This is a genomic window from Paenibacillus sp. S150, assembly GCF_019352175.1.
Lineage (GTDB): Bacteria > Bacillota > Bacilli > Paenibacillales > Paenibacillaceae > Paenibacillus_AQ.
In genome coordinates this window covers 1-57671 of record NZ_JACBYI010000031.1, presented here as the reverse complement: position 1 = coordinate 57671, position 57671 = coordinate 1, and the positions used below count along the sequence as shown (strand labels likewise).

The following is a 57671-nucleotide window of genomic DNA, read 5'->3' as shown; positions in this document are numbered from 1 at the left end:
TTTTAGACGAATTGTGGATACTTACTTTCGAAATTCAGGATAAATTCTTATCTTTCAAGCAGAAACGGCTGCACCGTCCTTATGAGGGACGGAGTGTTTCAGCGAGAAATAGAAGGATCATTTAGAGACTATCCCAAAATAAATAAGTAAGAACTATGGGTAAGAAAAAAGTAAGAGTAGCCAGTTTCGCTCCAATAACGGCATTTCTGCCGTTATTTCGGGGCATACGGGCCATCCCCGACCCAACAACGGCATTTCTGCCGTTATTTCGGGGCATACGGGCCAGCTTCGCCTCAACAACGGCATTTCTGCCGTTATTTCGGGACACACGGGCCATCCCCGACCCAACAACGGCATTTCTGCCGTTATTTCGGGACACACGGGCCATCCCCGACCCAACAACGGCATTTCTGCCGTTATTCGGGGCATACGGGCCATCCCCGCCTTAACAGCGGCATTTCTGCCGTTATTTTGGGGCGCGCTGCAGTAATCTTGCGAATAATCTCACACAGCGAGCGAGAAAGAGTATACGAAGGAGTGTGGAAGTCAGCGTTGGGAAGGGAGCTGCCGGACGCTCAGCTTGCCCACTCCGCACCTGCACAAGGGGATAAGCCCAAAAAGCCCGCTACACGGGTGCCTATAAACTGGACACTCAGAAAAAAGGGATGCGGGCTGTTGTTCGCTTGAAAGAAGGCACGGAACTATGAAGCCTTGCTTCATTCCGCGTGCGCTCAGACCGTTTGGAGAAGCGTATGATCCGTTCATTTCCGGTAACTTATTTTGGGATAGGTTCTTAGTGTGCCAAGCCTATAAATTCTGCCCTATAATAACGCGGCCGCAGCGATATTTCATTCCTCAGTGGTATCGCGCAGCGGCAAGGGGGTCTTCTATTTTGATATGAAAATGCCACGGTTGGCAGCTCTGCCAACATTTTTATCCGAATTTGTTACCAGCGGGTCGTGGATGTTTAAAAAGAGGGATGTCCGCCTATTTTCAGTGCTAAATGTATTTCGTGCAAGTCCTGTCCCTTGAATGAACCGGCCGCTGCCGTACTGATTCTCAAGAGTGTAAAAAGACTATCCCCGGCTGACTTAGCCGCCCCGGAATAGTCTTTTTTTGCATATACAGCATGTAACATGAATTGCCGTTTAGAGAGAGTCCATTGGAGCTGCAGCGGCAGCTGCCGGTTCGAAGCCCCCGGCTTGCAAATGCTTGTTAGCCTGCACAGCCCCTCCGCCGTCAGACGTGGTCAATCGACTGCAGCATCAGCACCGCTTTGGCGACCAGCGTATCCAGGTGGCTGATTTCTATTTCCAGCTTGCAGGTCCGGCGGCTGATCTCCAGCAGCCTCGGCATCACAATAATCGAGTGCTCGATCTGAACCGGACGAATGAAATAGGTAGACATATTATCCAGCACATAATCATTGCCGGTGATATCCTTGGCTGCCTTGAAGGCGGACAGCGTCATCAGCGTAGACAATACGCCTTCGGATATGGTCCCCAGGTCCGTCGCCATCTGCGGTGTAATGAAGCCATGAAAAAACAGCTTGCCCTCCTCATCCCGCTCGTCGGCAAAGCCGTTCCAGATCAGATGGTCGAAGGTCTCGCCAAGCTGCGGCTGGTTGCTGACATCCCGCAGGCTCTGCAGCACCTCTTTGCGGGTCAGTGAGCCAACCAGCTTGCGGTTGCGGTCAACGATCGGCAGGAAGTCGATGCCCTCCCACATCATAATCTGCGCCGCCGATGCCAGCGAGGTCTGCAGTGCGGCAGTGATCGGGCTGCGGACCATGGCCTTCTCGATGCTCTGCCCCTCGGCAAGATCCTCCACATCCCGGCGGCCCACGATGCCGATAACCCGGTTCCATTCATCCGTCACCGGAAAGCGCTGCTCTCCGCTGGCCAGCGACAGCTGCCGCAGCTCGCCGACCGTGCTCGATATTTTGAGTGTGTTCAGGCGCGGCTTGCTGTCCACAATATCTTCGACCAGCATAATTTTTTTCTTGATCAGCCGGTCAAAAATTGCCCGGTTAATCATCGAAGCCACGGTAAACGTGTCATGCCGGGAGGAAATGACAGGCAGATCCAGCTCATCCGCCAGCGTTTTGACCTCACGGCTTGTCCCGAAGCCCCCGGTCACAAGCACCCCCGCTCCCTGCTCCAGCGCAAGTGAATGCACATCCTCGCGGTTGCCCACGATCAGCAGGCTGTCGGCATCAATATAACGGATCATGGCGTCCACCTTCATGGCGCCGATGACATATTTATGAAGATGCTTGTTCAGCCCGTTCGCTCCGCCCAGCACATGTCCCTCTACGATATCGACCACATCCCCGAAGGTCAGCTGTTCGGAAATGTTGCGCGGCTTCTTTTCCACCCGCACCGTGCCGATCCGCTCCTTGGTAATGACGATGCCGAGATTCTCGGCCTCCTTCACTGCACGGTATGCCGTGCCTTCGCTGACGCCCATTTCCCTGGCCAGCTTGCGGACGGAAATTTTCGTCCCTACCTTCAGGCTTTCGATGTGCTGCAGCAGTTGTTCATGTTTGGTAATGTTATCGGCTTGACCTTCCAACTGTTACACCCCCATGCTCCGATCTGTACTATTCTGTACCCATTATACACGGTTGGAACGCAGGAGCACAACAGACCGCCGGGGCATTTTGATGAAGATGGACAGTGCTGCAATTATCCTGATTTCTCTCCTGGGAAGACTAGCACTTGGATTAAGAGAGGCATGAAAAATCCCCCGCCCCCGCTGCTTTTGGCGGATTCAGAGGATCTGGCGTATTGGATGGAAGATTGTACAATTCTAAGATCTTTGCGATGCTCTGGCCGGTTCCTCACTCCACTTGCCCTGCCACTGCTCCAGCTTGTGTCTGCGGACGGCTTCCAGCTGCTTGTGCTTCTCTTCATCCACGCCGATGATGAAATGCAGATGCGAAGCAATGACCAGAAAGGCAAAAATGCACCAGGCCACACCGAAGCCGAGCACCCAGCCGGGTCCGTTCTGAAAAGACAGCTGCGGCAGCGCATAGAGCAGCATGGCCAGTGCCGCCAGCATGTACAAGACATGCTTGAATTTGTTTCTTTTTTTCATTGAAGACAGCTCCTTCTCTCACAAGGTTGTTCAAATGAATCTATATCTCTACTCTATGAACAGGCTGCCTGAATTATGAGACAAGTCGGGAAAAAACATGCAGGGCGGAGAGTTTATTATGGCAAAGGGCGGCAGCGATATGAGATGATGTAAGCATTCAGGGAGGGATTTCCATTGAACAACGCATTTAACCATTCAGAGTTCATTATCCGCAAAAAGGTTTTCTCCATCATGGGAGCCAAGCTGCATATCTACAACGGTTCGGAGGAGCTTGTGCTGTATTCGCAGATGAAAGCGTTCAAGCTGAAGGAAGACATCGCTTTGTTCACAGATGAGAGCAGGGAAAAAGAGCTGTTGCGCATCAAGGCGCGCCATGTGGTCGATTTCAGCGCCACCTATGATGTCCATGATTCGGAGACCGGCGAGCACCTCGGCGCACTGCGCCGCAAGGGACTTAAATCGATTGTGAAGGACGAATGGATTCTGCTGGACAGCCAGGATACAGAGATCGGCTTAATCAAGGAAGACAGTACCTTTATGGCGCTGCTGCGGCGGTTCATTACACTGATTCCCCAGAAATATAACATTGAGCTTGGGGAGACCACCATCCCCGCCTTCCGGCAGAACTTCAATCCATTTGTCACCAAAATCATCGCCGACTTCTCCGAGGACCGCAAAGGCCTGCTCGACCGCCGCCTTGCCCTGGCCGCAGGAATTCTGCTCTGCGCTGTGCAGGGCAAGCAGGAATAGGTGCTGGTTGTTGCGGGGCGGATTGCTCTTTATTTCAGCATAATAACGGGCCGCCGAGTCCGCAACAGGCGTGCAAATCTCCTTATGGGACCGAAGTAGCGGACTGTAGTCCGCAACGGGGATTTCAAAGCCCGGGATCATCGCTGCGGATACCTCATGCGGGCGGCATCGGGTGCATCTGCCTGCCGGTGACGGCCAGTTGCGGCTGATCTTAGTCGGCTCGGGCAACTGCAAAAAAAACAGGAGGACGCTTCTCAGCCAATGGGGCTGTGGATAACGTCGTCCTGTTTTTCGTATGTTATGAACTGCCTGTACAAGCCGGACAGCCGCGAATTTATTGCGCCCCGCCGTACATTTGCGTCAGGCTGTCCGTAATGATTTTGTTCACATCTTCAATGACTACGCTGAGGCGGCGTTCCGCATCGAACAAACGGCGGATGCCCAGATTCAGGTTCAGCACCTCAAACAGCTTCTCCATCTTTTCCATTTCCTCCTGAGGAGGCATTTCACCGCTCATCATCCGCTGCTGCAGCTCGATCTGGTTCTGCCGGAAATTATCGAGCATCCGCTTGCTCTCCTGGTCCGCTTCAATCACCTTCATCGCGCTCGTGATGTCCGCTACCTCGCTGCTGTCCTTAATGGCCCGCGCCAGTTCATGCGCCTTATCGATTACGTTCATTATGATTCCCCCTAAAAGTTTTGTGAGCTGCGCTTCTGTGAAGCCGCTTCGTGCAAAACTGGCTTCGAAAGCATTGGCTTAAGTTTTGTGAGCTGCGCTTCTGTGAATCCGCTTCGTGCAAACTGGCTCCGGAAGCATTGGCTTAAGTTTTGTGAGCTGCGCTTCTGTGAATCCGCTTCGTGCAAACTGGCTCCGGAAGCATTGGCTTAAGTTTTGTGAGCCTCCGCTTCCTGAAATTCACTTCGCGGAAAACTTACTTTGGAAGCCTCGCGGACAATTTGCGCCCATGCCCTGCTGATTTTCTTCGTGCTGCCGGCGGATGAAATGCGCCCGGCACGGCTTTTTACAGAATAGGTCAATCACCAAGGGTCAGATGTCTCCATATGATGAATGATATGTAACCCTTAAGATTCAAATAGCCGGCATCATGCTGCCTACCGGAAGGAGATCCACGATGTCTAAGTTCAAGATCCCGGTTCAAACGGTCCACTCGGGCATCCTGCAGGAAAACGCTGTAATGCTTGGCGACAAATTCATGAAGAGGCTCAAAATACCGGTGCACGGAACCGTCCAGCTCACCTTCGGATCTTACCGGCAGGAGATTACTGTCATTCCGGCTCCCAAATCCGACAGTCTGCGCATCAGCGAGGGACTCGCGCGGCGGCTTGGTTTGAGACAACGGCTGGCGCTTAATGTCTCCTACAGCCCAGGAAGCCGCACCTTGCGCCTTGGACCGCTGATCGGAGTGCTGGTGAGCCGCGACCATCCGGATCATCCCGACAGGCTGTTTGGCCCAATCACGATGTTCTGCCGGGAGCTGACCAATGCCTGCCATGCACAAGGCGCCTATGTATATTTCTTCACCCCGGAAGCGCTGGAATCGCCAGGCTCTTCCATTCAGGGCTGGGTATACGATGAGGGCTGGCGGAAGCTGAGTCTTCCAATTGCCGATGTGATCAACAATCGGCTTACCACGCGAAAGGTTGAGAACAAACCTAGCGTACAGCATTTTCTGGCGGATGTAAAATCACGCTATGGCACACATTTTTTCAATGAAAAATTTCTAGACAAAACAGAGGTATTTGAAGCGCTGGCCCATGATGCCACCCTGCAGCGGTATTTGCCGGAATCCCATGCCCTGAACGGCTTTGCGGTACTGAAGAGAATGTGCGCGACCTATAACAGTGTATTCCTCAAGCCTGTTCGCGGCAGTCTGGGCAAGGGAATTCTGCGCATTTCCAAAGAAGAAGGCGGCGGCTACCGGCTGTTGTCCACCACACCTCTCGGCACGCGCAAACAAAGCTATCCCAGTCTGGCTAAGCTGTTCCAATCCGTCGCCCCCAAGATGAAAACCACACGCTACCAGATTCAGCAGGGCCTGCCCCTGATGGAGCTGGGACGGCGGCCGGTCGATTTCCGGGCCCTTGTGCAAAAGAACGGCACCGGCAAATGGTGCGTCACCTCTATTGTCGCCCGCACTGCCGGAAGCAATCATTTCGTCTCGAATCTGGCCCGCGGCGGAACGCTTAGCACAGTGCGCGAGGCCATCGCCAAGAGCAGTCTGCCCTCCGGTGTCAAAGAAAGCTCGCAGGTCCAGCTTCCCCGGGCGGCTCTGGCCATCGCCAGAGGTGTGGAAACGTATATCCCCGCACATTTCGGGGAACTGGGCATCGATCTTGCCCTGGATCAGTCAGGCAGAATCTGGCTTCTTGAAGTAAATTCCAAGCCTTCCAAGAATGACAACACTCCGCTGAATGACCAGAAGATCAGGCCATCCGTGAAGCAAATGATTCTATATTGCCGCTATCTTGCCGGTTTATAAGGAGGACAACATGACGGAGACAACATTAGGGGTTCTGGGCATTATGACAGGCCGGAGCCATAGGAATCCCCCTATCGCAGAACCGGAGTTCTGCAGTCATCTGTGCCGGGCAGCCCCGCTGTACGATCTCCAGGTCATCGTGTTCCCCCCGTATGGCGTAGCCGGCAACGGCCAAACCGTCAGCGGGTATGCCTGGGAGAAGGGGCAATGGCAGTCTGCGCGGACTTCTGCTCCGGATGTCCTGTACAACCGCTGTCTTATCGGCAGCCCGCAGGAAAAAAGGGCAGCTTCCTCCGCCCTGGCCGCTCTTTCGCACTCCCTTCCCTGGTCGCGCGGCTTGCCTGATAAATGGGGTGTCTATGAAATTCTGCAGCGGAGCCGCAGGGCGGCGGGAATTTTGCCGGAAACCCGTCTCTATAAGGATACCGGGGAGCTTGGAACAATGCTTGCGGAAAGAGAACATGGCGTGTTCCTGAAGCCCAGAGCCGGCTCGCACGGCAAACGCACCCTTCACGCTGTGCGGCTGCCCCGAAGCCAAGGCGGCGGAATAAGCGTGCGCGGGCGGGATGGGGCAAACCTCCCCTTTCAGCATGAATTCGGCAGGCTGGATGAAGGTCTGGGCTGGATCCACGATTTCATCGGCTCACGCCGCTACATTATACAGCCCTATCTGCATCTTGCAGACAGCAGCGGCCAGCCGTTCGATGTGCGCGTGCTTATGCAAAAGAACGGCCGCGGCGTCTGGACGCTGACCGGCATGGCCGTGCGTCTGGGCAGCCGCGGCTCGCTCACTTCCAATCTGCATGGCGGAGGAACGGCAGTTCCTCCACTGCCGTTTCTGCTTGCAGAATACGGGGAATTTGGAGAAGAACTGCTGCAGGAGTTAGCCGCAGCAGCAGTTCTTCTGCCTCCCTTGCTGGAGGAAGCCTGCGGCAGACTTGGGGAGCTGGGTCTTGACTTCGGCCTTGATGCCGCCGGCAGAATATCTCTGCTTGAAGCTAACTCCAAGCCAGGGCGCACGGTGTTCCGGCTGACAGGCGACCGCCGGGCTGCTAGGCTCGCCGCCGAGAACCCGCTACGCTATGCCAGGCATTTGCTGCTTACGTCGGCGGCGGGCCAGAAGGTTCGCCGCTGGACCGCTCCGTTATTAACAGGAGAATGATATCAATGGTTTCTAAGGAGGATTCATAAATGGGTCTCACTTTTTGCAATGTGCATTTCACCAAGCAGCCCCAAAGAGTAGTCTATGTCTCAGGCGAGCTGATGAAAAGCCTGAAACTGTCCGGCAAGAAAAACATCCGCCTGCGGCTGGGCAAGGATGCGATTCCGGCGATGGTTAAGCCGATCAAACGCGCCGGAAAACATCTGTTCCTCGCCTCGGGTGTAAAAAGCGCAATCAAAGTTCCAAAATCCGGCGGAATCTATCTCCGGAATCTCCAGAACGATGAAGTCCAGCTTGGACCGCTCGTTGGAGTATTGTCCGACGGTCCCGCTTCCTCGTCGCAGCCCTTTGGCTCCCGTACCGGCTTCATCAAGCAGCTGCTGCGTGAAGGCAGCAACAAATGCTATATCTTCGCGTTCATGCCGCGTGACATTGACTGGCAGCAGGAGCAGGTAAACGGCTATTTCCTGAATGCAAGCGGGAAATTCGAGCGCAAGCTGGTTCCGCTGCCGGATGTCGTCTATAACCGGCTCCCCAGCCGCAGGGCAGAGACTTCGCCATACATCAATCAGCTGCGCGAACGGTTCGGACGCAAGAGGATTCCTTATTTTAACTGGAGCTTTTTTAATAAATCGGATATCTACCGGCTGCTGGAAAATGACGGGGCCGCAAACCGCTTCGTACCTGAAACGCACAGCAATCCGAGCACGGAACAAATGCGCGACATGCTTGACCGCCATCATTTCGTATACTACAAGCCTTCGGCCGGCAGTCTCGGACACGGGATATACCGGCTGACCTACCTGCCGAAGAAGGGCTACTTCGCCCGTTACCGCAGAAACGGCAAAAATGTGCTGCTGCGCTTTGCCAGCTTCGACAGCCTGATGCGGATGCTCCGGGGCCGGCACGGCCAAAGCCTGCATAACTATGTGGTGCAGCAGGGCATCCGTCTGATTGAAATCGACAATTGCCCCATCGACTTCCGGTTTCACATGCACAAGAACGGCAACAACCAATGGGTTGTCGTAGGCATCGGTGCCAAAAAGGCCGGACGGGGCAGCGTCACCACCCATCTCAAGAACGGCGGCGCGCTGCTCACCCCGCAGCAGGCACTGGGCCGCGTCTTCGGGGCCAGAGCCGACGAAGTGCTGCAGCGGGCCAAATTAACAGCCGTGAAGCTGGCTGAATCTCTGGAAATTCAGCACCGGCATCTGCTCGGAGAAATCGGCTTTGACCTTGGGATTGACCAGGATGAGGACATTTGGATGTTCGAGGCTAACGCCAAGCCGGGGCGCTCCATCTTCCGCCATCCTTCCCTGCGGGCTGAGGGCAAAGCTTCTATCGAGCATATCCTGGAGCATTGCCTGTACCTCAGCAAATTCCGCAGGAGGGATGAACTGTGAACAGCCGAATCCCGGACCCCGGCAAACCTGTGATAGCCATTCTGACAACCAGCGACAGACTCCGGCAATTCCGCGGCAACCGCAACAACTTCCGCGATATTATCCGCACCGGCAAGGAAATGGGCTATCTTGTGTACGTCGTTACTGTGCGTGATCTGAAGCTGGATGAGCCGCTGATCAATGGATATGTTCCGTCCGTCAGCGGCAAGATTTGGTACAGCACTCCTGTGCCGTTGCCACAAGTCATCTACAATCGGATTCCGAACCGCGAATTGGAAGAAAAGGCGCCGGTCGTCCGTAAAATCGCGGAATGCATGCAGCATCCCACTATCCACCTTTACAACCCGCGCTTTTTTAATAAATGGAATTTATTTGAGTGGCTGAAGGAATCCCGGTCCACCTCGAAGCATGTGCCCAAAACGAGGCGTCTGCGCAGTGCAAATACACTGGTTGCCATGCTGAAAAATCATGACAGCCTCTACCTTAAGCCGGAGGACGGAAAAGCCGGCAAAGGCATTATGCGGCTGAAGTACCGCCTGGATGCCAGTCTGCCTTACCGTCTGCAGATACAAAGCGGCAAAAAAAACACGACCTACAAAGCGGCCTCCATGGAACGCCTGTGGGCCCGGATCGGCAGGGAAAAGGGGGGCTCACGCTACATCGTGCAGCAGGCCATCGGGCTTGCTGCACACCGCGGCCGGCCTTTTGATCTGCGTGTGCTGCTCCAGAAGAACGGCAAAGGAGCCTGGGCGGTAACAGGCATCGGGGCACGGCTCGCCGGGGCACGGAGCATTACGACCCATGTGCCGCGCGGAGGCAGCATCGAAGAGCCTTCCAGCATGCTGGAAGGCACCTTCGGAGCCGAACGGGCGGCGGCCATTCTGAAGAATGTTCCCACCACCGCCCTGCTGATCGCCCGGCAGATTGAACGGGCTTCCGACACGATGCTTGGCGAGATGTCGATGGATCTGGGCGTGGATGAAGACGGCGGACTGTGGTTTTTCGAGGCCAATTCCCGTCCAATGAAATTCGATGAGCCGGCGATCCGCAAGCTGTCGCTGGAACGGATCTTTCATTACGGCCAGCACCTGTCCCGCCTGAGCAAATAGCCAGACCAGTAAAGGAAGTGACACACCATGCAGATATCCTCCATCTATGACACCGACCCCGGGCGCTTTAAAATCAGGCTGGCTGGCCTGCTGGAATTCCTGAGGAAATATGGAGAGCAGCGGATTACGCTTCGCGGATGCAGAGTGCTGTCCCGGCTGACACCGGAGCAGCTGTCACAGCCCGGTGCGTCTCTTCTGGTCGCCACTGTGCGCGGCCAGAACGGGCGCCAGCTCGCCGGAGTAAGCTTCGTCTCCGGCTTCGGCAAGGAAGCCTGCCTTGTCGCCGTCCATCCCCTGTACCGCAACCGGCATACCGGGACGGCGCTGCTGACCGCACAGCTGGAGCGTCTCGGCAGTCTGGAATGCGCCGTCGCCAGCGACAATGCAGCAAGCCTGAAGATGTGCTTCAATACAGGGCTGGTGGCGGTGGCATTGACCAGCGGCCCTACCGGCAAGCCGACACTGCTGCTCCGTTCACAGCTGCTTCCGAGCCGCCCGCCCATAATTCTTCCACAAGAAGGTGAACTCCTGTGCCAGAACCCGTCTTAGGCATCCTTACACTCTATCTGAATGAAGCCAAGCAGCTTGAAGAGAAGAGTGTCTACCGGAGGATGATTATAGAAGGCAGCCGGATAGGCCTGGATGTCTTTGTCTTTACCCCCGCCGATGTGCATGTGAGCAAGGATCAGATTCACGCGCTTGTCTATGATGTTAAAAGCAAAACGTGGTCGCGCAAATGGCGCTCCTTTCCGAATATGATCTACGACCGCTGCCGGATTCAGCGCAGCCAGCGGTTCCAGCAGCTGCTGCGCTTCCGTGCGCGCTACAGCCACCTGACCTTTCTGAACCGGCCGCTGCGCAACAAATGGACGGTTCACCAGACCTTCTCGCAGAGAAGCCGGTTCCGGCAGCATATGCCGGAAACTCTGCTGTACCAGTCCTCAGCCGATCTGCACCGGATGCTGAAGTTCAGTCCCGTGGTCTATGTCAAGCCGGTCAACGGTACCGGCGGACGCGGCATCCTGCGGATTGAACGGCAGCGGGAAGGCAAGCCCCTCTACGATATCCAGGGACGCCGCCAGAGCCGGCAGATCATTGCGCCCCGCAAGGTGTCGCTCACCCGCCTGGAGTCCATTGTGCGCCAGTGGTGCCTCGGCGGGCGCTTCCTCGTGCAGCAGGGCATCCCGCTGCGGCTGCCCAGCGGCCGTTACCACGACTACCGCATGCTCGTGCAAAAGAACGGCCAGGGCGCCTGGGAGCTGACCGGCATGGCCGGCCGCGTGGGCGCCGCCCGCAGCGTCACCTCCAACCTGCACGGCGGCGGGCACGCCATCCGTGCGGAGAAGCTGCTGAAGGAATGGCTCGGCAGCGAAGAGAAGGCCGACAAAGCCATGCGGACGGCCGAGAAGCTGGGCCTTGATGCCGCAGCCTACCTGGAGGAGAGCTTCGGCGCTCTGTGCGAGCTCGCGCTGGATCTCGCGATCGACCGCGAAGGCCGGATCTACGTGCTGGAGGTCAACCCCAAGCCCGCCCGCGAGGTCTTCGCCCGCTCCGGCGACAGCAACACCTACCGCAAAGCCCTGCTGCGCCCGCTGGAGTATGCGATGTGGGTGTATAAGAACAAGAACACGCCGAGCTCGGCGAAGACGGTTGAGGAATAGGGCGGGGGACAATGACAAACAGCCGCCCCCTTGCAGGTATGCAAAGGGAGCAGCTGTTTGGTAATTCCACAAGACCAAGAATGCTTTGGGTTGTTAATCAAGATCTAAAATAGTGCTCGGTTGTCATGCGGGAGGACCTGTCTGCAGTTAAAAATCATCTTTTATTTGTACATGAGAATGTTTATCATTAAAATATAGATAAATAAAACTTAAATGATCAAGCGGTTTGGGGGTTGCAATGAATATCAATGAACATATATGGCTGTGGAATCAAGCCGCCATACGCGTATTAGATGTCCGCCATATCCTTATGGATACGGGTGAAACGCTGGAATCCTACCGTTTGCCGGCCAACGGCTTTATCCACATTACCCGGGGCCGTGCACAAATGCAGGTGAACGGGACAAGCTATGAAGCTGAGCAGTTCCATGTCATTCACAGCGGCAAAGGGATGTGGCTTCAGATTGCTTCCCTTGAGGAGCAGCTGGAGTATTACCTTATTTTATACAGACATGCCTATCCCCTGCCTTCTTCCAGGGAGCTTCAAAAAGTGCTGGACCGCCACAATACAAGCCATGTGCAATATCTGCTAAACCCCGTGCATCCCGTTCTGATCAAGGATCTCGTGCTCAAGATGCACGGGGAATGGAATGCCGGCAGCAATTTGCAGAAGTTTCAGGTCAAATCCCTGTTTCTTCAATTCGTATATGAGCTGCTCCGGCAAATGAAGGCCCAGGGTGTGGAGGTGACCTCAACGGATCTCGTCTCACAGGCCATCCGCTACATTCACGAATATTATTCATCTCCGATTACGGTGGACTCCCTTGCGGAGATTCTGGAATGCTCCCCCCGCCATCTGTCACGGCTGTTTCAGAAAAGCACCCTCCAAAGGACCCCGTCCGATTACCTGATCGGCATACGCATGAACAAAGCCAGTGAGCTGCTGCGGCAGACCAAGCTGACTTTACAGGAAATAGCAACTAATGTCGGCTACCAGGACGGATACTATTTCAGCCGCATGTTCAAGAAATATACCGGATATTCTCCGCTGGAATACCGTAACCGGTCAAATACAGGACAGTCTGGTCCTGATATCACATCCCCGGTGTCCGATTATTCCATTGCTGCCCACAGACCCCGCCGTTATATTGATAATAATAATCATAATCAATTAGAAGGCGGAGGTAAGACCGTGAGCTACAGCAATTTAAGAAGATCCGCAGCTATGATGCTGTTCATTAGCCTTACTCTTTTATTGGGGGCTTGTTCAAGTCCGGCCAATCCGGCACCGGTACAAAACAACGCCAATTCATCTTCCGGCGAAGCGGCTGAACCCTCGCAAGCCGGGACCGCTGCGCAGGCGGGTACCCGCTCCATCGCCCATGATCTCGGCAATACGGATGTGCCCGAATCCCCGCAGCGTATAATTGTGCTGGAACAAGGGTTCACACAGGTCGTGGCCGCTCTGCAAATTAAGCCTGTTGGTGTCGCGGATGACGGCAGACCTGAACGTTTTCCCAAGGAAACCCTTGCTTACATTGAAGGCTATACATCCGTTGGCGGGCGCTCTGAACCGAACATGGAAGTCATGCGCACTCTGAAACCGGACCTTATTATTGCCGACACCAGCCGCCATACCAATGTCTATGAACAATTATCCGCGATCGCCCCCACCATTGTGCTGAAGAATGATACCGCCAATTATGAACAGACCTTGGCCGCTACCCGGACCATCGGCGAAGCACTGGGGAAAGCGGAAGAAGCTGAAGCCTTATTGACAGAGCACCAAGAGAAGGTGGAGCAGCTGAAAAAGGACATTGATGCCAATCAGTCCGTCCTTATTATTTCCCCGGATGAAGACGCCGGCAATACCTTTCAGGTTCGTACTGGCTCAGCGTTTCATCCCTCCTTCCTGGCGTCGCTTGGCCTGAATTATAAACTGAGCGATGACAGCGAAGTCAGCCAGCTGATGACCATAGAACAAATTCTCGCTATTGATCCGGATATTCTGCTTATCCTGATCAATGAGGATACGGACTCGGTCATTGCAGCACAGGAAGGCAACCCGCTCTGGGCTCAATTGAAGGCTGTTCAAACCGGGCATGTGCATGAAGTGGAGCTGGCCACCTGGTCCAGACAACGGAGCATCATGACGCTTAATCAAATCATGGATGAAGCCGCCGGGTATTTTTGAGCATGAAGCCCGGTCTGTTAGCTTCATCTGGGCAACGCTGGCAGCCGATCGCTTATTTTGCGGTCGGCTTTGCGTTATTGGTTCTGCTGTTCCACGTTTCGCTGATGGTTGGCCCCGCTTTTTTCTCCGTTTCCATGGTCTGGAATTATCTGTTCCATTATAGCGGGACTGCCAAGGAGGAGCTGATTCTCCACATTCTCCGTATGCCGCGCGCATTGGCAACCCTGATGATCGGAGCGAATCTTGCCGTGGCCGGATGCATTATGCAGGCATTGACCCGCAATCCGCTGGCTTCTCCGAGTGTGTTCGGAATCAATTCGGGAGCTTCCTTTATGGTCGTGCTGGGTGCTGTGCTGTTCCCCGGTATCGGCGGTCTGCTGCTGGCGGGGGCCAGCTTTGCCGGAGGCGTGCTGACAGTACTGCTGGTGCTGATTATTAGCGCCTCTGTCCGTGGCGGACGCATTGAAGTACGGATGGCCTTAATCGGCGTCGTCATTCAAGCCGTACTCTCTTCATTCACTCAGGGGTTGCTGATTTTCAACGAAGAATCTGCAGGCCGCATTCTGTTCTGGCTGGCCGGATCGGTTGCGGGAATCAAATGGGCAGAAATCGGGCTGCTGGCCCTTTTCAGCCTTACGGGCATGATTGCTTCCATATGGATCAGCCATTCGCTGTCCTTAATCAGCCTGGGAGATGAGGTCGCCTGCAGCCTGGGCCAGCGTATCTGGCTGCTGCGGCTTGGCGGCAGCGGAATTGTTATTATTTTGGCCGGAATATCCGTATCTGTGTGCGGACCCATCGGCTTCGTGGGACTAATTGTTCCTCATATTTCCCGCTATTTAATCGGAAGGGATTACCGGCTGCTGATTCCTTTCTCGGCTGTCCTGGGAGGAATATTGCTAACGGCGGCTGATATCGTTTCAAGGTTCATCAGCTTCCCGTCCGAGACACCGGTGGGCATTGTGACCGCGCTGATCGGGGCCCCATATTTCGTATTCCTGGCACGCCGCCGGAGCAGGGGTGTATCATGAGCCGAATTCATGCTGAACAATCACACCGCATCAGGCACCGTAACCCGCTTATCTTCTGTGCGCTGGTTTCTGCAACTCTGCTGCTGGCCGTCCTGAATATATGGATTGGCGCCGTCTCCATGTCCTGGCAGGATATTGTCTATGCTTTTACAGGGAACGGTGATCCGGACTTATCCTATATCATTATCAATTACCGCTTGCCCCGTGTTGCCTTAGCGATTCTGGTAGGTACAGGACTGGCTGTTTCCGGCCTAATCTCACAGGCGGTCCTGCTTAATCCGCTGGCCGCTCCCGATACTCTGGGCATATCCGCCGGCGCGGCACTGGGTGCAGTCAGCACCGTATTGCTCCTGCCGCCGGAAGCGCAGAGCAACTGGGCAACCTCTATGGCCGCATTTACCGGCGGCGGGACAGGCGCAATGCTGGTCTATATGCTCTCTTACCGAAACGGGCTAAGCCCTGTCCGGCTGGCACTCGTCGGGATAGCCGTCAGTGCATGTGCAGGAACCGGAGTTCAGCTCCTGATGATACAGTCATCCCTGAACACAAGCACAGTGCTGTTATGGTTGAATGGCTCCTTGTGGGGAAGAACCTGGGAGCAGGTATTCCAGGTAATCCCTGTTATTCTGGTCTTTGTTCCGGCCGTATGGCTGCTGGCCCGAACTATGGATATTCTAAGCCTGGGCAGTGATTCATCAACGGGATTGGGGGTGAGGATAGAACTGCTGCGCTTTATCCTGTTAGTGTTGACGGTAATTCTTGCAAGCGGCTCTGTGGCCGTTGCAGGGATGATCGGATTCGCGGGCTTGGTCAGCCCGCACATTGCCCGCAAGCTTGTTACAGGCGGACACCGTGCCTATGTCCCTGCCGCGGCCTTGGTTGGCTCCATCATGCTGTTATTGGCAGACACCCTTGGAAGGGCTATCGCGCCTCCCATTGAATTTCCTGCGGGACTGGTTACCTCAATAATTGGGGGTCCTTATTTCCTGTTTCTGCTCTGGCGTGAATTTCGCGGGCAAAAGCATTGATAACACAAGATTGCTTTCTGTGAGGCACTATCGTTCGTTCCGCTTGTTTTCTTTTGTCGCAGCGCTCTGTAATCGGGTGGAGGCAGCACTGCAAGCGGAAACGGCTTCGCCGTCCTCAAGGGAAGGTTGCCCGTGGCCCTCCAGACCTTCCCGCTGAGACCCGGCGGGAAGCCAAGTGGAAAAAGTGAACTAGCCATATTGACCTCTCATGCTGGATTCAAGAGCACTTAATTCTTCACCCTTCCCTTTTACACTGTCGAATTCAAGCTGCCGGAGCCTGTCCCCAGCCGCAGGCATATTGCTCCAGGCAACCGTACTTTCATTCCAGCTGCTGTCCGCCACGCTGTATACGCTGACACTGGCGGCCGTTCCCCGCGAGTCGTTCGTTTTTACCGTACACATGCAGCTGCACCGATTCAATCTCATCCGTGATTCCGGCAAGATCATAATTCAAGAGCGTCCGGCGCAAATAGTCATCCGGCCCGTTCTTGATATTCAGATAACCGGCCGATCCATAATTCAGTTGATCGCCGCCGAGCAATTTAGCGAGCCACTTCATGCGCAGCGCCCCGTATCCCTGGCGGACCTCATCCGGCTCCACGATCACCTGTGAACTCGCGCTGACCAAGCCATCGGTTGTCGAGACCTTGATCACAGCTGTCCCATAGTTGTTCGCCGTTACGATCCCGCCGGCAACCGAGGCCACTCCTTCATCGGAAGAACTCCCCTTCCCAGGGCGAACTTCCCGGCACCGCGGCTTCGAAATCACCGTTGGCAACGAGATTGCCTCCGGCAGGCTCCGCGCCCGCCGCTCTTCCATCCGCCAATAGCGGAGACCACGGGTTGATGCCCAAACAGAAAATCAAAACCCGTCCGATTCTTTTCCGAGGCCACTTCATTTCCTGTTTCCTCGTCCCGTTTAGTTAGCTAAGCGTCCATTTCTCATTTTGGAAGAGTGTCCGGCCCTCATTCATCCTCCTGTGCAAAATTCAGCACGGACTCCTCCACAGCGACCGTATTCCCAAGGTCGGGAACGCCGGTTAACTCAACCTTCGGTTCACCTGCGCAGCCCTGCAGTTCGAAGAGGATAATTTCATTAAGTCCCGCCCGCAGCAGCGGTCCGGGTACATAGAGCGTGCGCTGAGGCCCTGCTTCCCAATAGCGGCCCAGATTGAAGCCATTGATCCAGGCAACGCCTTTCCGCCAGCCGTCAAGGCGCAAAAAGGTATCGGCGGGCTCGTCCACCTCAAAGCTTCCCCTGTAGAACGCCGGAGACGCCGCGTCAAGCTGTTCTTCTCCGCCGGCACCGATTCTATCGAACGTTAATCCCTCAAGCGCCTCCGGTTCCAGCGGCAGGGAATAGACAGTCCAGTTCAATTGGTACTGGTTGTCGATCAGCACACCTTCCGTAATTCCCTTGGAATCACGCAGCCACGGTCCATAATTGACCCGTCCCATGTTCTCAACCAGAATTTCCAGTCTGGCGCCTTCCGGCGGAACCGTGATGTCCAGCGGCTGCGGATTCCAGCGTTCGACGGTTCCAAGGAGGCGGCCGTCCAGGAAGACCTGGGCCCGGTCACGCACCTCGCGGAGCTGCAGCTTCTGCCCCTCCCGCGGCCCCCTGACTTCAGTAGAATACAGAATAAATCCGTATGATTGATCAAAATGCTCCATAGGCCGGACGGTAACCGACTTCACGCCGTTCGCCAGCATGCCGGGCTGTCCCAGCAGCTCCGCCCGCTCCTCCAGAGACACGCTGCCATAGGCCCGTCTGGGTATCGGTTCCGGAAGCGGTCCGCCCTCCGGCACCCCGTGCTTCTCCAAAACCCGGCGGATCGCCGTGTACTTGTCCGTGATATCCCCCCACTCTGTAAGCGGGGCGTCGTAATCATAGCTCGTCACCGTAGGCTCATAGACATCACTGTGGTTCGCTCCGCTGTAGAAACCGAAATTCGTACCGCCGTGGAACATATACAGATTGACCGAAGCGCCCGCCTCCAGCATTTCATCCAGCACCTGCGCGATATCCCCCGCTTCCCGGACATGATGCGGCTTCATCCAATGGTCAAACCAGCCGAGCCAGTATTCCATCACCATCAGCGGCTCGTTCCGCCGGTACTGCCGGTATTTGCCGAACGAATCGGCAACGCGGGAGCCGAAGTTGACGGTAGCATGCAGTCCGGGCACCGTGCCGCCGGTCAGCATTTCATCGGTCGGGCCATCCGAGGTAAACAGCAGACAATCGACCCCGCGCCGGACCAGCCCGTCCCGCACATATTCCAGATAAGCCGTATCATTGCCATAACTGCCGTATTCATTTTCCACCTGCACCGCTATGACCGGCCCGCCGCTCGTGGACAGCAACGGCAGCAGCAGCGGAATCAGGACATCGTAGTACCGGTCAACCTTCTCCAGATAACCGCGGTCCATACAGCGCAGCTCCATGCCCTGCTTCAGCAGCCATGCCGGCAGGCCTCCGAATTCCCATTCCGCGCAGATGTAGGGGCTTGGCCGCAGAATGACCCGCAGTCCGAGTTCTCCGGCCATGGAGACAAACCGGACGACATCCGCCATGCCGTCAAACCGGAACTCCCCCTCCTTCGGCTCGTGAAAGTTCCACGGAATATAGGTTTCCACCGTATTGAAGCCGCAGGACTTCAGCTTCAGGAGCCGGTCCTCCCAGTACTCCGGAACCACTCTGAAATAATGAATAGCTCCGGACAAAATCCGGTATTTCCGGCCATCCAGCAGGTAACTGCCGTCTCTCCATTCCAACATGCCCATGACTATACTTCCTCCTTCTTTCACAGAAAAGCTCCAGAGCGGCCATATCCGGTTCCGAAGCTTCTGTTTACTTGTCTATTCCGTCTGCCGCCTGCTACTTGCTTTCCTTCTGCCCGATAATCTTGGTTGCTTCGTCAACCATCCATTTCTGGACATCGTCGATCGACCATCGCTGAGCATGAACTTGCTGAAGCCGTCGTCGATAACCTTGGTCAGTTCGGCGCTTGAGATCGTAATCACGTCCGAAGCGTCCAGATACTGGATGTCATCGGCGAACAACGAATTTCTCAAGGACTCCACATCGTATAAATCCTTGTTGCCGCCGTTCAGGCGGTCAAGCACCTCCTCGTTGTCGGCTTTCTTCCAGCCGGAAAATTCCGTTCTTGATTCCGAATCCGCCGTCGTCGTAAAACGCATCAGCTTAAAGGCTGCCTCCTTGTTCTTGGAGGTGGCGCCCATGACAACCTGATTGCCGCTGGTGAAATACTTGCCGTCCTCATAGTCTCTCGGCTCAGCGATCTCCGGAGGCAGCGGAACGGGAGCAAACGCAGTCTTGAACGTATGCGGATATTGCTCCTGGTTGCCGGGGCCGGGAATGGTAAAGCTGCCGGTCAATACCATCGCCGCTTCTTCATTGAAGAACTCCGTGCGGTAGTTCAGTTTGGCCGCCAGCACACTGCATAAGGCTTGGCAGACTTGTCGATCGTCTCCATATCCTTGCGGAGCTGGAAGAAATATTTGTAGGCCGGGTCAGACAGGATGGTTGTACCTTCATCATAGCGGAACGGGTCCTTCATTACGGTCTGCGCCGGAGCGTTCATATACAGCTCCCAGGTGTGGAAATACGTACCGTAGCGCTTGTCCACGCCTTCGCCCTTTGTCAGCTTCTTGGCGTAGTCGCGGTAATCGTCCCAGGTCCAGCCGTAGGCCGGAACCGGAAGGCCCGCTTCGTCCAGCGCATCCTTGTTCAGCAGCACATATATTGAAGGAGGAGGTCAGCTGCATCCCGTAGTATTGGCCGTTTATCCTGTAATTGTACATTCCCGGGCGAAGCAATGCTACAGCACCTGCAGCAATTGACGCGGAATGATTTTCTCCGGCAGCCGCTTCTTTTTCCTTACGGCCGGCTGCCGCGCGGGATATTGCCGTCCGATAGTATGCCGGATTTTGTCTGCCGCATTATCAATTGCTATTGCGTTGCTCCACATCTGGCCCGTTCCCGCCGCTTTTCTCCGTTTGTTCTTATCATAAGGGAGAGCGGCATAGAGAAACTTTTGGTCCTGAATGTGTAGAATTTTGACTTGTTTTTAGCGTCAAGCAAGGGCAGGATGAATTTTTCCTTATTACTTAAAATATCGGAATCAGCAATTTGTTTATGTACGTGCACTTCAACAGAACGGTCCCAGGACAAAAAAGCTCCCGCCTGTAAACAGGCGGGAGCGGACAGCGCATCCGTCACCGGACATAGCCGAATCCCAGAATGGTAAAGCGCTTGCTCTCGTGGCCGGCAGCCATCTTAATCTCGACCAGATGCTCGCCGGCGTCCTTCTCTTGATACAGAAGGACAGGATTGCAATGCGTCCAGTTGTTCCCATGCGGGTCTGCGAGCTTCACCATTTGCCCGTCGACCCGGATTTCAGCGGAACCAAACTCGGGATTTCCCGAATCTTTATAAACAAGGATGAGGCTTTTGCTGTAGATGGCCATCTTGAAGCTGCCGCTTCCCGACGATGCTGTATGCATCCAGTTGTCGGGAAATTCCGGTGATCCATAGGGATGGTCGTCCATTTCCACCATCTGCAGCTCGGAGTCGATGCCGATGAAGCCTCCTGCGTCTATCCTGGCTGCGCCTTCGCGGCTGCTTCTGTCCAGCAAGCGTACCGCCTTGAAGTCATTGCCGATTACCGGCTGACCGACAATGGCGATGTCCTCCGGGTCCAGGGCAGACAGGGCGGTTTCAGCGAACAGGTGAGCGAGGCAATCCGCCATGACCGAATGGCCGTCATTCGCCGGATGATAGATATCGTAGAAGAATTGGCGTTTGGAGATTATGTTTCCTTCGGCCTTGGTCAGGTGAAATTGTCCGACTGCCGCATCCTTCACGCTTACCATTGGAAGATCGTAATGCCAGCCTACGGGAGCAAGCCGGTCCTGCAGGTTCCAATCATTCAGGAACACACCGAACAGCAGAATCACAGCCGGCTTGTTGGCGGAGGTGAGAATTTTCAGGCACAAGCTCTCATAGCAGTTGCCCATCGTCTCATCGCCTGCATCGTTGACGGCAAACTCCACCACTACAATATCCGGGGTGACGTCTCCCCCCCTCAGAATATCGCGCTCATAACGGATAATCCCCAGCTCGGAAGGCGTTCCGCCCACTCCGGCTTTTATAAAGTGAATGTGACTGCCCTCTTCCTTCCCGAACATCTGCTTAAATAACAAATACGACTTATACGCATAGCAATTCGTATGGAGGGGTTTGGCTCCCGCTCCCTGCGTAATGGAACCGCCGATATAAGCGATCGTGACTTCCTCGCCGCGTTTCGCCTTTTCAATTGCCGTCTTCAGCCGCTTGTTATTCCCTTTGCTGAGCAAAGACCCGGCAATCATCTCCCGGTAGCCTGCCGATTCAAAATCAACCGGAGGCTCCAGCGAAATTTCAGGGACCCGGAATCCCTCCTGAAGATACAGGATGATGCTTGCGGTCGCCAGTTCCCCGGCCTGTTCAAATTCAATGGCCAGCTTGCCGGGAACATCATCATCGGAGGACCGGGGATATTCACCCGGCGTAATTAAGGTTTCGCTTCCGTCGGCCGGACAAGGAACACGCAGCAGGGTGCCTGTTTCATATTTGTCCGTCCTCCCCCAATGCTGCAGCACAAAATGGACCGCCTTGGTATCCTCACTGTGCGCCTTTACGGTCACCCCGATGCTGTGAACCAGCTCCCGGAAGCCTGTGCTGCTCTTCAGCAGCTCCAGACAGCGCTCATCCGTAACTCCCCCAATCCATCTGGCCTTGTCGCTGAACTGATTGCCGTCCAGATAAATCTCCTGCGAGGGCTTGCCGCCGCTGCGGGCCGTGGCTTCAATAACCGATTCGAACATGATAAAAAAGCTGCTGCGTCTTGCAACAGGGTCCTTCGGCGCCTCCGGGCCTCCGACTTCCTGAATGCCCTGATCTCCCGTCTGGTTTGCCGCCATTTCCCATCAACCTCTCATTGTTGGTCTGCCGTTTCTTTTCGGTAATCTAAATCACATTATAGTAATTGAACGCTTGCATTATCCATAGAACAATTAGAGATCATTTGTAATTACTCAACAATATAGAGGAGACGGATTGATCCGGCAAAGGGCGGTTTGCTCCTATTAAGCGGAAACGGCTGCGCCGTCCTTGACCGGGCAGAGCAGCTGTTTGCATTTCAGGTGTAAGGCTGGCTGCTGAAGCCAGGCGGGGAGCCAAGCGGAAAAGGTCACTTCATATTCCCCCAGCCGCTTTTTCGCAAGGGTTAGCGGGAAAAAGGAACCCTAATCGTTCCGTTTCTCTCCCCTGCAGAGGAATACGCCTAAATTACGATGTACTTGAACCTTTCTCATCCAAAGGGGCAGCCATTTTAGTGGTAAAAAGGATAACTAATCCACCGCATTCGGATACCGGATCATCCCTAGTGGGAAAAAGTATAACTAATCCGGCTGAAATTAGCCGTATGGGGGAGCGGGCCTCCATTTAAGTGTACAAAATCCCACTAAAGCCCGTTGAATCCAAAATTCCAGCCCATTAGTGTTACTTTTTACACTTCGCTTTAGTTCCTTATGAATCTCCTCCTTGCGTTCCATCAGCTTGTTCAGGTTCTCCGGTTCATTTCATATAAGACGGTTCCATTCATATACATTAAGTTTCTTTATTGTGTTTTTTAAAGACTACAGAACCGCCTCCCGCTTAAACAGCGGAGCGGACGGACCCGCGGAACAGCGGCTGCGGCCGCCTGGGTCTCCGGATTTTCACCGCCAAGAGACTGCGACGGAATAAAGTACCGCTGCATTGTTGACAAAACTCCCAAAACCGTGGAGATTTTGTCAACAAAAGCGGGTACTCATTTCCTCGCAGCTCCTAAGGGGAATGAAATAAATCTGGAGAGCACAGCGACCCGGACAACGCTCCGTTCGCGGAGCGTCCCTCCAAAACTACGTATCTCCTGCGCAAGCGGAAACGGCTTCGCCGTCCTTATAAGGACGGTATCCGTTTCAGCGGGAAAGATAAAGCTAATTTATAGCGTGAAGCCTATAAATCTTTTTAAAAAAGCAGAGGAAGGGTCCCGGGTCCCCGCCTCTGCTTTTTAAACAATCCGCTCTGAAGCTGCAGTCAGGCATTCATTAGCAGCTGAATGCGCTCGACATCCTCGCTGAATTTTTTAGCCAGCCTGGCTTTGCCCAGATTGGACTTTACAATTTTCAGTATCCGTTTATCGGCGGCAACGGCGAATTTGGCCAGCATCCTGAAGCCTTCTTCAGGGGCCCGCTCCACAAACAGGCTGACCGCATATTCCAATCCCTTGGACAGGACGCGGTAGTCTTCCGCTGTATACTTGGCTTGGCCGGCCGCGATCTCATCCAGTATTTGCTCTGACAAGTGCAAGGCATACAATACATGGGCGGGATTCTTCAGCAGCGGCGGGTGGGCCAGGGCAGCAGCCATCGCACGCTTCTCCAGCGCATTGGCCTGCTTGCCGAGCGAATCAAACAAGGACTTAATGACAGCGAATTCTTTTTCCCCGATCCGCTGCAGTGCCATCGCTGCCGCTTCGCGCATCCGCCATCTGGAGTCGTTCATGCCCGCCTGGCAGCACTCCAGTATGACCTGCTTTTGGGCAGGCCCGGCATAAGGATAATAAGCCCCCATCGCCTGCAGCGCACAAAAGGGCAGAAACTCACGGGGATTACCGGTAGGCGCTTCGTCCTCTTCCTTGCGGGTCCACGCCACAATCAGCTCCCAAGACTCACGGGTCACCCTGCCAGACTCAAAAGCATCGGCGAAGGCCGACGCTGCCCCCAGATTCGCGCGCGGCCCAGGCAGGTTCGATTCACCCAGCAGCTTCCGCTCCAGTTCAGCAAATCTGCCGGAATCCTGAAGCTCTTCATAGAATCCGCTCTTTGTCATTTTGCTGTTCATAATACGCCTCCATCATTTTGGAAAAGCAATTTTAATATGTTCCCCGCAAAACGGAATATGTACATACACAAGTTTAGAGCTTGCCGCAGATTGTTTCAAGTTCATAATTGACGGCAGCCGCCTGCTGTCCTCCAATGAAACCGGAGAGTTCCTTATGGGGTAGCGGCCTATTCCAATCTCCCGGAACGGAACGGCACGCCTGCTTGTTCATCATTTCAAATACCGGCTGCATGAGCGAAACAGCCGCCCTCTACCCGCATCAATGCGTGCCGAAGGCGGCTGTTGGACTGTAACGGGCAAACACCTTATTTCATGAGCGGATTAACCTCAAGCTCCATTTCACCGAGAAGCTCATCTACGGAAGAGCTTTGCGTGTAGAGCCTGTCCAGCAGCATTTGGATCTTCGTATCGATTTGCTGCCAATTCTTATGGCCCGGCGCGATCCGGGCATCGGCCATTTGATCGAGAACGGCCAGCTGGATGCTCTCGGGCGAAGGCTGGGAGGCCGCTCTCAGGAATACATCGGATTCCAGGACCGATTTCCGGGAAGGGACAAAATATTGTGCGGTGACGCTCATCGATTCCGCGCTGGTGATGAATTTCAGGAACTCGGCGGCTTCTGCCGGATGCCTGGTCTCGAATACGGAAACTCCCGCATAGCCCAGAGAGGTCCCCGTGCCCTTAATGCCTGCCGGCATCGGCGCGATATCCCATTCAAAATCGGTGACCGCACGGGCCTTCGAGGTATAGCTGTAACGGTCGGTGTACATCCCGATCTGGCCGCTGTCGAAGGTACGCTCGTCCCCCGGGAGCGGATGCACCTTGTCCTTGAACATCAGCTCGCTGTACAGCTGCAGCGACTCCCTCCCTTCCGGTGAATTCAGCGCAAAAGCCGTTCCCCCGCTGTCGAACAGCTCTGCGCCATGCGACCAGAGCAGCGGCAGCAGCGCATCCGACCAGTTGTTCCAGTCGCGGACCAGCTTCATGCCGTAGATGCCGCGCTGCGGATCGGTGATGCTGCGGGCGGCCTTGAGAAACTCGTCGTAATTCCACTTCCCTTCCTTATACAGCTCCGTCGGCGTCTTCAGGCCTTTTTCGCGGAACAGATCCTTGTTGTAGTAGATGAGGACCGGCGGCGTGGAGAACGATATCCCGTACAATCTGTCCTCCCGCCTGAATATGTCGAGTGTGGACGGATAAATATCCGGGTAATTGTATCCGGGGTCCTCCTTGACCTCTGCGGCAATGTCCGCCAGCTGGCCCGATTCCAGCAGCTGGGGAATCATCCGCTCCGCCAGCCAGCCGACATCGGGTGCGGTACGGGAGGCCAGCATGATTGACAGCTTCTGCTGATAATCGGCAAAAGGGATCGTCATGATCTCCACCTCCAGCCCGGAATGAAGCTGTTCAAATTTGCCGATCAGCTCTTCATACATCGCTTTCTGTGCATCATTGCCCCAAATGCTGAATTTGAGCTTCACGGGTTCTTGCGCAGCAGCGGCTCCATCTGCAGTTCCCCCGGCTCCGGCTTGCGCATCAAGCGCTCCGTTTCCCGTACCCGCAGAGCAGCCTGCAGCCAGCAGCGCCGCAGCAATAAGGCTGAGCAGCCTTGTCCGCATCATTGTGCCTCCTTCTGCCTCTCCCCGGCGGGTTCGGCATTGTTCCAAGCTTCCCAGTTCATCGGCAGCCGCAGTGAAACCGTCACGCCGCGCTCCGCAGAATTGTTGATGCGCAAGCCATAGGGCTCGCCGTAGAGCAGGCGCAGCCGCTGGTGGACATTGTGCAGCGCAAAGCCCTTTTGAATCCGGCCGAAGCCGCCTTGATCCGTTTCGGCAACGGATCGGGATTTACTTTTGTACAGCTGGCCTTCCAGCTCCTTCATCCTTCCATCGCTTATGCCAAGGCCGTCATCCCGGACGGACAGCACCAGATCATCCCCGTCCACAGAGGCGGTCAAGGCAAGGTGAAGCACATCCGGTCCCATGGCATGCTCGATGACATTTTCGATCAGCGGCTGCAGAATCAGCTTCGGCACCAGACAGTAATCGAAGGATGAATCGATATGAATAACGGCCTGCAGCTTGTCTCCAAGACGCATGCCCTGTATTTTTAGATACGCTTCCACAAATTTCACCTCATCCAGCACATACACCATCGGGTCCTGGCGGCCTACCGTATAGCGCAGCAGCTTTCCGAGACTGGTCACCACTCCCGAGAGCTCCCGGATACTGCCTTGGAGTGCCAGCATGTTGACCATCTCCAGCGTATTGTAGAGAAAATGCGGATGAATCTGGCTCTGCAGCGAAAGCAGCTCGGCCTCCCGTTCCTTCAGCCTGGTCTCATAGACCTCCTTGACCAAGCGGTCGATCTCGCCGATCATCGTATTGAAGCCTTCTGTCAGCTGCCCGATTTCATCGCTCGTGGTGACAGTCGCACGCTCCAGGAACAGCCCCCGCTTCACCTGCCTCATCTTCGACTGCAGATGGGCAATCGGCTTAATCAGACGGTTCGACAGCAGGATCGCAGCCGCATAGGCCGCCATCAGGGCAACGATGGATACGATCAGCGTGGAGTTCGTTAATTCGCGGGCATCCTCCCGAAGCTGCGTGCGCGGAATCAGCGAGGTTACCTTGAGTCCTGTATACGAGGATTGGGCAGACGCCGTAATATAAGATTCACGTGAATCGGGAAGCCCTTCTGTTCCCGCGTACAGCACGACGCCATCCTTGCCTGTAATCTGAAGCAGGCCGCTTCCGCTTAAGCGCACCGTGGATACAATGGACCCGAAGCCCCGCGGTGTCAGATCGACCTTGACGATTCCCAGCATTGCATTGGTGTAAGGCTCGCGGATCACCCTGGCCACAGAGACAATCCCCTGCTTCGCCTCTGCATAATATGCCGCTTTGTGCGGCGGAAGGATCGCAAGGCCGCCATCCTCCTGCTCTATGGCCCCCATCCACTCCGCCATGCTGCGGTCCCACCGCTTCCTTACGCTCTGGTCCAGGTTGCTGAAGATGCCGCCGTCATTGGTAAACACCAGAATGCTCTCGATTTCACCCCGGTCAAAGGCCAGTGAGGAAATGAACAGATTCATCTTCAGCGTTTCATCCGTGGTCAGGTAGGCGCCCGCCGAACCGGAGCCGCTGTGGCTCTGAAGAATATGCATCACATCCTCATCATACAGCGGCATAAGCGTAAGCCGGTCCAGCTCCTTAATATAGTGCTCCAAATTGATATTGATCTGATTGACGACCTGATAGGAGAGCTCCACGGTGCTGCGCTCCACTCCAGCGGTATATTTCTTATAGCTGATGGTGCCGATAACCAGAAACGGAATGGTGATCAGCAGGCAGAACAGGATGATAAACTTGGTGCGCAGCGGCACATAGACGGATTTGTTGGACATTTTTCTGAATGTCATGCGAACTGCCTCCCCAAACTCTGGATACCTACTCCAACATAGCATAATTTGAGTTCGAAGTCAGAGACGTTCGCCCTTGCCGGGGGCTTGGTTAAGGAATCAGCACGAATTTCACGGCATCGGCCACAACATAGCCGGTTGTCCCCTCATTGCGGATTGTGACGCTGCCCGAAGCACCCGCATTGAAAGTGTACGTGCCCAGCAGATTCCATATCCCCCCGTTCGACGTCTGGTTGATGGCAGCTGCCGCTGTTCCTCCGGCATGCGTGATTTCGACTGGAATGGAAGAAGCCCGGTTTTCGTGCTGCGGCCACATCATATACACCGCATAGGTCGCTGTGGCAGGCAGATCCGGCGTGAAGGTCACGCTTTTGCTGCCCTTGCCGGCGTTGTCGTCATGCAGATAGCTGCTGCCGTAACGGTCGGTCTGAGTCGATGCGGTCTTCCAGCCGCCTGTCTTCGTTACGCCGGATGCATCGCTGTTATCAACGATGATCTCCTGTACGGGCTGAGGAGTACCCCCGCCTTCGCCAAGCCCGAATGCGGCCTTGAAGGTTTTGCCCTTGGCGGCATTCACATTGACCGTGAATTTGACCGTCGGGCTAAGCTGGGTCACGGTAATGCCGGTGTCGGCAGTGTATTCGTCCGCCGAGCGGTCCAGCTCCACCTCAATAACGCCGGTATTGGCCTGAGTAGGATCACTGACCGACACCTCCAGGCTTTCGCTGCCTGTTTCCTTCACCATCACCGCCGCTTTCTTGCTTACCGTAATCAAATCTGCAGAGCTGCCGCCGTCCGTCCAGAAATTGGCGGCAACAATTCCGAGCCGGTTCTCCCTCACAGCCTGTACCGCCTCATTGTTCGCCAGAATCTGGATATCCGGCTGAGCCGCATACCCGGCTACCTGGGCAGCCGTCTTGTTCGGCAGCAGCACATATTCATAGCCTGCAGCCTGCGGATTCTGCCCATGGTCGAACCACAGCGTCAGATAATTGCGGGTGATCGGGGTGGAAGGCGTCTCCGAGCGTCCATTGACCTGCTTCCAGTTGCCGGTGCGCGCTTCACGTTTGGCCTGAAGCGAGGCGGCCTGCGGAAAATAATAGCCGATATCCGCACCTGCGGCATTGCCGGACAGATGCGCCCAATTCACGCCGGTAAGCGCGGCGTTCCAGCCCAGTGCAGCCGGCTGCGCAGTGCCATTCACGGTAAAGGCGTTGCTTCCGGCCGCATTCAGCCTGCGGTTCTCGGCAATGGTCTCCACCGCAAGGCCATCGGTGCTGGCAATGCCCGCCCCCAGGGCAACGGCCTCATCATCGAACATGAACCAGGATTTTCTTGCCTTCAGTGTATGATCGGTGTACTGCAGGTCCATCCCCGAAACGCCGTAGAGATTCAGCATATCGGTTCCGCCGGTCCACGTATTCGGGCTTTTCTGGCTGACGGAAGAGGTCTGGGAGAGCACCGTTGTCCCCGGCAGACGGTAAGAATCAACGGTGGGCCAGTAGCCGTCGCTGAATTGACCCAGATCCGCATTGTACAGGCTGGTTATTCCGGCTGAGGTATACCAGCCTTTGTTGTTCTCGCTGTTGATTGCCTCAAAGCTGCTGATCCGATTGGAGAACATGCCAAGCCCCAGGCTGTACCCGGGACGATGCTGGACTGCCCTGTCCATGGCGGAATACTGCTTGTAGAGAAGAAGCTCCGCCGCCGGAGCAACTCCGGAATCGGCAGCTATGGCCTTGGCCTGCACTATCGATGGAATCGGTGCATCCGCATAAAAGGACAGGAAGGTGTCCGACTGCAGCCAGCCCTTGATCATGCTTTTGAAGTCCGAGGACTGGGCTGGAGGCGCGATATCGGCCAGCATGAGGATGCCCTGCATGGCTGCATGGCCCGCTGTATGATCCTGGCTGTAATAGCGCGAGATCTCTCTGCCCCGGACAATATCCATCATGGCGCCCTTGTACATCAGCGGCTGATAGGCATTGTATACCCAATCCCACACATTGGACTGGCCCGGGTCGCTGACCTGCCAGGAGGAGCCATTCAGCACCTTCATTAAATTGCCCACGGAGAGCAAGAGATCCAGTCCGTAGCCTCCCGTATAGGGAATAGAGCTATGCTGAATAAAAGAACCGTCGCGGTAGAAGCCGTCTCCGCTCTGCGTGTAAGCGAAGATCGCCGACAAGCCGTCGCGTGCAGCGGCGATCTTCGCGCCGTCTTTGACAAGAATGCCCCGGATGGCCACGACGAACGCTTTCCAGGACCGGTTGGCTCCCGACAAATTGACGGCGGGAGAGAAATGCTCTACTCCCTTCATATAATTCGTGACCTGGGCGGAGCTTAAGTCGCTGTACATCAGCACCACCGTATCATTCAGCTGCATCGGGATGCCGATCTGCCAATCCCACCAGTTGCTGGTGCCGCTCGGAGTTGTCGTCACCGCCTCGTTATACCGGGTGGAATACATATAATCAAGCGCGCTTACGATGTCGGTCTTCAGCTGTGCATTGCCGAACAGCGCAGAGCCGGAAGTGCTGTAAGCGAGCGCCATTGCCCGCAAGCGTTCATAAGTGACCCGAATGTGGATGGAATTGCCCATCCCGGAGTTGTCGCTCCACAGATACGTCCGGCTGGCGGAGGTATTCATCGTCTGCCAGTAGCCGTTCGCAGCGGCCGTAGCCGCCGCTATGGCCGCAGCGATATCCGGGTCCGCCGTATCCAGCGTCCCTCCTCCGGTCAGCATGGCCTTTCTGGCCTCCCGCATCGCATCATATTCGTCCGCCGCATAGGCTCTGCCGCCGGGCAGGCCCCCAAACCATCCAAAAGCCAGCAAAATAACCAGGCCAATCATTCCCCACCTTGCAGTCCGACTTCTCATAGTCATCCCCCTCTCATTATGTAAAGCGCTTTCAAAACTAAGTATAATGAGCATCCGCCCTGTTTGAAAAGCATGCGCATTCGAGAAATGGTACGTGATTTCGAGAGATTCTTATGAGGCTGCCGGGAAGCCTCCCAAGGAGGCCGATGCAACGTCCCCCCTTCACCCCGCCACCGAAAACACGCCGCAAACAGGCGGAAATACATCACAAACAGGTAAGAATACATCATGGATTTGTGCGGAATCTTCCACTATGCTCGCTATGTAAGCGATTTCAGGAAACCGAATAACAAATGAACAGGAGGCTAAAGAAATGTCAACACACCGAATTACCCCAGCCAGGCTAAAGCACAGGCTGCTGCGCCTTGCCCTTGCGCTGGTTCTGGCCGCAACCGGTACTGCAGGCTGGCCCTCCGTCTCCTCCGCAGCTGTACCGCCGCTGCCCGGACCTGGCAGTCCGCTGGTCTACGACGATTTTGCCGGGGGAGGAGTGTACAAGCAGAATTGGACCAATTGGTACAACCAGAACGGCGGCAGCGGCAGCTTCTCCAGGACTGCGGACGGTGACCGCTCAGCGGGGAGGTTCACGCAAACGCCCGCCACAAGCAGCTCGTGGGCCAAATTCCAGCCTATGAATGAAGCCTTCAGCATAAGCGGCTACCGCTACTTGAAGCTGTCTGCCCGCAATCCGGGATATCCCGATTCCCGCATACGCATCAACCTGAACGACGGTTCGAAGAACTATGATCTTACCGGCGGCTGGACTGCGGTGCAGAGCACATGGACGGATCTGCAGTTCGACCTGGAGGCGCTCGCGCCTGCAATCCAGAAGGAGAACGTCAAGCTGGAAATCTGGCTGCGGCAAAACGGCGGCGCCTATGGCGAAGTGCTGATCGATGACATTATGGCAACGGCTCCGCGCAGCGGCAGTCAGCCTTCACTGGACATGCCTGCGGTAACGGCGAACAGTGAGGGTGTCTACAATCAGAATACATCGTTTACCTTCAGCACCACCTATACGGATGCGGACAACGAGCCGCCGTATGCCATTCAGGTTGTTGTCGATGATACCGCCTATGCGCTCACGGAAACGGACAGCGCGGACACGGTATATACAGACGGCAAAGGCTACGCCTATACCGCCAAACTGCCCGTGGGCAGCCACGCTTATTACTTCAGAGCCACCGACGCCACCTCCGACGAAGTCCGCAGCCCGCTTCAGTCCGGACTTGACGTTGTTTATTCGGAGCAGACCCTGGATGTCGTCGTCAGCCAGGCCGGCTACAGCAGCGGGGATGTCAAAACCGCCAGGGTTGTATCAAGCACCTATCTCGAAGATTTATCCTATCAAATTCTGGACGGCTCCGGCGTGGTGGCCTCCGGCCAGATGGTGGACGAGGGTATAGTCTGGAAGAAGCATGTGTATTCCATAGACTTCTCCTCTCTCCATGCCGAGGGCAGCCATTACAGAGTACGGAGCAACAATGTCACTTCCTACCCGTTTTCCGTCAAAGCAAACGTCTGGAAGGATTACAGGGATGAAATGACGGCATTTTACCGGATTATGCGCTCCGGCGTGGCAACCGCAGATGCTTATCCGGCCGGATACAGCAGTGTGGAGCCTTCCGCCAAAGTCTTCCACGGTGCCGGCCATCTGGATGACGCGTTGTCCGCCGACGGCCTGACGCATTACGATCTGTCCGGCGGCTGGTACGATGCCGGAGATTACGGGAAATACGGCGGCAACCAGTGGGTCGGCGCCGAAATCGCCCTGGCCTATCTACGTTACGCCAATGCGGAGAGCGTGAAATATGACAATGACGCGAACGGCATTCCCGATCTCGTGGATGAAGCCATCTTCGGCAGCGAATATCTGATCAAATTTGCCGACCAGCTGGGCGGTGAGATGTACAACCTGAAGAACAATGCTTCCTTTGTGCATCCCGAGAAGTCAACCGACAACCTTCCGGGTACGGCGGATGACCGCCGCCTCTCCGACCTTGGCGTCGGCGGCTCCGCCAAGTCCGCCGGAACGCTTGCCGCCACGGCGCGGGCCGTGCGGACGGCAATAGCCCAGGATGATGTCGCCCCCCCGCTTGCCGCAGGGCTTAACGCCTTCGCGGACCAGTGCGAAGCGGCAGCGGAAGTCTTCTATGCGTATGTCATCGCGCATCCGGACGGCCCCGTCGGCTCCTATTCCACAAGGGGCGGGATTCCGAACTCGAAGCTGCTGGCCGATGTGGAGCTGTACCTGCTCACCGGCGATCCGGCCTATGCCCAGGCTGCGGCAGCGTATATCAACACGCTGAGCTTCGAAGATCTCGCTTCAACCAACTACTGGGATATGCAGCCGATGTCGATGGCCGAATTCTATCCGGCGGCGGACACGGCCACGAAGGCCCATATCCATAGCCTGCTGAAGCAGCAGCTGGATTTCTTCCTCTCCTCTATGGACGATACGCCATATAGCGTGCTGAATCAATTCAAGAACTTTGGCGTCAATGAGCCGCAGGCTTCTTACTTGGGCGACATGCTGCGGTATTATGAATTATTCGGCGACCCTGCCGCTCTGGATGCCGCCGTCAAAGGCATGTACTGGATATTTGGCGAAAATCCCTGGAACATCAGCTGGGTATCGGGCATCGGTTCAGATTACACCGATTTCCTGCATACCCGTTTCGATGAGGCTGCGGGCACGGCAGCAGGCACCGGGATCATCATACCAGGCGCAATGGTCAGCGGACCCAATATCAAGGATACCAAAGACCCCGGAAGTGCAAGCCCATGGTACGAGGACCGCTCGCTGTATGCGGATGATGTCAGCCAGTGGCGCTACAACGAATTCAGCATCAGCATCCAGGCCGGGCTGCTGTATACCATTATGGGATTAAGCGCTGCGGACAGCAATGCGGCACCCGCTATCACGGCTCCGCTGCCGCTGCCTGTGCTCTCCCCGGTTATCGGCGATAAAGTGCGGGGGAATGTCACTATCTTCGCGGAGAACACGCCGGGCGTTGCAGAGCTAGTATATGCACCTGCCGGCGGTGTCTATCAGCCTATGGGCGTTTCCGGCGAAGTATATTCCGCTGTAATCAACGAATCCTCCGCCGCGCCTTTTACGGACCGCAGAATTGATGTACGCGGAGTCGACGCCGCAGGCCGCCGTACCTACAGCTCGACCCACTATACAGTAGCTCCGCCGCTGCCGGACCCTTCCACACCGCTGCTCTACGACGATTTTGGCGGCAGCGGCACCTGGGGAGGCTCCTCCGCGAACGCCACCTGGGTGAACTGGTATAACCAGAATGGCGGAACGGGAGCCTTCTCCAAGGTTTCAGTAGACGGGCGAACAGCCGGGAAGTTCACACAGACGCCGGCCAGCGCAAGCTCCTACGCCAAGTTCCAGCCCTGGCATGATGCCGTAGACCTCTCCGGCTACCGCTATTTGAATGTTACACTGAAGAATCCCGGCTATCCGCAGACGCGGGTACGGATTGAGCTTGCAGTTGGCGGCAAGACCTACAATTTGACCAAGGGCTGGGCAGAGGTGCCTGCGGACTGGACTTCCATGCAGTTTGACCTGAATGCCTTTGTGCCCGATGTGCTGAAGCCGGCGGCGACGCTCGCCATATGGCTGAAGCAGGAATCCGCGGACTACGGCGAATTGCTGGTCGATGAGATCACCGCAACCAACAAGCAAGGCGGCAGCGCGCCCGTGATCTCAGGCGTGAGTGTTGACAAGTCTTCCGGAGATCCGCAAACGGAATTCACCTTCAGCGCAACCTATACGGATGCGGACAACGATGCTCCGTTTGCCCTGGAGCTTGTCCTGGACGGTGTAATTCACCAGATGCTGCCCGTGGATTCAAGCGATACCAATTATACCGACGGCAGAACTTACCGCTGCACCACCAGACTTGCGCGAGGTCAGCATTCCTACTACATTCATGCCACTGACAACCGAACGGATGCGGTAAGCAGCGAAGTCCAGTCCGGCCCCATCGTGAGCCGCTCGGTCTTTGCCGACGATTTCAATGACGGCCAGGCGGACGGCTGGACCGCAGACGGCGGAATCTGGACGGCAGCGGGCTACGGTTACAGCGGTCAGGCGGGAACCGGACAGAACCTGTCCATCGCCGGAGATGCTGCCTGGACGGACTACACCTTCGAGGCCAGAGTGAACGTCACGAACAATACGTACGGCAACAAGGATGCCGGATTGGTATTCAGGTATACGGACGGCACCAGCTATTATCTGCTTGCCTTGAAGAACAACGACCGGACGGGCCGCAGGATGGAGCTGGTCAAGGTGGTGAACGGCGTCAAAACCACACTGGACTATGCCAATCCCGACATTGCCGCCGATACCTTTTACCGCTATGCCATCCGCCTGAAGGGTCCTGTCATCGAAGTCTACAAGGACGGCGTTCTTATTCTGAATGCGGTTGACAGCGCCCACGGGAGCGGTAAAATCGGCCTGCGCGTCTACGCCCACACCAGAGCGGTGTTTGACGATATCAGCGTGACCAGCTAGACTCCGGCAAAGGGACCGGCCCTGGGATTATGCCAAATGTGTATTTTACACAGCTACCCGAAAGACAGATCACTCCTGCTTGGAGTGATTTGTCTTTTTGTTCTAATACAAATAAGGAAATGTTTAATTAGTATAGGAAAAGATATGCAATTTCTATGGTTGTCTTGTGCATTTGTGAAAAACTATACTTTATGTAAGCGTTACCTTTAATTCTTTTCTATCTTATCCAATTAATTCAAAGGCGGGTGAAGCCAAAGCTCTGCGATTCCAACTCTTCACCGTTCCCGGTGGAGACAACCCATTTGAGGAGGATGTTTCATGAAGAAGAGCAAATTCATTACCGTTGTAACACTGGCATTGGTGGCGGTTCTGTCATCCGTCTCCGTAGCATTTGCGGCCACCTGGTCCTCAACGGCACAGTATGGAAATTGGTCGAATGGCGGATATACCGTCTATAACAATGTTTGGGGAAGCGGTGCGGGAGCCCAGTCCATCTGGGCCAATTCCTACAGCAACTGGGGGGTCTGGGCACAGCATCCCAATACCGGAGGAATCAAGTCCTATCCGAACAGCACCCGGGAAATCGGCCTTAAGCTGAGCGCTTTGAAAAGCGTAAGCAGCAGCTTTAATGTAACCGTTCCCAGCAGTGGAGCGGCATTTGAATCCGCTTACGATATTTGGGCAGGCAACAACAACGCCTATGAAATCATGCTCTGGATGAACTATGCCGGGGATGTCAAGCCCATCGCCGACAATTGGAGCTCCGCCGGAAATCCTATAGCTTCTTTTACCAATGTTTCGATAGGCGGCCATACCTGGAATGTTTATAAGGGCAATAACGGGTCCAATGCCGTATTTTCTTTTGTCAGAACTGGCAATACCAACTCGGGTACAGTTGACATTCTCGCCATTATGAACTGGATCAAAGGGAAAAGCTGGTTTGGGGATGAAACGCTGAACCGGGTGCAGTTCGGCTTCGAAATCACCTCTTCTCCGGCGGGCCTGGATTTCATCACCAACAGTTATTCCGTAAGCTACAGCCAATAAGCAGGCTGGTGTTAAGCCGAACCGGCTATGCCGTCCTTTAAAAGGGGCCTATGCTCCCCAGGCAGCGCTACAGAGTATCGCTTTCGGTAACGTTTCAGCGAGAAAGATAAGGCTAATTTTTAGCGTGAAACATATAAATTCTTATCTTTCGAACAAAACGGCTATGCTGTCCTTCACGGGACAGCGTAGCTGTTCTGGATTTCAGGTGTAGGGTGGCCTGCCGAAACCCGGCGGTAAGCCCAAGCGGAAAAAGGTAACCTAAATCCGCCCCATCGCGGTTTGCGCCAGCGTTAGTGGGAAAAAGGATACCTATTCCAGTTTCAGCACAATTATCATGCCTTGCAGCTGATTCCCAGCTTTATACACTCCACTCCTTATACACAACAAAAGGAATACATAATTCCTAAACAATTAAAAATAACGGTTGGCTGCAGGAGCTCCTGCACCAACCGTTATTGTCCGCTTACCCTTATACGTAACCGCTAACCCTTGTATGACCTCTTGTCCGCCCAGCCCGGGCCATGGCTTCTCCCTCGCCCATTCCGGCATTTGCTTATGATCGGTCAGATTACCGTCAGCAAATTCTACCGCTTTGGATAGTTAGGTAGGCCCCCGTTAAGAGACGGCCTGCTCTTGGGGCGGCATGAGGCAGAAAAGGCCGGTCAGCCGTTCTCAAGCTCTTCGGACCAGATCTCCGCCTGCCGCCAGAATTCCGCGGCAGTCAGAGTGCCGCTGTGAATCATATAGGCATAATCCAGCAGGTTCGGCAGGCAGGGCAGACCCAGCAGATGGCGGCTGAACGCATGCGCGGCGATCTCCGAGGTCTTGGTTACGCTGGCCCGGATGCGCAGCGGCCCCAGTGAGAGGCTGCTGATGTCGTCAAGCCGCTTATTGGTGTACCCCAGCTCCATGAACTCCAGATCGTGGAACAGCTCATGGGCGAGATGAATATCCGTGACCTCCTTAAGGCTGATGGAGCTGCCGGGAAGAAGCAGGCCTGCGCATTGCCGCAGTTCCTCCATGGACGATTTATACAGCGTAATGACACGCTCCCTGGCCGACAGCTCGATCTGGGCGCGAAAGCGGATCTGCCCTATGGTGCCCTGCCGTTCATTGAGATGTACCCTGATGCCTCTGTCCTTGCAGATCGCCCCGACATCCGTGCCGTAGCGGGCTTTGTACTCCAAGGCCTTCTCCCTGCCGATTGCAAGCGGACGCTCCACATAATAACGCCGTTTGCTGTGCGGTATTCTGTGAAACAGCAGATCGTTTTTGAGTTCGGCATAGCCCAGCATATTCTCGCTTGGCAGTGTCCGCACAGCTGTCTTCATCTCCCGTGCACCTCCTATTGATAGACGACGGCGAGCATTTCGCTGTTGTCCTCCAGCAGCTGCGTTTCCACCTCGAGAATGGAGAACAGCTGCTCCTTGGTCTGCATCCCGGTCAGATCCAGCATCTTTTCCTTATAAAAAACAAACGTCTTGGGGATGGTGGCATTGGCGTCCGAATAGACGGTATTCTCCTCCAGAAAAGAGGCAAACCGGTCGGCCATATTCTTCTTCAGAAAAGCCAGATGATACGCATTCGTCTTCTTGAAACGCACCACACCCTCACGGTCCAGCACGCCGACATGGCTGAGCTTCTTCTTCACCAGCCCAAACATAGATTTCTTGACCTCGCTGGATTCGAACAGGTACCACCTGCCGGAGGACGCCTTCAGCTCCGTCCTGTCTGCCGGCTGGCCCAGCGCATCCGCCGCCGTCAGCATCAGCTCGCTCACAGGCACCTCGCGGCTGGCCAGATCCTTCGACCGCAGCTCGGTGGAGCCGGTGGCGATGGCACGCAGAATATTGCGCTGCGAGTCGATCTCGATTGTCACGTCGACGGTGGATTCGTTCGCCCCGGACTGGACGATCTTCTCCATAATCTCGGCCCGGATCAGCTTGATGTCCCGCTCCGTTGCGCCGACGACGGTCTTCTCGATCTGCTCGCGGACCATCGCCATGCCTACTCCGATTGTTGAAATGTAAGGCGCATTGTTTGCAATCTGGTGCTTGAAGCCTTCTTTGGCCGCCATGGCCGGAACCAGAACGGCTCCGCTGCCTCCGCCGCCCACAAGCGTGATAAACCCGTTGTCCAGCTCATAATCGCTGATCATCTGATTCACGACGGCCATCACCTTGCGGATAGCGATATCCATCACCGCCCTGGCCGCATCCTCGGCAGACATGCCGAGATGGGAACCGAGCGCCTCCCAGGCGATCCGCGTGCTCTCCATATTCCCGCGGGCATAATCCGCCTCGGGCACATGGTTCAGCAGGTTGGCGGCTCCCGCCAGGGTCAGCGCATATTCATGTCCTCCGGCACCGCGGACAGTGACGTAATCGGGGTCGCCCTCGCGGGGACTGACCTGGCCGGTGGAAGGCTGCTCCAGATTCTCCTTGCCGGTGAAGCATTCGTACTCCAGACCGGCGATATGGGCGCTCCGGGGGCCGACATCCGTGATCTTCCCTCCGCCGATCTGGATCATGCTGCCCCCGGCAACGGCCAGCGTCCGCACATCCAGGGAGCGCAGATACGTCTTGTGTCCGCCGACCTGGGCGTTCTCGATCATGACCTTCCCGTTCTTGATGACGGAAATATCCACGCTGGTGCCGCCGACCTCGAAGAAGATGCCATCCGATATTTTCTCATACATCAGTGCTCCGGCCACACCGGCCGCCAGCCCCGACAGCATGGTAAGGATCGGACGCTTGCGCACCTCATCGATGCTCATTACACCGCCGTCGCAGCGCATGATCATCAGCTGCGAGGTGATGCCCGCCTCCATGACAGCCTGCTCGGTCATATTGGCGGTCTCCATCATCTTGGGAATCAGGCTCGCGTTGACGACCGCGGTGCGCGTCCGGGTCTTCAGCCCGTACAGCTGGGAAATTTCATGTCCGCCGGTAGCGAACACTCCCCGGCTGCGCGCCGCCTCCATGACCCGCAGCTCGTTGGCAGGATCATCGACGCTGTAGGCCTCCGAGGCCACAATGACCTCCGCCCCCTGGGCCAGCAGCTGTTCAATCGCATCATCTATGGCCTCCCGCGTCAGCTCCTTCGAGTCGATGAAGCGGTGATAGGTGGTGAGATATTTGCCGGCGGCAAGCTCGATATTCGCCACATTGGTTTCGGAGCGGGCGCTTCGGGCGTCCAGCCCCGTACCCATCCCCACGATGCCGACACGGGCAACGTCTCCCTCCAGCAGGGCGTTGGTGGCCTGCGTCGTACCATGGGCGATGAATTTGATATCCTCCGGCAGAATGCCGTTCTCGCTCATGATCCGCCGGATAATCTGGACGATCCCGCTGGCCACTCCGCGTTCATCGTGGTGTGTGGTTGGCATTTTGACCTTGGACAGCACCTCAAAGGTACTATTATCTATGGCAACGGCATCCGTGAAGGTACCTCCGACATCGATGCCGATCCTGATTTGTTTATTGCCCATAACAGTTCTCCTCTCCATAAAGCTTGTGTCTGTACAATCCGGGTTTCCGCTTGCCTGCGGCTAAAAGGCAACCAGACCCGCGATAATCATCGAGATCATTACGGCTACGAACATCCAGGGCAGCGTCTTGCGCAGCGTTTCAATGATATCCGTTCTGGTGAAGTCGGAGATCCAGACATTGTGCGAGTTGGTAGGATCGCTGACGGCCTGCAGATTGCTCACAATACGCAGTGCCAGCATAGCCGCAACAGGTGCCATGCCTCCGGCGACAATCAGCGCCGCGATTCCGCTGCCGAGTCCCCATACGTTCAGCGGTCCACGGTAAATGGCAAGCGGAGACAGCAGGGTGAAGACAAGAATATACATCAGCGGACTGGTTGGAATGATGCCTTCGATAAGCGGCTGGATCAAGGACGCCACCTGCGGTGCGGTTACGGCGCTGAGCAGCATCCCGATGCCGATCATCAGTCCGAGCGCGCCGGCCACATCCTGAATGCCCTCAACCAGCGCACTGGACAGCACATGGATGGGACGCTTGGGCGTAGCGAGCAGCAGCGTGACGAGTGCCCCCATGAAGACAGCGGAGACAATATCAACCTTCAGGAAAAAGACCAGCAGCACGGGAACCAGCGGGCTGATGAGCGCGATGGATCTTACGTTTTTGGTGCCCTGGCTCTGAAACTCCTGCTTCAGCGGCATTGCCCAGGCGCGGCGGACCTTGCCGTCTTTGCGCGTATAATAGACAATCATAATCAGGGCAATCACAATCAGCGGCACGGCGCAAATCAGGGAATAGGAAGCAATCGTATTTGTCGGCACCTTAAGCACATCGGTATAAATTGCCCAGGTGGAGACATTGAACACTACGCCGACCGCATTGGCCAGCAGCACAACCAGACCGCTGACAAAAGGCTTGAGTCCGGCGGTCAGCATAATCGGAATGGCAATGGTTCCGACCAGAATGACCATGCCCAGGCCATTGGCAGCGGAGAAGATTACAGATGCGGCGAGAAAAAAGATAACCGCGATCGCCAGCGGCTTGTCGCCGGCAAGCTCCGCAGCCTTGCGGATAATGGTCTTCGTAATGCCGACCTTGCTGAGAATCTGGCCGAACCAGGCCCCGAAGATCAGTCCGGCAATGGCGGTAGACAGCTTCATGGCTCCGCCTGCGAGAACCCCCTTCGTAATGGTGAAGGTGTCCGGGTTGTCGGACAAGAGGGGGATGCCAGCGATGGCAGCCAGCAGAATCGCCATCATCGGCAGCGCGAGCAGTGTCGTCAGCTTACGGGTCATCATCAGGCCCACGAACACAATAAATACAAGTAAAATTCCGATAATCTGCACAGTTTCCAAACCAATTCCTCCTAAAATTTTTGTGATCATCTTCCTTGTTATACGAATTATATCTTCCGGAAGCACTTCACAGCTCATCCGCGTTACCGGCTAACGCTTGTGCATTATATTCCGTTACAGCTCCAGATAAGCTCCATGCGCCACAAGTGTCCGCTGCAGCCTGTCATAATCCACCTGCTGTACAGGAACCCCCTCCTTCACGGCCAGCGCCGCCGCCGTTCCGCCCGCCTGGCCGATGGCTCCCACCGTAGGCGTGGTACGCACAGCCGCCTGGGCCTCAAAGGTCGCTGAGAGGCATCGTCCGACCACAATCAGGTTATCGATTTCGTTCGTGATCAGGCAGCGGTAAGGAATGCCGTACATGGCTCCCCATTCCAGATGATCCGTTGCGGTGCCCTCGCCGTCCGGACTGTGAATGTCAATCGGATAGCCGGAGTGGGCAATGACATCCGGGAACCGCTTCACCGTCAGAATATCCTGCGCATTCAACGTGTACACGCCTTTGATCTGGCGGGAGCCGCGGACGCCGATGGATGGACCTGTGGATACCACTGCAGCCTCTTCAAAGCCGGGAATATACTTTTTCAGAAAGATCTCCAGCTCCCGGCACTGCCTGCGCCCTTCAATCTCGGCCTCGCTGAGGCTCCACGGGTTGGTGCTGTCCTTGCCCAGAATACGCGTCGTATTCATGATAACCTCCCCGGGATTGCTCGTTTCGAAGAACAGCACATCTTCCCTGGGAATGCTGATCTCGCCGCGCGCCTTCGCTTCACGGAACTGCTTGTCGAAGCCGACCACGGATAATCTCGCCGCCGAATCCATCACGGTAATATCCAGATTCATCCGCGGAAAGTCTTCGCGGTGCTCGCGGATGTACGCCTTGATTTTCTCCGTATCCACCCCCCGCATCTTCATCTTCAGTGTCATCGGCTGCGACTGTTCATCGGTTTCCCGCCCTTTGGTGAACGGGACGCCGGACCAGACCGCCAGATCACCGTCTCCGGTAGCATCGATGAACACATCCGCCGAGATCCGGCTAAGGCCTCCCTTGTTGCAGAGGGTAAGCGATTCAATGCGTCTGCCCGACACTTTCGCCCCGGCAAGCATGGTATGGTACAGCACCTCGCCGCCGCTCTCCTGCAGCATCAGGTCCAGCTCGTACTTCATGGCTTCGGCATCGAACGGCGTCACCGAGTAGGTGTAATTCGTCGCATCCGCGATATGCCCCGGCGATTTGCCGATGGCACGGAGCCGCTGGACCAGCTCGTCGGTGATCCCCTGAATAGCCTGCTTGTGTCCTGCATGAAATGTCATCATCGGCCCGACGCCCGCAGCGGTCAAGGTTCCGCCCAGGAAGCCTCCGGCTTCCACGATCAGCGTTTTCGCCCCCGCCCTTGCCGCCGCTATGGCCGCGATGGAGCCGGAAACCCCGCCGCCCGCAACAATAACCTCATAATTCCGCATCGTTGTTCCTCCTTAGAAGTTTTTATGTTAATGCTACTTTAGTAATCGCTGAAGAATATTTACTTCGGAAGCGTCCGCTCGATGTTAGCGATTACATCCGGACGATCCGGGAGAAATGCTGACTTTCTATAATTGGAAGGGCTTACCCCCTCATACCGCTTGAACATCCGGCTGAAATGCTCGGGGGATTCGTAGCCGACAGCATAAGCGATTTCATACCGCTTCATATCCGTCGAAGCAAGGAGATGCTTAGCCTCTTCCATACGCAGCTCCGTCACGTAGTCCCAAAGCTTCTTATTCATTTCCTGCCTGAACAGGCGGCTTACATAAGCGGCACTGAAATGCAGCTCACCGGCAATGTCCTGAACCTTGAGCAAGGGGTTCCTGTATTGCCTGCGGATATAATCCGCTGTGCGTGCGGCAATGCGCTCAGCGCCCGTGCCGGCAGGCTTACACACACTTCAGCACTCCTCTCTGCACACGAAAAACGCATTCTGCTGCATTTTCTGCTGCAAATGTCTTACTTCAGCCGGCAAACAGAATCTGTTGCACTCTGTACAGCAGAATTCCCATAAACGGCCCTTTGAACCGGGAATCCTTAAATCCATTGCAGAAAATACAGCAGAGTGCCATTCACAGCAGGATAATCAGAATTTTGCTGCGGAAAGTGCAATCATGCCTGACATCCCTTTCAGCTTCTGGCTGCTTCTCCCTCAGGGTTACTTACCATCCTTGCCGATTAAGCAGCCTCTATGATTTCGGCCGACGCGGCTAACCCGATGCCCCTCTGCCATGACTCTCCCCCTCCGGCTGTTCCCTGAATTGCGACGGCGTGCTGCCGGTGTAATCCTTGAATACAGCCATGAAATGCTTGGAGCTTAAATAGCCTGACAATTTGGCCACCTCATAGATTTTGAGATTCGTTTCCTTCAGCAGCTGCTTGGCCCGGTTCATCCGGCATTGCGAGACGTAATCCGTAAAGTTCTGCCCGGTTTCCGATTTGAAAAGAACAGACAGGTATTGATGGTTCAAATGCACCTGCTCGGCCATATATTGCAGTGAAATCTCCTGATCAAGCCGCTGGGCGACCAGCTCCTTTACTTTGCGGATCAGCTGCCTGCCCCTCAGCTCGGTCTCTCCTTCCTCCGAGCAGCCCGGCAGATCATTTGAGGCTCCGTGCTTGCGCTTGAACTCCCCGAGCGCCTGTGCCAGCTCCGTGCGGTCCACCGGCTTCAGGAGATAATCGCTGATGCCGTATTTGATCGCCTGCTTCGCATATTCGAAGTCGGCAAAACCGCTTAGGATCAAAATATACATATCGGGGTACCGGTCACGAATCCGCCTGATCATCTCTAGACCGTTCATTTCATTCATCCGTATATCCGTAATCAGAACATCGGGCTTCACGCTTTTGAGCGCTTCCAGCGCAAGTCTTCCATTCTCAGCTTCCCCCACCACCCGGTAGCCGCCGATAACCTCCTCAATCAGATGCTTGAGGCCCGACCGGATCAGAGCTTCATCTTCAACCAGAAACAGCTTGTGCAACCCCATCCCTCCAATGGCATTCATGCCGCCCCTTCGCGGCATATCAGACGACGAAATTTCCGGAAAGGCCCCTCAGTTTGCCTTCGCCGTATTCGAGGCTTCCATAACGATACCCCTCGTTCGCACACCGTTATTTCGGGATAGAACATCCCGGCCGCCGTATCCGGCTTCGCCAAGCTCCGGGTCTCCCTTTTTGTGAAACGCTTACACTATCAGTATAAATTTTGCATGCCGCATAAGAAACTGCCCGGATTCGAGAAAAGGTATGAAATTTCGAGATTTATACGGAATCCTTAGCCTAGGCCCTCTGCCCCGGACGCCAACACGGGTGTCCTTAACGCCGGTTATCCGGCGGAAAGAACACCCGTGTGTGCTTGCTTTTGAGGATATGGACTAATCCTTAGCCTTGATTACTGGGATTGCCCTGTGCTGTTATCGTAGAGGCCAAGCAGCTCATCGAAGGCGGAAATAATGACATCCGCCCCCTTCAGCTCATCCTGGCGTCCGAAGCCTGCATAGGCGCAGCCGATAACCGTCTGCCCGTTGCCCTTGCCGGCCTCCACATCGGATGAACGGTCGCCGACCATCCAGGCATCCTTAATGCCGTGATCGTCCAGGAGGATGCGCAGCAGCTCGGTTTTGGTGGCGGTGCCCTGCCCGCCCGCGCTGTAGAGGCCGTCGAACAGCTCTTTCAGCTCATGCACCACAACGATGCTGTGGATGTAGTCCTTCAGGCCATTGCTCGCCACGAACAGCTTGACTCCCCGCTCATGCAGCGCCGCAAGCGTCTCGGCTACCCCGGGATACAAAAGGGTTCCCCCTGCCTCCAGCCCCTCGATTTCCATCTGCAGCAGCAGCTCATCGGCGCGGCGGTGCACCGCTTCACCGGCCTCCGGCATCACATTCTTCCAGATTTGCGACAGCAGCATGCCCAGGCTGCTTAGAATCCGCTCCTCCGGAGGAGTGGGCCCGGAATAGAGCCCCTCTTCCCGCAAGACATCAAACATTTTATGGTAAGCGGGCAACAGCAGGCTTTCTGTCTGAAACAACGTTCCATCCATATCAAATATAATCGCTTCCGGCTTCTTCAATTTCGTCAATTCCGTCGTCATCAAGTGACCCAGCCCTTCTCTATTGGTCTGCATATGCTGCTTCTGCAAGCAGAAATGCTTCCGTCTACGCCCTATGATATAGGATCGCGGCAGGTGTTGTCTATGAACGCGGCAGAGAATATCGATTGGGCAGGAATAGGGGAAGAGCAGCATCTCCAGCCTGCAAGAATAGGCATAATTCCCATAGTTTTCAAGAAAGACGCCTATCGGCGTCCTATATAAGAATGCTGCCATTTCAGTGGGGAAGGAGAAGAATCATTTCGCGTTGATTTCACCGTCCAGCCGACTTCTAGGAGAATCAAAGGTACTTCTGCCTTTGATTCCCTCGTCCAGCCGGCTTCGGGCGAATTCAAAGGTATTTCTGCCTTTGATTTAACCGTCCAGCCGGCTTCGGGCGAAATCAAAGGTACTTCTGCCTCTGATTCCCTCCTCCAGTTGACTTCGGGCGAATTCAAAGGTACTTCTGCCTTTGATTCCCTCGTCCAGCCGGCTTCGGGCGAATTCAAAGGTATTTCTGCCTTTGATTCCCTCGTCCAGCCGGCTTCGGGCGAATTCAAAGGTATTTCTGCCTCTGATTTCCTCGTCCAGCCGGCTTCGGGCGAATTCAAAGGTACTTCTGCCTTTGATTCCCTCTACCTCCCAGCTGCGGCCAACGCATTCGCGCAGTTTGCTTGGCCGAAGTCCCGATCCATTCGTTCATTTACAGCGCAGCCCTGAAATAACGGATAAGCTTCGCTTCCCCCAAAACATATACATTCTTATCTTTTGAGAAGAAACGGCTTCGCCGTCCTGATAAGGACGGTATCCGTTTCAGCGAGAAATAGAAGGATAATTTAATGCGCCAAGCATATAACTTATATTTTAAAAAAAGAAGACGGCAGACCCGAGGCGAAGCGCCTGCGGAATGCCGTCTCTGGTTGCCGTTCAATTCAGCAGGGACCGGAGGCAGGCCGCCTGCTGGTGCCTGCCCCGGTCCCTGTTGCCGTTAAGCTGTGGGATGCCGTCAAATGGCTCAGATGTGTTCGAAGCTGGCGATCAGTTCGTCCAGCACATCTTTGCTGACCATTTTGCCTTTGAAGTTAATGAGGTTTTCCGCACTTCCGGAGAAAATGCAGGTAGGCTCATATTTTCTGAGAATGATCTTTTCACCATCCACAAAAATCTCCAGCGGGTCTTTTATGTCAATTCCCATCGTTCTGCGCAGTTCAATCGGAATCACGATACGTCCCAGTTCATCCACTTTTCTTACTATTCCTGTTGCTTTCATCACTTATGCATCCTCCCTTGAAATCACACTTAAACAATCATTGGTGTTAAAAGCTATCAAAGCTTCTAAATAGTAGAAATGATTAACCTATATCTGCATTGTAAAGTGCTATTTCTTTCCTGTCAATTTTATTTCTACATCTTTTGATATTTATCGACAAAATATTCGACAAAGTTTAGAGTTAATTCGACAAATTTTTAAATCCATCCACTATTTTATCCAAAAACCATTCCAATTAACAGATATTATTTTTACAAAGTTAACATATCAACGAATAAAGCACACCTGAACTTTACAGTGTGGGCTTGACTGCCACGGGATCGATATGCCAGCTTCAAACGGAGTCTGTACATCTAAATAGACATAATTTCACAAAAAGAAACCCTGCTCTTCAGTTAATTGCGTCTTTTTAAAGGCGGTATCCGTTTCTGCGGGGGATAAAGGATAATTTATAGCTTGGAACATATAAAATAAATTCTTATCTTTCAAGCAGAAACGGCTTCGCCTTCCTTATAAGGGGACGGGGCGTTTCAGCGGGAAATAGAAGGATCATTTAATGTGCAAAGCATATAAATTCTGCCCTGTAATCACGCGGCCGCAGCGATATTTCATTCCTCAGTGATGCCGCGTAGCGGTATGGGAGTCTTATCTTTGAACAAAACGGCTATGCCGTCCTTCATCGGGCTGCGCAGCTGTTGGGATTTCAGGTGTAAGGCCGGCTGCGGTTCCCCGGCTCTCCGGTTCCCCTGGCCGGCTGAAGCTCTTCCTCCCCGATCATCCCTCCAGACCTTCCTGCTCAGACCCGGCGGCCTAAGCCCACGTGGAAAAAGTAAACTTAATCTCCTCTTTCCCTTTTTCGCTTGCGTTAGGAGCTGCGGGGAAATGAGCACCCGCTTTTGTTGACAAAATCTCCACGGTTTTGGGAGTTTTGTCAACAATGTAGCGGTACTTTATTTCGTCGCAGTCTCTTAGCGGGAAAAAGGAGACCTAATCGATCCGTTTCCCTCCCTTGCAGAGAAATACGCCTGCATTAAGATGAACTTGAAACACATTAATAAAAAGGGCAGCCATTTTAGTGGTAAAAAGTATAACTAAGGCAGCGCATTCGGATTCTGGATCATCCCTAGTGGGAAAAAGTACAACTAATCCGGCTGAAATCAGCCGTATGGAAGGAGTTGGCCTCTATTAAGTGTACAAAATCCCACTAAAGCCCGTTGAAGCCGGAATTCCAGCCCATTAGTGTTACTTTTTACACTTCGCTTCCGTTCCCTATGAACTCCTTGCGTTCCATCTGCTTGTTCAGGTTCGCCGGTTCCATTCCTATACATTCAATTACCTTTTTATTCAATTACCTTTTTGGCTCAATACCAAAATCAGCGGTTGAAGAGGTGAATGAAGTCCGCTGCGGGTTCAGAATCCACAATTGACGAAAATTATAATTCCCTAAACGGCGAAAAAACACCCCTCCATCAGCAGAGAGATGTTCTCCGCCTCTAAAGGGGTGATTAATGGCAATTCTATGCTTGTCCGCTTCTCAGCGCATTAAGCGTGAAGCTCGAATAGCCGGGCTGTCTTGCCCTGCGGGATCGAGACGGTCAGCACGCCCTCCGGCTTGTCCCAGCTCCATTCCGAATGGTGCCGGCGGGGATATGCACAGCGTACATCCGCAGCCCGGCCTTTCAGCCCGGCAACTGGAAGCTTCAGCTCCGCTTCCTCTCCGGCAATCCGCCAGACGGCGAGATAGCGGGTATTGCCATGCCGCAGGCCGAAGCTGATCCAGTCGCCTTCGCTGTCCGGCAGGCCCAGCGGCCAGAACGGGGTCGCGCGCGGAATGTGGGCGCGGATGGTTTTATAATAATCCAGCGCTTCCTTCACAAGCTCTCTGCGCCGCGGCGCAAGCTCCGCCAGATGGCCGCTCTGATGCACACGGAGCAGCAGCGCATTGACCATGTTGAAGATGACCTCTTCATCATCGCCCTCGCGCAGCGGATAGGACCACACCGCAGCCTGCTCCGGTGCCAGGGCTGCCGGGGAACCTGCGGCAATCGCCGCATACTGCACATAGTCCTCCTGGTCGCTGGTGGACTGGATGCTGTGGCGGCTGAGCATGGCATAGTCCATCCGCATGCCGCCGCTGGAGCAGTTCTCAATCACCAGCTTCGGATAACGGGCAAAGATGCTGTCCAGCCAGGCCAGGTAAGCCCGGTTATGCCGGAGCAGCCCGTCTCCGAAGCTGTCGGCAGCCGTTTCGGTGCCAATGCCCGCATTGATGTTATAGTCCATCTTGATGTAACCCACACCGTACTGCTCCACCAGTCTTGAGATGACGCCGTCGGCATGCGCTATAACCTTGGGATTGCGGTAGTCCAGCTGATAGCGGCTGCGGTCCATGACCCGCTTGCCGTGGCGCATGAAGAACCAGCTGTCATCGGTCTCGGCCAGCTTTGGACTGTTGATCCCCATCACCTCCAGCTCCAGCCAGAGGCCGGGAATCATCCCTTTGCTGCGGATGTAATCAAGCACGTGCTTGATGCCCCCGGGGAAACGTTCAATGGAAGGCTCCCACTGTCCGACTCCGTCCCACCATTCTCCGGGCGCATACCAGCCGGCGTCGATGCAGAAATATTCGCAGCCGACATCCGCGGCGGCATCGATCAGCGGCAGCAGCTTCCCGGTCGTCGGGCTGCCCCACAGACAGTTCATATAGTCATTGAAAATAATCCGCAGCAGCTCGTTGTCCTCATTGGGCCGGCGGATGATCCGCCGGTAGGCGGTAAGCTGCTCGGCCGCACCCTGGAAGCCGCCCTGCACTGCGCCGACAGCCACCGGAACCGAAGTGAATTCCTCTCCCGGCCCCAGCTTCAGCCACCAGTGGTTGTCATGCTCGGTGGGTCCGCTGACCAGCAGCGTAAGCTGGTCATATTGATCGGCCAGCTCCCAATGCCAGGAGCCGTTGTGCTCGATCTGCCAGAACAGGCTCGCCCCGCTCTCCTTATTGTGCAGAACAGCCATCGGCAGCAGCTCCGCCGCAGACCAGGAGCCGGTGTTGCTGGCGGCAATGCGCTTCGAGCCGCGGTCCGCCAGATGCGACATCCCCAGCTCGGGCAGCCGGTAGGTCCGCCACTGCAGCTCGCTTTGCCAGCCGCTGTGGGCGATGGTGACCTCGATTTTGTCATTGCGGTCGCCGCTGCCCTCTTTGTCCACTCCGGTAAGCGCAAAGGTCGAAAGGTATTCCACAGCGGCTTCCCCGGTTCCCTCATTCCTGAGCACCGTCCAGCAGCGTACCGTCTGCACACCGGTATAGAACTGAAAATGCTGCTCTGCTCTAATTCCTGTCACCGGATCAGCAAGGGTGATCTCCAGCTTGCGCCCAAGCGGATTCACACTGTCCGTGTGCCCGCCGTACACCATCCGCAGCCCCGGATAGGAGGCGCGGTGCGTGCGCCCGTGATATTCATCCCGGTCCTCTCCCGAGAGCTGCAGCTCCAGCAGCCGGAACCCCGGCTTGCTCTTGTCCGCAATCGCCCCTGCCTGAAGCGGCGCCGCTCCAAAATGCAGCAGCCGGACATCCTGCTGCTCCGTAATTTCAATCGTAAGATAGAGTCCGTTCTCGGCAATCTCAACCAATCTGCTGGTCATATCTATACAGCCTCCTGACAAATGTAGCGTTCTCTCCTGATACGAATAATACCTAAAACGGAGTAAAAGTTCATCTTAATATACCGCAACAAGTAGAAACGGCTTCGCCGTCCTTATACGGACGGTATCCGTTTCAGCGAGAAAGATAAGGCTAATTTTTATACGTGAAACCTATAAATTCTTAGCTTTTAAAACGGACGGCCCCGCCGGTAAAAGAAGCTTACCTTTGAGACCGTCCCGGATTGCAGGCTATTCAAGCTTTATTGTTCAGCAGATCCGAATTGGATCCAGGCCTTTTGAATCTCGTCGATAGCTTGATCCTTGGTTTTGCTGCCGCCGATATAAGCCTGCATCAGCTCTCCGAATTTCTGGTGGAAGGTATCCAGAGAATAGTTGACCGACAGGTCGCCGGATTGCTCGGTTTTGAGGATTTCTTCCATTTCCTTAGGCATTTGCAGGTCAGGCATCGGAGCATCCTTGATCGGCGGGATGACCTTAGCCACGGTGGAGAACCAGTTCTTTCCGTATTCGGAAGTGTACAGCCAGTTGAAGAATTCAATGGTTTCTGCAGCTACAGCGGAATCCTTGTTGACACGCAGCGCCTGGTCGGCACCGGTAATGATTTGCGATTGCTCCGCTTTGTCGCTGACCGGATATCCGGCGATGCCGAGATCAAAGTCAGGGGTGATTTTCTTGATGGCTTCTTCATCCCAAGCGCCTTTACCGGTCATGAATGCCGCTTTGCCCAGGGCAAAGTCACTGACTTCCGCATTGCTGTCGCGCTCCAGCGGCTTGTCTGTTCCGTGTTCTACCGTAGTGTCAATGAAGCTGAAGAAGTTGTCGTACAGAACCGGATGATCCTTAAAGGTTGTCTCTCCGGCGATAAAGTTGCCTACCAGCGTCTTGGCATCAATTCCGGCGTCCGTAGCTGCCGCATCCACAAAGTGCTGGAAGATGTGCTTCCATACCCACCACTCTTTATAGGCGTTGGCAAAAGGCGTAATGCCCTTGGCTTCCAGCTTGGTGATGGCATCGTCCATTTCGGCTGTAGTCTTCGGAACCTCGGTAATGCCCGCATCGGCCAAAAGCTTTTTATTGTACATCAGTACGAACAGATTTCCTTTTACCGGAAGTCCCAGCACCTTGCCGTCAGAGGAGGTCATATTGGAGCGGACCGCATCGGTCATCGCTTCTGCCAGCGGCTCATTCGTCAGGTCGGCACTGTATTCGGCGAATGTATCAATATCTCCGCCGGCTGTTGTCTGGAATACGTCCGGCGTGCTGCCTGCGGCGATCTTCGATTTGAGCACCGTATTGTAGTCGGCCTGCATAATTTCCAGGTTGATGGTTACGCTCGGCTTGACCTTTTTGTATTCGGCGATATAAGCGTTGAAGGCATCGGTGTACTCGGGAGACGCAGTGAACATATTGATCGTGACAGGCTTGGAAGAATCAGTAGCAGTGCCCGCTGCCCCGTTTGTTCCACCTGTGTTGTTAGCGGCATTATTGGTGTTGTTCCCGCCGCAGCCGGCCAGCAGCCCTCCTGCAAGCAGGAGACTCGCAGACAGAGCCATAAATCTTTTTACCTTCATGTTGTTGCCCCCTTTTCCTCATGTTTCTTGTGGTCTTGGTGTTATTTTAAATAAAAAGAAAAAGGATAAGAATGTACATAAGTGATCTTATGAGGGTAAAAAAGTGTGCTGATGTAACCGTTTCACTTTTCTCCCTCTGCGAGCAGCAGCCGAAATTCAGAAGGTGAACAGTCATAGTAATTGCGGAACGCCTTGCTGAAATAGTTCTTGTCCCTGTATCCCAGCCTCTCGGAAATATCCTGGATTTTGAGGGCGGGGTCCGACAGCAGATCCTTGGCCTTGTCCATTCTCACCTTTTGCACATACTCATGGATGCCGTAACCATACTGTCCCTTGAACAGCTTCATTAAGTATTCTCTGCTCAGGAAATATTTATCCGTGAACATTGATATTTTAATATTCTCGAAATAATGGTTATCAATGTATGCTTTAATATTCTCCAGAACACTGCTGCGGTCTCCGGCCAGCGATCTGCTGATTTCTCCGGCATAGACCTCCAGAATCCGGCTAAGCACAGCCTCAAACTGTTCAAAAGAGGCAAAATCACTGCCAATCCCCAGCCCCCGCAGCCCCTTGCTCCTCCCGCTGCGCAGCCGTTCAGGGACCGCATCCAGCTCCAAGGCGATATCGCCCAGCAAAATAATGAATTCCTGTATCGTCCGGTCCGCTTCGCCCAGGCTGAAATGCTCCGAGGTTTTCCACTTGCGGGTGAACTCGCTGAGAATGCTTTTGGCATGGCCGACGTTCCCGTTCTCCAGGCTGCTGCGGATCATCGGCATCCGGCCCGTCAGAGAAGGGCTGTCCTTGCCCGCAGGAGGCTTCACAGGTACGCTGCCCGTCACCAGGCTGTCCTTCAAATTCAGCAAATCTATCCCGTCAAGCAGCGCTTTGGCCAGCTCATAGGACTCTGCAAGCTCCATCACTTCGCTGTAAGGCTGGCCGATGCCGCCCGCGCAAATGATCCCGAACAGCTCCTTCAGCGTGGAGACCGCCTTCTTCATATGGTGAAGCGACAGAAACGCCGCATCCTCCCCGTAGCTCCCCTTCAAGGTGAAAATGGCGATGAACTCCCGTTCGCTTCTCGGGCTGGCAAAGCTGAAGGCCTCGAAGTGGCCGTCGCTGTTCTCGTTCATGACATTGGTTACGGCAAAATGCAGCAAATCCCGGTCCTCATGGAACCGTTCCTGGCGCACCTGCTCCAGATTGAGCATCCTCAGCACGCCTGCGGCAAAATGGTTGCCGGGCTTGTCCGCGCCGATCAGCGGCAGAAAAGCTTCGTTGGACTGGTTCTTGAAGCTGCGCTCGATAATCGACAGATACATCTTCTCCTTCAGCTTCGGCAGGGACATGTTCAGGGTAATATTGCGGTTGATGAATTCGCTCTCCCGCTTGCGTTTGGCCTCCAGCACATCTACCGCCTTGCGCAGGGCGCTGTTCAGATCCGCGCGGTTCACCGGCTTCAGCAGATAGTCAACCACCTTGGAGCGGATGGCCTGCTGGGCGTATTCAAAGTCATTGTAGCCGCTGATCACAATCAGCAGCAGATCGGGAAATTCGCGTTCAGCGATTCTTAGCAGCTGGCTCCCGTTCAGCTCGGGCATTTTCATATCCACCAGCGCCAGGTCAATCTTATGCTCGCGCAGCATCGCAAGCCCCGTCTTGCCGTCCGTCGCCTCCAGCACCTGACCGACTCCCAGGCCCTGCCAGTCCCCAAGGATGTTAATGGCCTCGCGCAGCGGCTCTTCATCATCAATAATCAGTACTTTATACATGTTGTCCCTGCCCTCCCCGCGGTAAACGCATATCCATTCGTGTTCCATTGCTGTTGCTTGAAATCGTAAGCCCCGCTCCTTCTCCGTATAAAAGCTTCAGGCGTGTATTCAGATTCTTCAGGCCGATGCTTTCGCTGCCGCCTTCTTCCCCCGCCTTACCGCGGTCCTCCCACTGAATCTGCAATGAGCTTAGCACCTCCTGCAGCCGCTCTTCCGGAATGCCCGGCCCGTTATCCAGCACGGAGATCACACTGTAGGCAGGTGTTACATGGGCCTCAATCCGGATGGTAACCGTGCTGGACACCTTCTCCAGCGCATGCTTGATGCAGTTCTCCACGAGCGTCTGAATCGACAGCTTGGGAATTCTCAGCTCCAGCAGACTGTCCTCCCATTCATACTCCACCTGCATGCGGCTGCCGAAGCGGGCTTTTTGCAGGGCCAGATAACGTTCAATATGCTTTAGCTCTTCCCGCGCCTGCACCACATCCCTGCCGCTTATGCAGTATCTCAGGGTGAGTGCCAGGTTGTCCACCATCTCGACAATATCATCATTGTCGTTCTTGAGCGCCTTAGTGGAAATCGCCTGCAGCGCGTTGTACAGGAAATGCGGATTGATCTCCGCCTCCAGCGCCTTGAGCACAGCGTTTTTCTCGACAATCTTCATCTTGTAGCGCTCATTGATCAGCTCATTCGTCTTCTCCACCATCTTGTTGAAATGCCGGGACAGGTAGGCAATCTCGTCATTGCCCACCACAGCGGCTTCAGCATCGAAGCTGCCGGTGCTGAAGCGCTTCATCTGCAGCGACAGATTCTTCAGGGGACTGGTGATTTTGTTGGAGGTGAAGCTGACAAGAATGACAGACACGATCAGGAACAGCAGGCCGATCGAATAGCTCAGCTTGCGCGTCGTGGTCGCGGCTTCATAGATCTGCTTATAGGGAATCGGCTTGACGAGCTTCCAGCCTTCCTTTTGGCTGATGTCATAGATCACAAGGTATTTCTCATCGTCATCCGACCATGTCAGGCGCCCGCCCTGGGCCGGAGTCAGCTGCTCCAGCAGCCCCGCCTCTTCGCTTCCCAGATAAAAATTCCGTTCATCGACCACAAAGGGCTCATTGTCCGGGCTGACATACATCAGATGCTCCCCGGTACTGAAAGGGATATCCTTCATAATCTCGTCGGTCACACTGGAATTGAAGAACAGGGACAATACAGCCTGCGGCTCCCTGGACACAATTGAACGCAGCAGCCGGTGGTAGCCCATGAAGCTTGTATCGGTATTGACCGGATAATCATCCTTAAGCTCCTGGGGCGTCCGTTCCTTCACGAAGGACTGGTAGGAGCGGTTGAAGGGACTAGCCAGCGCCCGCTTGTACCACGAAAGATTCTCTATCGGCGGATGCTCCACCACACGGACGGTAATATTATAGTTCTCCTTGGTGACATAATAGTATTTGTGCTCCTTGATGACGTACAGATAGATCGCTTCCAGATCATTGCGGGAAAAATAAAGATTCTTCAAATAATCCTCCACATACATCTTGGACGCATAGTCCTCTGATTCATGCAGGATCGCGTAGTTGAACTCGTCGTAGGAAATCTGCGGCAGCGACAGCTGGCCGATTCCGTCCAGATAGCTCTCCAGATTGCGGCCGACCAGCAGCAGGTTGCTGCGGGTGCTGGAAATGCTGCTGTTCACGGATTCCTTGCGCAGCATGCCGTAGGAAATGAACGTCAGCGAGGCAACGACCAGAATAATAATGATCGTGAACAGCAGGATCAGCTTGTTCGCCAGACGGCGTGAAATCCGCTCCAGCAAAGGCTCAAGCAGCTTGTACACAGTTGTTTTGATAATGCCAGCCTCCTTCTTGCACGGACTTTGCGGGGAAATGCCCAGTTCACCTTTTTACCCCTAACTGTACTCTTAAATCCATTTTTGAGTATAGGGGTCTGCTCTATAATACACAATATAGACTAACCGGAATGGTTATGTGTGGCAAGCCAGTACAAGACTCCCACCCTATAAATCAAAAAGAGGTGCATCCATGTTAAAATCACTCGGCAGAAGATGGCGCGAGAAAGTAGACTTCGGGCTGTTCACACTACCCGTTCTGATCAGTATCGCTGTTGCGTTCTACATCCCCTTTGTCATGACCATCCGTTATTCCATGACGAAGTGGAACGGAATATCCAAGAATCCCACATTCGTCGGCCTGGATAATTTCCGGCAGATCTTTACGGGGGACAGCAACTTTGCCAATTCAGCATGGTTCACGATCAAATACGCGGTGCTCTACATCGTAATCATTAACGTGCTGGCGATTCTGCTGGCCGTCCTGCTCGATATGAAGCTGAAGTCCACCTCCTGGCTGAGAGCGGCCTTCTTCATCCCTTATATTCTCAGCCTTGTCATTGTCGGCTTCATCTGGAAATTCATCTTCATGCAGGGCTTCAACTCGCTGGGTGAAAGTACAGGCTGGTCGGTCTTCGGACTAAGCTGGCTGGGGACGCCGGGGCTGGCCTTTATCTCGATACTGGGGGTTTCCATCTGGCAGTCGATCGGGTTCTACCTGGTCATCTATATCGCGGGCCTGCAGTCTGTGCCTGATGATCTCAAGGAAGCGGCTACAGTTGACGGTGCCGGACCGGTGCGGAGATTCTTCAGCATCACACTGCCGCTGCTTGCCCCTTCGATCACCATTTCGGTATTTATGGCGCTGACCAACTCAATCAAGGTGTTCGACGTCATTCTGTCGCTGACCGGCGGCGGCCCCGGAGGAACTACCTACAGTATCGCTTACGATATTTACCGGGATACCTTCCAGAACAATCTGTATGGGTACGGGACTGCAAAGGCGCTTATCCTGTTCGTGGCCGTACTGATCGTGACGATCATCCAGCTGACAGTCTTCAAACGAAGAGAGGTTGAGGCTTAATGAAAACAAACAACAACAGAGCAGGCCGGATCATTCTTGAAGTGGTTCTGATTATGCTCTCTCTTCTGTTCCTGTATCCGCTGTTCCTGACCATCATCAACTCGTTAAAAAGCTTCAGCGAGGTCATGACCGATGTAATCGCCCTGCCGAAGCATCTGACATTCAGCAACTATTCCTATGTCTGGGAATTCATCAATTATCCGCGGTTGTTCCTGAACAACTTCGTAATCACCGGCCTTGGACTTCTGGGCATTGTGTTCATTTCCTCCATCGCCGCCTATAAGCTGGCGCGGACCAAATCCAGGCTGAGCGGAATCATCTACTTCCTGTGCATCATGCCGATGCTGATTCCGTTCCAATCGATCATGCTGACCGTGCTGCAAACGGCCAAGAACCTGAATCTCTCCGAGAGCACATGGGGACTGGGGCTGCTGTACTGGGGATTTGGCGCACCGCTGGCCGTGTTCATCTACCATGGCTTCGTGAAGGGGATTCCGACGGAGATCGATGAGAGCGCCACAATCGACGGAGCCTCCAGCTTCCGGCTGTTCTTCAGCGTTATCTTCCCGCTGCTGAAATCGGTAACGACAACCATCATCATCATCGACGTGATGTGGATCTGGAATGACTTCCTGCTCCCGCTTCTGATGGTCAACGGCTCGCCGGATACGAAGACCCTGACGCTGGCCGCCTACACCTTCGTCGGACAGTATACCTCGGATTGGCAGTATGCCATGACTGCGATGGTAATGGCCGTCCTGCCGTCCATCATCGTATTCATCTTCCTGCAGAAATATATCGTCAAAGGCGTAGTTGCCGGAGCGGTGAAGGGCTGAGACAAAGCCGCAAATACGGAGAGAGTCATCATACAAGCACACATCCAAGCTGATTTTCTGCTTGGATGTGTGCTTTTGGTTGTTCTATGCAACCAGCTTAGCGGGAGGGCACAGGCAGGACTTGGGGTACTGATTGGACTGAGGGAACCGCTAACTTAGATAGACGGGGCAAACTGGGGAATTGGGTGGACTAATTGAGTGGGGTGAGTTGGCGTATTGGGTGAGTCGGGTGAGTCGGGGAGTCGGTGAATGGGGGAGTGGGTGGGTCGGGGAGTCGGGGAGTCGGGGAGTCGGGGAGTCGGGGGGTTGGTGAGTCGGGGAGTCGGGGGGTTGGCGTATTGGGGAACTGGGTGAGATAAGTGCATGGGGAACTGATTAGTCTGGTGATTTGGGTGGACTGGTGTGTTGGGTGCTGGCGTATTGCGTGACTTAAATAGAATGAATGAACCGTCCGATTGGGTTCGGCTTTCGCCCGTCTGCAGAGCTAAGAAACTGCGACGAAATAAAGTACCGCTACATTGTTGACAAAACTCCCAAAACCATGGATATTTTGTCAACAAAAGCGGGTACTAATTTCCTCGCGCTGCTCCTAAGTGGAATTTGTACCACTAAATTAATGTTTTTTCGCTCCAAATCAGCTTTAGTGGTAAAAAGTAAAACTAATCCGCCCCCATGGACCACTTGGCCCGAATTCCTGCCCAATTAAGTGTAGAAAATCCCACTAAATGCGGCGGTGGCATGGTTTTCAGCGAAATTAGTTATACTATTTCCACTGCTATGAACGAATTTGTCAATTCCCCTGTTTTTCACCCTTAAACCAAGGGGGTTCAATCCCTTGGGCATAGAGACAAAATGCGAGTCGTCGGCTGGCACACTGCTATCCGTGGGTTGGT

43 protein-coding genes are annotated in these 57671 nt (G+C 54.8%); 15 read left to right on the top strand and 28 right to left on the bottom strand.

The window, feature by feature from the left end; genetic code table 11:
- Positions 1–121: 121 nt before the first annotated feature.
- From HYD27_RS22925 to HYD27_RS22915, 3 genes are all read right to left on the bottom strand, one after another.
- A complete protein-coding gene (locus HYD27_RS22925; RefSeq protein ID WP_219218965.1) occupies positions 122–379 on the bottom strand; it encodes a hypothetical protein in 258 nt (85 codons plus the stop codon).
- Between the two features lie 860 nt (positions 380–1239).
- Positions 1240–2574 carry a DRTGG domain-containing protein gene (locus tag HYD27_RS22920; RefSeq protein ID WP_219218962.1) on the bottom strand — a complete coding sequence of 445 codons (1335 nt, stop codon included), beginning with the start codon at positions 2572–2574 and terminating at the stop codon, positions 1240–1242.
- Between the two features lie 237 nt (positions 2575–2811).
- Positions 2812–3099, bottom strand: coding sequence for a hypothetical protein (locus HYD27_RS22915; protein ID WP_219218960.1), 288 nt, complete (start codon positions 3097–3099; stop codon positions 2812–2814).
- A gap of 174 nt (positions 3100–3273) precedes the next feature.
- Between HYD27_RS22915 and HYD27_RS22910 the strand changes: the two genes are divergently transcribed.
- Entirely contained in the window at positions 3274–3849 is a 576-nt protein-coding gene (locus HYD27_RS22910) for an LURP-one-related family protein (protein ID WP_219218958.1), read from the top strand.
- Positions 3850–4183: 334 nt separating this feature from the next.
- Here HYD27_RS22910 and HYD27_RS22905 read toward each other — a convergent pair whose 3' ends face one another.
- Positions 4184–4528 carry a YlbF family regulator gene (locus HYD27_RS22905; protein ID WP_219218956.1) on the bottom strand — a complete coding sequence of 115 codons (345 nt, stop codon included), beginning with the start codon at positions 4526–4528 and terminating at the stop codon, positions 4184–4186.
- A 454-nt stretch (positions 4529–4982) separates the two neighbouring features.
- Between HYD27_RS22905 and HYD27_RS22900 the strand changes: the two genes are divergently transcribed.
- From HYD27_RS22900 to HYD27_RS22860, 9 genes are all read left to right on the top strand, one after another.
- The gene (locus tag HYD27_RS22900) at positions 4983–6350 is read left to right on the top strand and encodes a YheC/YheD family endospore coat-associated protein (protein WP_219218954.1); all 1368 of its coding nucleotides are present in this window, start codon (positions 4983–4985) and stop codon (positions 6348–6350) included.
- A gap of 10 nt (positions 6351–6360) precedes the next feature.
- On the top strand, positions 6361–7512 hold the full coding sequence (locus HYD27_RS22895; RefSeq protein ID WP_219218952.1) for a YheC/YheD family endospore coat-associated protein: 1152 nt from the start codon (positions 6361–6363) through the stop codon (positions 7510–7512).
- Between the two features lie 29 nt (positions 7513–7541).
- Entirely contained in the window at positions 7542–8915 is a 1374-nt protein-coding gene (locus HYD27_RS22890; RefSeq protein WP_219218950.1) for a YheC/YheD family endospore coat-associated protein, read from the top strand.
- Complete coding sequence (locus tag HYD27_RS22885) at positions 8912–10024, top strand: YheC/YheD family endospore coat-associated protein (RefSeq protein ID WP_219218948.1); 1113 nt, start codon at positions 8912–8914, stop codon at positions 10022–10024. The genes HYD27_RS22890 and HYD27_RS22885 overlap by 4 nt, the downstream gene beginning before the upstream one ends.
- A 27-nt stretch (positions 10025–10051) precedes the next feature.
- Positions 10052–10573: a GNAT family N-acetyltransferase gene (locus HYD27_RS22880; RefSeq protein WP_219218945.1), complete on the top strand. Its 522-nt coding sequence runs from the start codon at positions 10052–10054 to the stop codon at positions 10571–10573.
- Positions 10555–11685, top strand: a complete 1131-nt coding sequence (locus HYD27_RS22875; protein ID WP_219218943.1) for a YheC/YheD family endospore coat-associated protein — start codon at positions 10555–10557, stop codon at positions 11683–11685. Before HYD27_RS22880 ends, HYD27_RS22875 begins: the two co-directional genes overlap by 19 nt.
- Positions 11686–11923: 238 nt before the next feature.
- Positions 11924–13879 (top strand): ABC transporter substrate-binding protein, encoded by a 1956-nt coding sequence (locus tag HYD27_RS22870; RefSeq protein WP_219218941.1) that lies wholly within the window; start codon positions 11924–11926, stop codon positions 13877–13879.
- Between the two features lie 2 nt (positions 13880–13881).
- A complete protein-coding gene (locus tag HYD27_RS22865) occupies positions 13882–14910 on the top strand; it encodes a FecCD family ABC transporter permease (RefSeq protein ID WP_219218939.1) in 1029 nt (342 codons plus the stop codon).
- A complete protein-coding gene (locus HYD27_RS22860; RefSeq protein WP_219218937.1) occupies positions 14907–15938 on the top strand; it encodes a FecCD family ABC transporter permease in 1032 nt (343 codons plus the stop codon). Before HYD27_RS22865 ends, HYD27_RS22860 begins: the two co-directional genes overlap by 4 nt.
- Positions 15939–16127: 189 nt before the next feature.
- Here the strand turns inward: HYD27_RS22860 and HYD27_RS33080 are convergent, their stop codons facing one another.
- The 11 genes from HYD27_RS33080 to HYD27_RS22815 form a co-directional block, all read right to left on the bottom strand.
- Positions 16128–16340: a CBM96 family carbohydrate-binding protein gene (locus HYD27_RS33080; RefSeq protein ID WP_483874579.1), complete on the bottom strand. Its 213-nt coding sequence runs from the start codon at positions 16338–16340 to the stop codon at positions 16128–16130.
- Positions 16258–16707, bottom strand: a complete 450-nt coding sequence (locus HYD27_RS22855; protein WP_483874580.1) for an Ig-like domain-containing protein — start codon at positions 16705–16707, stop codon at positions 16258–16260. Before HYD27_RS22855 ends, HYD27_RS33080 begins: the two co-directional genes overlap by 83 nt.
- Before the next feature lie 197 nt (positions 16708–16904).
- Positions 16905–18722 carry a glycoside hydrolase family 35 protein gene (locus HYD27_RS22850; RefSeq protein ID WP_219218933.1) on the bottom strand — a complete coding sequence of 606 codons (1818 nt, stop codon included), beginning with the start codon at positions 18720–18722 and terminating at the stop codon, positions 16905–16907.
- A 75-nt stretch (positions 18723–18797) separates the two neighbouring features.
- Entirely contained in the window at positions 18798–19397 is a 600-nt protein-coding gene (locus HYD27_RS32150; RefSeq protein ID WP_228745264.1) for a type 2 periplasmic-binding domain-containing protein, read from the bottom strand.
- Positions 19379–19699 (bottom strand): hypothetical protein, encoded by a 321-nt coding sequence (locus HYD27_RS32145; protein ID WP_309242115.1) that lies wholly within the window; start codon positions 19697–19699, stop codon positions 19379–19381. Before HYD27_RS32145 ends, HYD27_RS32150 begins: the two co-directional genes overlap by 19 nt.
- Positions 19700–19780: 81 nt before the next feature.
- Positions 19781–19930, bottom strand: a complete 150-nt coding sequence (locus HYD27_RS22840; protein ID WP_219218931.1) for a hypothetical protein — start codon at positions 19928–19930, stop codon at positions 19781–19783.
- 247 nt (positions 19931–20177) lie between these two features.
- Positions 20178–21923, bottom strand: coding sequence for an SGNH/GDSL hydrolase family protein (locus tag HYD27_RS22835; RefSeq protein WP_219218929.1), 1746 nt, complete (start codon positions 21921–21923; stop codon positions 20178–20180).
- A gap of 1159 nt (positions 21924–23082) precedes the next feature.
- On the bottom strand, positions 23083–23889 hold the full coding sequence (locus HYD27_RS22830) for a hypothetical protein (protein ID WP_219218928.1): 807 nt from the start codon (positions 23887–23889) through the stop codon (positions 23083–23085).
- Positions 23890–24194: 305 nt separating this feature from the next.
- Positions 24195–25511 (bottom strand): ABC transporter substrate-binding protein, encoded by a 1317-nt coding sequence (locus HYD27_RS22825; protein ID WP_219218926.1) that lies wholly within the window; start codon positions 25509–25511, stop codon positions 24195–24197.
- Positions 25508–27310: a sensor histidine kinase gene (locus HYD27_RS22820; protein WP_219218924.1), complete on the bottom strand. Its 1803-nt coding sequence runs from the start codon at positions 27308–27310 to the stop codon at positions 25508–25510. The genes HYD27_RS22825 and HYD27_RS22820 overlap by 4 nt, the downstream gene beginning before the upstream one ends.
- Positions 27311–27401: 91 nt before the next feature.
- Positions 27402–30191, bottom strand: a complete 2790-nt coding sequence (locus HYD27_RS22815) for a polysaccharide lyase family 8 super-sandwich domain-containing protein (RefSeq protein ID WP_219218923.1) — start codon at positions 30189–30191, stop codon at positions 27402–27404.
- Between the two features lie 313 nt (positions 30192–30504).
- Between HYD27_RS22815 and HYD27_RS22810 the strand changes: the two genes are divergently transcribed.
- Together HYD27_RS22810 and HYD27_RS22805 are read left to right on the top strand one after the other, a co-directional pair.
- Entirely contained in the window at positions 30505–34725 is a 4221-nt protein-coding gene (locus HYD27_RS22810) for a glycoside hydrolase family 9 protein (RefSeq protein WP_219218922.1), read from the top strand.
- 318 nt (positions 34726–35043) lie between these two features.
- Positions 35044–35772 (top strand): GH12 family glycosyl hydrolase domain-containing protein, encoded by a 729-nt coding sequence (locus HYD27_RS22805; RefSeq protein WP_219218921.1) that lies wholly within the window; start codon positions 35044–35046, stop codon positions 35770–35772.
- A gap of 662 nt (positions 35773–36434) precedes the next feature.
- Here the strand turns inward: HYD27_RS22805 and HYD27_RS22800 are convergent.
- The 7 genes from HYD27_RS22800 to HYD27_RS22770 all read right to left on the bottom strand — a co-directional run bounded on the left by HYD27_RS22800 (position 36435) and on the right by HYD27_RS22770 (position 44769).
- A complete protein-coding gene (locus tag HYD27_RS22800; RefSeq protein ID WP_219218920.1) occupies positions 36435–37103 on the bottom strand; it encodes a hypothetical protein in 669 nt (222 codons plus the stop codon).
- Between the two features lie 14 nt (positions 37104–37117).
- The gene (locus HYD27_RS22795; protein ID WP_219218919.1) at positions 37118–39262 is read right to left on the bottom strand and encodes a hydantoinase/oxoprolinase family protein; all 2145 of its coding nucleotides are present in this window, start codon (positions 39260–39262) and stop codon (positions 37118–37120) included.
- Positions 39263–39322: 60 nt separating this feature from the next.
- Complete coding sequence (locus tag HYD27_RS22790) at positions 39323–40606, bottom strand: citrate transporter (RefSeq protein ID WP_309242116.1); 1284 nt, start codon at positions 40604–40606, stop codon at positions 39323–39325.
- A 123-nt stretch (positions 40607–40729) separates the two neighbouring features.
- On the bottom strand, positions 40730–42079 hold the full coding sequence (locus tag HYD27_RS22785) for an FAD-dependent oxidoreductase (RefSeq protein ID WP_219218917.1): 1350 nt from the start codon (positions 42077–42079) through the stop codon (positions 40730–40732).
- A 59-nt stretch (positions 42080–42138) separates the two neighbouring features.
- Positions 42139–42537: a helix-turn-helix transcriptional regulator gene (locus HYD27_RS22780; RefSeq protein ID WP_219218914.1), complete on the bottom strand. Its 399-nt coding sequence runs from the start codon at positions 42535–42537 to the stop codon at positions 42139–42141.
- A 313-nt stretch (positions 42538–42850) separates the two neighbouring features.
- Positions 42851–43624 carry a response regulator transcription factor gene (locus HYD27_RS22775; protein WP_219218912.1) on the bottom strand — a complete coding sequence of 258 codons (774 nt, stop codon included), beginning with the start codon at positions 43622–43624 and terminating at the stop codon, positions 42851–42853.
- Between the two features lie 410 nt (positions 43625–44034).
- Positions 44035–44769 carry an HAD family hydrolase gene (locus tag HYD27_RS22770; protein WP_228745262.1) on the bottom strand — a complete coding sequence of 245 codons (735 nt, stop codon included), beginning with the start codon at positions 44767–44769 and terminating at the stop codon, positions 44035–44037.
- Positions 44770–45171: 402 nt separating this feature from the next.
- Between HYD27_RS22770 and HYD27_RS22765 the strand changes: the two genes are divergently transcribed.
- Positions 45172–45453, top strand: coding sequence for a hypothetical protein (locus tag HYD27_RS22765; protein ID WP_219218910.1), 282 nt, complete (start codon positions 45172–45174; stop codon positions 45451–45453).
- A gap of 295 nt (positions 45454–45748) precedes the next feature.
- Here HYD27_RS22765 and HYD27_RS22760 read toward each other — a convergent pair whose 3' ends face one another.
- From HYD27_RS22760 to HYD27_RS22740, 5 genes are all read right to left on the bottom strand, one after another.
- Positions 45749–46006, bottom strand: a complete 258-nt coding sequence (locus tag HYD27_RS22760) for an AbrB/MazE/SpoVT family DNA-binding domain-containing protein (protein WP_309242114.1) — start codon at positions 46004–46006, stop codon at positions 45749–45751.
- A 1539-nt stretch (positions 46007–47545) separates the two neighbouring features.
- The gene (locus tag HYD27_RS22755; RefSeq protein WP_219218908.1) at positions 47546–49642 is read right to left on the bottom strand and encodes a glycoside hydrolase family 36 protein; all 2097 of its coding nucleotides are present in this window, start codon (positions 49640–49642) and stop codon (positions 47546–47548) included.
- 260 nt (positions 49643–49902) lie between these two features.
- The gene (locus tag HYD27_RS22750) at positions 49903–51234 is read right to left on the bottom strand and encodes a type 2 periplasmic-binding domain-containing protein (RefSeq protein WP_219218906.1); all 1332 of its coding nucleotides are present in this window, start codon (positions 51232–51234) and stop codon (positions 49903–49905) included.
- A gap of 122 nt (positions 51235–51356) precedes the next feature.
- Entirely contained in the window at positions 51357–53006 is a 1650-nt protein-coding gene (locus HYD27_RS22745; protein WP_219218904.1) for a response regulator transcription factor, read from the bottom strand.
- Positions 52999–54846, bottom strand: a complete 1848-nt coding sequence (locus HYD27_RS22740; protein WP_309242113.1) for a sensor histidine kinase — start codon at positions 54844–54846, stop codon at positions 52999–53001. Before HYD27_RS22740 ends, HYD27_RS22745 begins: the two co-directional genes overlap by 8 nt.
- Positions 54847–55051: 205 nt before the next feature.
- Between HYD27_RS22740 and HYD27_RS22735 the strand changes: the two genes are divergently transcribed.
- Together HYD27_RS22735 and HYD27_RS22730 are read left to right on the top strand one after the other, a co-directional pair.
- Positions 55052–55942 carry a carbohydrate ABC transporter permease gene (locus HYD27_RS22735; RefSeq protein ID WP_219218902.1) on the top strand — a complete coding sequence of 297 codons (891 nt, stop codon included), beginning with the start codon at positions 55052–55054 and terminating at the stop codon, positions 55940–55942.
- Positions 55942–56778: a carbohydrate ABC transporter permease gene (locus HYD27_RS22730; protein WP_219218900.1), complete on the top strand. Its 837-nt coding sequence runs from the start codon at positions 55942–55944 to the stop codon at positions 56776–56778. Before HYD27_RS22735 ends, HYD27_RS22730 begins: the two co-directional genes overlap by 1 nt.
- A 702-nt stretch (positions 56779–57480) precedes the next feature.
- Here the strand turns inward: HYD27_RS22730 and HYD27_RS22725 are convergent.
- The coding region (locus tag HYD27_RS22725) for a hypothetical protein (protein WP_219218898.1) at positions 57481–57671 on the bottom strand (191 nt) is incomplete at its 5' end.

Coding starts and splice junctions, on each gene's coding strand:
- HYD27_RS22785 (WP_219218917.1), bottom strand. CDS start 42,079: ATGCGGAATTATGAGGTTATTGTTGCGGGCGGCGGGGTTTCCGGCTCC.
- HYD27_RS22820 (WP_219218924.1), bottom strand. CDS start 27,310: ATGACATTCAGAAAAATGTCCAACAAATCCGTCTATGTGCCGCTGCGC.
- HYD27_RS22805 (WP_219218921.1), top strand. CDS start 35,044: ATGAAGAAGAGCAAATTCATTACCGTTGTAACACTGGCATTGGTGGCG.
- HYD27_RS22860 (WP_219218937.1), top strand. CDS start 14,907: ATGAGCCGAATTCATGCTGAACAATCACACCGCATCAGGCACCGTAAC.
- HYD27_RS22795 (WP_219218919.1), bottom strand. CDS start 39,262: ATGGGCAATAAACAAATCAGGATCGGCATCGATGTCGGAGGTACCTTC.
- HYD27_RS22905 (WP_219218956.1), bottom strand. CDS start 4,528: ATGAACGTAATCGATAAGGCGCATGAACTGGCGCGGGCCATTAAGGAC.
- HYD27_RS22865 (WP_219218939.1), top strand. CDS start 13,882: ATGAAGCCCGGTCTGTTAGCTTCATCTGGGCAACGCTGGCAGCCGATC.
- HYD27_RS33080 (WP_483874579.1), bottom strand. CDS start 16,340: ATGTGTACGGTAAAAACGAACGACTCGCGGGGAACGGCCGCCAGTGTC.
- HYD27_RS22750 (WP_219218906.1), bottom strand. CDS start 51,234: ATGAAGGTAAAAAGATTTATGGCTCTGTCTGCGAGTCTCCTGCTTGCA.
- HYD27_RS22900 (WP_219218954.1), top strand. CDS start 4,983: ATGTCTAAGTTCAAGATCCCGGTTCAAACGGTCCACTCGGGCATCCTG.
- HYD27_RS22835 (WP_219218929.1), bottom strand. CDS start 21,923: ATGGCGGCAAACCAGACGGGAGATCAGGGCATTCAGGAAGTCGGAGGC.
- HYD27_RS22825 (WP_219218926.1), bottom strand. CDS start 25,511: ATGATGCGGACAAGGCTGCTCAGCCTTATTGCTGCGGCGCTGCTGGCT.
- HYD27_RS22915 (WP_219218960.1), bottom strand. CDS start 3,099: ATGAAAAAAAGAAACAAATTCAAGCATGTCTTGTACATGCTGGCGGCA.
- HYD27_RS22890 (WP_219218950.1), top strand. CDS start 7,542: ATGGGTCTCACTTTTTGCAATGTGCATTTCACCAAGCAGCCCCAAAGA.
- HYD27_RS22770 (WP_228745262.1), bottom strand. CDS start 44,769: ATGCAGACCAATAGAGAAGGGCTGGGTCACTTGATGACGACGGAATTG.
- HYD27_RS22830 (WP_219218928.1), bottom strand. CDS start 23,889: ATGAACAGCAAAATGACAAAGAGCGGATTCTATGAAGAGCTTCAGGAT.
- HYD27_RS22810 (WP_219218922.1), top strand. CDS start 30,505: ATGTCAACACACCGAATTACCCCAGCCAGGCTAAAGCACAGGCTGCTG.
- HYD27_RS22840 (WP_219218931.1), bottom strand. CDS start 19,930: ATGTGGAGCAACGCAATAGCAATTGATAATGCGGCAGACAAAATCCGG.
- HYD27_RS22730 (WP_219218900.1), top strand. CDS start 55,942: ATGAAAACAAACAACAACAGAGCAGGCCGGATCATTCTTGAAGTGGTT.
- HYD27_RS22745 (WP_219218904.1), bottom strand. CDS start 53,006: ATGTATAAAGTACTGATTATTGATGATGAAGAGCCGCTGCGCGAGGCC.
- HYD27_RS22815 (WP_219218923.1), bottom strand. CDS start 30,191: ATGAGAAGTCGGACTGCAAGGTGGGGAATGATTGGCCTGGTTATTTTG.
- HYD27_RS22755 (WP_219218908.1), bottom strand. CDS start 49,642: ATGACCAGCAGATTGGTTGAGATTGCCGAGAACGGACTCTATCTTACG.
- HYD27_RS22870 (WP_219218941.1), top strand. CDS start 11,924: ATGAATATCAATGAACATATATGGCTGTGGAATCAAGCCGCCATACGC.
- HYD27_RS22800 (WP_219218920.1), bottom strand. CDS start 37,103: ATGAAGACAGCTGTGCGGACACTGCCAAGCGAGAATATGCTGGGCTAT.
- HYD27_RS22880 (WP_219218945.1), top strand. CDS start 10,052: ATGCAGATATCCTCCATCTATGACACCGACCCCGGGCGCTTTAAAATC.
- HYD27_RS22895 (WP_219218952.1), top strand. CDS start 6,361: ATGACGGAGACAACATTAGGGGTTCTGGGCATTATGACAGGCCGGAGC.
- HYD27_RS22735 (WP_219218902.1), top strand. CDS start 55,052: ATGTTAAAATCACTCGGCAGAAGATGGCGCGAGAAAGTAGACTTCGGG.
- HYD27_RS22850 (WP_219218933.1), bottom strand. CDS start 18,722: ATGGGCATGTTGGAATGGAGAGACGGCAGTTACCTGCTGGATGGCCGG.